This is a genomic window from Paraburkholderia sp. EG287B, assembly GCF_040965595.1.
In the GTDB taxonomy this organism is placed as follows: domain Bacteria; phylum Pseudomonadota; class Gammaproteobacteria; order Burkholderiales; family Burkholderiaceae; genus Paraburkholderia.
Genome location: NZ_JBFRCG010000009.1, coordinates 339,043 through 391,706 on the forward strand (window position 1 = coordinate 339,043; position 52,664 = coordinate 391,706).

At 64.2% G+C, this 52,664-nt stretch carries 51 protein-coding genes and 2 pseudogenes (1 of these 53 running past the window's edge); 32 read left to right on the forward strand and 21 right to left on the reverse strand.

What is annotated here, in order from left to right; all coding sequences use genetic code 11:
- On the forward strand, positions 1-229 hold the 3' portion of the coding sequence (locus AB4Y40_RS18745; protein ID WP_368689019.1) for a heme-binding protein. 188 nt of this gene lie to the left of the window's left edge; 229 of the gene's 417 nt are visible here — the last part of the coding sequence; its start codon lies beyond the left edge, outside the window; it ends in the stop codon at positions 227-229.
- Between the two features lie 27 nt (positions 230-256).
- Here AB4Y40_RS18745 and AB4Y40_RS18750 read toward each other — a convergent pair whose 3' ends face one another.
- A complete protein-coding gene (locus AB4Y40_RS18750) occupies positions 257-1,102 on the reverse strand; it encodes a FadR/GntR family transcriptional regulator (RefSeq protein ID WP_368689020.1) in 846 nt (281 codons plus the stop codon).
- 30 nt (positions 1,103-1,132) lie between these two features.
- On the opposite strand from AB4Y40_RS18750, the gene AB4Y40_RS18755 reads away from it, so the two are divergent.
- Genes AB4Y40_RS18755 through AB4Y40_RS18770 form a run of 4 tightly spaced genes read left to right on the forward strand, consistent with a single transcriptional unit; the run spans position 1,133 to position 6,255 of the window.
- On the forward strand, positions 1,133-2,917 hold the full coding sequence (locus AB4Y40_RS18755) for a gamma-glutamyltransferase family protein (protein ID WP_368689021.1): 1,785 nt from the start codon (positions 1,133-1,135) through the stop codon (positions 2,915-2,917).
- A gap of 33 nt (positions 2,918-2,950) precedes the next feature.
- On the forward strand, positions 2,951-4,363 hold the full coding sequence (locus tag AB4Y40_RS18760; protein WP_368689022.1) for an MFS transporter: 1,413 nt from the start codon (positions 2,951-2,953) through the stop codon (positions 4,361-4,363).
- Between the two features lie 30 nt (positions 4,364-4,393).
- Positions 4,394-4,945, forward strand: a complete 552-nt coding sequence (locus tag AB4Y40_RS18765) for a GAF domain-containing protein (RefSeq protein ID WP_368689023.1) — start codon at positions 4,394-4,396, stop codon at positions 4,943-4,945.
- 17 nt (positions 4,946-4,962) lie between these two features.
- Positions 4,963-6,255, forward strand: coding sequence for an MFS transporter (locus tag AB4Y40_RS18770; protein WP_368689024.1), 1,293 nt, complete (start codon positions 4,963-4,965; stop codon positions 6,253-6,255).
- A gap of 62 nt (positions 6,256-6,317) precedes the next feature.
- Here AB4Y40_RS18770 and AB4Y40_RS18775 read toward each other — a convergent pair whose 3' ends face one another.
- Genes AB4Y40_RS18775 through AB4Y40_RS18785 form a run of 3 tightly spaced genes read right to left on the reverse strand, consistent with a single transcriptional unit; the run spans position 6,318 to position 8,286 of the window.
- Positions 6,318-6,827 carry a DUF1697 domain-containing protein gene (locus tag AB4Y40_RS18775; RefSeq protein WP_368689025.1) on the reverse strand — a complete coding sequence of 170 codons (510 nt, stop codon included), beginning with the start codon at positions 6,825-6,827 and terminating at the stop codon, positions 6,318-6,320.
- A 23-nt stretch (positions 6,828-6,850) separates the two neighbouring features.
- On the reverse strand, positions 6,851-7,594 hold the full coding sequence (locus AB4Y40_RS18780) for a Pr6Pr family membrane protein (RefSeq protein WP_368689026.1): 744 nt from the start codon (positions 7,592-7,594) through the stop codon (positions 6,851-6,853).
- Between the two features lie 59 nt (positions 7,595-7,653).
- Positions 7,654-8,286 (reverse strand): TetR/AcrR family transcriptional regulator, encoded by a 633-nt coding sequence (locus AB4Y40_RS18785; RefSeq protein ID WP_368689027.1) that lies wholly within the window; start codon positions 8,284-8,286, stop codon positions 7,654-7,656.
- A gap of 239 nt (positions 8,287-8,525) precedes the next feature.
- Here AB4Y40_RS18785 and AB4Y40_RS18790 point away from each other — a divergent pair, with 239 nt between their 5' ends.
- A complete protein-coding gene (locus AB4Y40_RS18790) occupies positions 8,526-8,837 on the forward strand; it encodes a hypothetical protein (RefSeq protein WP_368689028.1) in 312 nt (103 codons plus the stop codon).
- 173 nt (positions 8,838-9,010) lie between these two features.
- Here the strand turns inward: AB4Y40_RS18790 and AB4Y40_RS18795 are convergent, their stop codons facing one another.
- From AB4Y40_RS18795 to AB4Y40_RS18805, 3 genes are all read right to left on the reverse strand, one after another.
- The gene (locus AB4Y40_RS18795) at positions 9,011-9,523 is read right to left on the reverse strand and encodes a hypothetical protein (protein ID WP_368689029.1); all 513 of its coding nucleotides are present in this window, start codon (positions 9,521-9,523) and stop codon (positions 9,011-9,013) included.
- Positions 9,524-9,734: 211 nt separating this feature from the next.
- Positions 9,735-10,136 carry an SRPBCC family protein gene (locus tag AB4Y40_RS18800; RefSeq protein WP_368689030.1) on the reverse strand — a complete coding sequence of 134 codons (402 nt, stop codon included), beginning with the start codon at positions 10,134-10,136 and terminating at the stop codon, positions 9,735-9,737.
- A gap of 114 nt (positions 10,137-10,250) precedes the next feature.
- Positions 10,251-11,339, reverse strand: coding sequence for a DMT family transporter (locus tag AB4Y40_RS18805; RefSeq protein ID WP_368689031.1), 1,089 nt, complete (start codon positions 11,337-11,339; stop codon positions 10,251-10,253).
- A 292-nt stretch (positions 11,340-11,631) separates the two neighbouring features.
- On the opposite strand from AB4Y40_RS18805, the gene AB4Y40_RS18810 reads away from it, so the two are divergent.
- The 11 genes from AB4Y40_RS18810 (at position 11,632) to AB4Y40_RS18860 (ending at position 24,818) form a co-directional block, all read left to right on the forward strand.
- The gene (locus AB4Y40_RS18810; protein ID WP_368689032.1) at positions 11,632-12,570 is read left to right on the forward strand and encodes a D-ribose ABC transporter substrate-binding protein; all 939 of its coding nucleotides are present in this window, start codon (positions 11,632-11,634) and stop codon (positions 12,568-12,570) included.
- Between the two features lie 82 nt (positions 12,571-12,652).
- Positions 12,653-13,321 carry a DUF2291 family protein gene (locus AB4Y40_RS18815; RefSeq protein ID WP_368689033.1) on the forward strand — a complete coding sequence of 223 codons (669 nt, stop codon included), beginning with the start codon at positions 12,653-12,655 and terminating at the stop codon, positions 13,319-13,321.
- Positions 13,318-14,862 carry a sugar ABC transporter ATP-binding protein gene (locus AB4Y40_RS18820; RefSeq protein WP_368689034.1) on the forward strand — a complete coding sequence of 515 codons (1,545 nt, stop codon included), beginning with the start codon at positions 13,318-13,320 and terminating at the stop codon, positions 14,860-14,862. The genes AB4Y40_RS18815 and AB4Y40_RS18820 overlap by 4 nt, the downstream gene beginning before the upstream one ends.
- Before the next feature lie 63 nt (positions 14,863-14,925).
- Positions 14,926-15,993, forward strand: a complete 1,068-nt coding sequence (locus tag AB4Y40_RS18825; protein ID WP_368689035.1) for an ABC transporter permease — start codon at positions 14,926-14,928, stop codon at positions 15,991-15,993.
- A gap of 3 nt (positions 15,994-15,996) precedes the next feature.
- Positions 15,997-17,043 carry a Gfo/Idh/MocA family protein gene (locus tag AB4Y40_RS18830; RefSeq protein WP_368689036.1) on the forward strand — a complete coding sequence of 349 codons (1,047 nt, stop codon included), beginning with the start codon at positions 15,997-15,999 and terminating at the stop codon, positions 17,041-17,043.
- Positions 17,040-19,016 carry a hypothetical protein gene (locus AB4Y40_RS18835; RefSeq protein WP_368689037.1) on the forward strand — a complete coding sequence of 659 codons (1,977 nt, stop codon included), beginning with the start codon at positions 17,040-17,042 and terminating at the stop codon, positions 19,014-19,016. Before AB4Y40_RS18830 ends, AB4Y40_RS18835 begins: the two co-directional genes overlap by 4 nt.
- A gap of 143 nt (positions 19,017-19,159) precedes the next feature.
- Positions 19,160-20,515, forward strand: a complete 1,356-nt coding sequence (locus tag AB4Y40_RS18840; RefSeq protein ID WP_368689038.1) for an MFS transporter — start codon at positions 19,160-19,162, stop codon at positions 20,513-20,515.
- 37 nt (positions 20,516-20,552) lie between these two features.
- Positions 20,553-21,383: a phosphogluconate dehydrogenase C-terminal domain-containing protein gene (locus tag AB4Y40_RS18845; protein WP_368689039.1), complete on the forward strand. Its 831-nt coding sequence runs from the start codon at positions 20,553-20,555 to the stop codon at positions 21,381-21,383.
- A 21-nt stretch (positions 21,384-21,404) separates the two neighbouring features.
- Positions 21,405-22,649: a ribulose-bisphosphate carboxylase large subunit family protein gene (locus tag AB4Y40_RS18850; RefSeq protein ID WP_368689040.1), complete on the forward strand. Its 1,245-nt coding sequence runs from the start codon at positions 21,405-21,407 to the stop codon at positions 22,647-22,649.
- A gap of 8 nt (positions 22,650-22,657) precedes the next feature.
- Positions 22,658-24,037, forward strand: a complete 1,380-nt coding sequence (gene oiaK / locus AB4Y40_RS18855) for a 3-oxo-isoapionate kinase OiaK (RefSeq protein ID WP_368689041.1) — start codon at positions 22,658-22,660, stop codon at positions 24,035-24,037.
- A gap of 73 nt (positions 24,038-24,110) precedes the next feature.
- Positions 24,111-24,818 carry a transcriptional regulator NanR gene (locus AB4Y40_RS18860; protein WP_069266474.1) on the forward strand — a complete coding sequence of 236 codons (708 nt, stop codon included), beginning with the start codon at positions 24,111-24,113 and terminating at the stop codon, positions 24,816-24,818.
- 22 nt (positions 24,819-24,840) lie between these two features.
- Here the strand turns inward: AB4Y40_RS18860 and AB4Y40_RS18865 are convergent.
- The 7 genes and pseudogenes from AB4Y40_RS18865 to AB4Y40_RS18895 form a co-directional block, all read right to left on the reverse strand.
- Positions 24,841-25,461, reverse strand: a pseudogene (locus AB4Y40_RS18865) (lyase family protein); the annotation flags it as partial.
- A gap of 275 nt (positions 25,462-25,736) precedes the next feature.
- Complete coding sequence (locus AB4Y40_RS18870) at positions 25,737-26,495, reverse strand: amino acid ABC transporter ATP-binding protein (RefSeq protein ID WP_368689042.1); 759 nt, start codon at positions 26,493-26,495, stop codon at positions 25,737-25,739.
- Positions 26,495-27,172: an amino acid ABC transporter permease gene (locus AB4Y40_RS18875; protein WP_342922916.1), complete on the reverse strand. Its 678-nt coding sequence runs from the start codon at positions 27,170-27,172 to the stop codon at positions 26,495-26,497. Before AB4Y40_RS18875 ends, AB4Y40_RS18870 begins: the two co-directional genes overlap by 1 nt.
- 13 nt (positions 27,173-27,185) lie before the next feature.
- On the reverse strand, positions 27,186-27,965 hold the full coding sequence (locus AB4Y40_RS18880) for an amino acid ABC transporter substrate-binding protein (RefSeq protein WP_368689043.1): 780 nt from the start codon (positions 27,963-27,965) through the stop codon (positions 27,186-27,188).
- Positions 27,966-28,161: 196 nt separating this feature from the next.
- Positions 28,162-28,509: a hypothetical protein gene (locus AB4Y40_RS18885; protein WP_368689044.1), complete on the reverse strand. Its 348-nt coding sequence runs from the start codon at positions 28,507-28,509 to the stop codon at positions 28,162-28,164.
- Between the two features lie 126 nt (positions 28,510-28,635).
- Positions 28,636-30,054: an LLM class flavin-dependent oxidoreductase gene (locus AB4Y40_RS18890; protein ID WP_368689045.1), complete on the reverse strand. Its 1,419-nt coding sequence runs from the start codon at positions 30,052-30,054 to the stop codon at positions 28,636-28,638.
- Between the two features lie 5 nt (positions 30,055-30,059).
- Positions 30,060-31,304 carry an acyl-CoA dehydrogenase family protein gene (locus tag AB4Y40_RS18895; RefSeq protein WP_368689046.1) on the reverse strand — a complete coding sequence of 415 codons (1,245 nt, stop codon included), beginning with the start codon at positions 31,302-31,304 and terminating at the stop codon, positions 30,060-30,062.
- A 323-nt stretch (positions 31,305-31,627) separates the two neighbouring features.
- On the opposite strand from AB4Y40_RS18895, the gene AB4Y40_RS18900 reads away from it, so the two are divergent.
- From AB4Y40_RS18900 to AB4Y40_RS18920, 5 genes and pseudogenes are all read left to right on the forward strand, one after another.
- Positions 31,628-33,115 carry a sugar ABC transporter ATP-binding protein gene (locus tag AB4Y40_RS18900; RefSeq protein ID WP_368689047.1) on the forward strand — a complete coding sequence of 496 codons (1,488 nt, stop codon included), beginning with the start codon at positions 31,628-31,630 and terminating at the stop codon, positions 33,113-33,115.
- The gene (locus AB4Y40_RS18905) at positions 33,112-34,173 is read left to right on the forward strand and encodes an ABC transporter permease (protein WP_368689048.1); all 1,062 of its coding nucleotides are present in this window, start codon (positions 33,112-33,114) and stop codon (positions 34,171-34,173) included. Before AB4Y40_RS18900 ends, AB4Y40_RS18905 begins: the two co-directional genes overlap by 4 nt.
- 66 nt (positions 34,174-34,239) lie before the next feature.
- Positions 34,240-35,478 carry an SfnB family sulfur acquisition oxidoreductase gene (locus tag AB4Y40_RS18910; protein WP_368689049.1) on the forward strand — a complete coding sequence of 413 codons (1,239 nt, stop codon included), beginning with the start codon at positions 34,240-34,242 and terminating at the stop codon, positions 35,476-35,478.
- Positions 35,479-35,502: 24 nt separating this feature from the next.
- The gene (locus AB4Y40_RS18915) at positions 35,503-36,561 is read left to right on the forward strand and encodes a substrate-binding domain-containing protein (protein ID WP_368689050.1); all 1,059 of its coding nucleotides are present in this window, start codon (positions 35,503-35,505) and stop codon (positions 36,559-36,561) included.
- Between the two features lie 88 nt (positions 36,562-36,649).
- Positions 36,650-36,988, forward strand: a pseudogene (locus AB4Y40_RS18920) (TauD/TfdA dioxygenase family protein); the annotation flags it as partial.
- Between the two features lie 331 nt (positions 36,989-37,319).
- On the opposite strand, the gene AB4Y40_RS18925 reads toward AB4Y40_RS18920, so the two are convergent.
- The 4 genes from AB4Y40_RS18925 to AB4Y40_RS18940 all read right to left on the reverse strand — a co-directional run bounded on the left by AB4Y40_RS18925 (position 37,320) and on the right by AB4Y40_RS18940 (position 43,110).
- Positions 37,320-38,126 (reverse strand): oxidoreductase, encoded by an 807-nt coding sequence (locus AB4Y40_RS18925; RefSeq protein WP_368689051.1) that lies wholly within the window; start codon positions 38,124-38,126, stop codon positions 37,320-37,322.
- 31 nt (positions 38,127-38,157) lie between these two features.
- The gene (locus AB4Y40_RS18930; protein WP_368689052.1) at positions 38,158-41,298 is read right to left on the reverse strand and encodes an efflux RND transporter permease subunit; all 3,141 of its coding nucleotides are present in this window, start codon (positions 41,296-41,298) and stop codon (positions 38,158-38,160) included.
- Positions 41,295-42,410 (reverse strand): efflux RND transporter periplasmic adaptor subunit, encoded by a 1,116-nt coding sequence (locus AB4Y40_RS18935; RefSeq protein ID WP_368689053.1) that lies wholly within the window; start codon positions 42,408-42,410, stop codon positions 41,295-41,297. Before AB4Y40_RS18935 ends, AB4Y40_RS18930 begins: the two co-directional genes overlap by 4 nt.
- Positions 42,411-42,492: 82 nt before the next feature.
- Positions 42,493-43,110 (reverse strand): TetR/AcrR family transcriptional regulator, encoded by a 618-nt coding sequence (locus AB4Y40_RS18940; protein ID WP_368689054.1) that lies wholly within the window; start codon positions 43,108-43,110, stop codon positions 42,493-42,495.
- A 76-nt stretch (positions 43,111-43,186) separates the two neighbouring features.
- On the opposite strand from AB4Y40_RS18940, the gene AB4Y40_RS18945 reads away from it, so the two are divergent.
- The 4 genes from AB4Y40_RS18945 (at position 43,187) to AB4Y40_RS18960 (ending at position 48,325) form a co-directional block, all read left to right on the forward strand.
- Positions 43,187-44,644: an efflux transporter outer membrane subunit gene (locus AB4Y40_RS18945; RefSeq protein WP_368689055.1), complete on the forward strand. Its 1,458-nt coding sequence runs from the start codon at positions 43,187-43,189 to the stop codon at positions 44,642-44,644.
- Between the two features lie 913 nt (positions 44,645-45,557).
- The gene (locus tag AB4Y40_RS18950; protein WP_368689056.1) at positions 45,558-45,995 is read left to right on the forward strand and encodes a hypothetical protein; all 438 of its coding nucleotides are present in this window, start codon (positions 45,558-45,560) and stop codon (positions 45,993-45,995) included.
- A 223-nt stretch (positions 45,996-46,218) separates the two neighbouring features.
- Complete coding sequence (locus tag AB4Y40_RS18955; RefSeq protein WP_368689082.1) at positions 46,219-46,473, forward strand: antitoxin Xre/MbcA/ParS toxin-binding domain-containing protein; 255 nt, start codon at positions 46,219-46,221, stop codon at positions 46,471-46,473.
- A 940-nt stretch (positions 46,474-47,413) separates the two neighbouring features.
- On the forward strand, positions 47,414-48,325 hold the full coding sequence (locus AB4Y40_RS18960; RefSeq protein WP_368689057.1) for an HAD domain-containing protein: 912 nt from the start codon (positions 47,414-47,416) through the stop codon (positions 48,323-48,325).
- A 92-nt stretch (positions 48,326-48,417) separates the two neighbouring features.
- Here AB4Y40_RS18960 and AB4Y40_RS18965 read toward each other — a convergent pair whose 3' ends face one another.
- The gene (locus tag AB4Y40_RS18965) at positions 48,418-48,624 is read right to left on the reverse strand and encodes a hypothetical protein (RefSeq protein ID WP_368689058.1); all 207 of its coding nucleotides are present in this window, start codon (positions 48,622-48,624) and stop codon (positions 48,418-48,420) included.
- Positions 48,625-48,683: 59 nt separating this feature from the next.
- Here AB4Y40_RS18965 and AB4Y40_RS18970 point away from each other — a divergent pair, with 59 nt between their 5' ends.
- From AB4Y40_RS18970 to AB4Y40_RS18995, 6 genes are all read left to right on the forward strand, one after another.
- Positions 48,684-49,040: a hypothetical protein gene (locus AB4Y40_RS18970; RefSeq protein ID WP_368689059.1), complete on the forward strand. Its 357-nt coding sequence runs from the start codon at positions 48,684-48,686 to the stop codon at positions 49,038-49,040.
- 80 nt (positions 49,041-49,120) lie between these two features.
- On the forward strand, positions 49,121-49,636 hold the full coding sequence (locus AB4Y40_RS18975) for an HAD domain-containing protein (RefSeq protein ID WP_368689060.1): 516 nt from the start codon (positions 49,121-49,123) through the stop codon (positions 49,634-49,636).
- A 45-nt stretch (positions 49,637-49,681) separates the two neighbouring features.
- Positions 49,682-50,089, forward strand: a complete 408-nt coding sequence (locus AB4Y40_RS18980; RefSeq protein ID WP_368689061.1) for a hypothetical protein — start codon at positions 49,682-49,684, stop codon at positions 50,087-50,089.
- Positions 50,090-50,164: 75 nt separating this feature from the next.
- Positions 50,165-50,404 (forward strand): type II toxin-antitoxin system CcdA family antitoxin, encoded by a 240-nt coding sequence (locus tag AB4Y40_RS18985; RefSeq protein WP_368689062.1) that lies wholly within the window; start codon positions 50,165-50,167, stop codon positions 50,402-50,404.
- 69 nt (positions 50,405-50,473) lie between these two features.
- Positions 50,474-50,950, forward strand: coding sequence for a hypothetical protein (locus AB4Y40_RS18990; RefSeq protein ID WP_368689063.1), 477 nt, complete (start codon positions 50,474-50,476; stop codon positions 50,948-50,950).
- A gap of 144 nt (positions 50,951-51,094) precedes the next feature.
- Complete coding sequence (locus tag AB4Y40_RS18995; RefSeq protein WP_368689064.1) at positions 51,095-51,235, forward strand: hypothetical protein; 141 nt, start codon at positions 51,095-51,097, stop codon at positions 51,233-51,235.
- Between the two features lie 347 nt (positions 51,236-51,582).
- Here AB4Y40_RS18995 and AB4Y40_RS19000 read toward each other — a convergent pair whose 3' ends face one another.
- The gene (locus AB4Y40_RS19000) at positions 51,583-52,008 is read right to left on the reverse strand and encodes an H-NS family nucleoid-associated regulatory protein (RefSeq protein ID WP_368689065.1); all 426 of its coding nucleotides are present in this window, start codon (positions 52,006-52,008) and stop codon (positions 51,583-51,585) included.
- A partial coding sequence (locus AB4Y40_RS19005) for a group II intron maturase-specific domain-containing protein (RefSeq protein WP_368689066.1) occupies positions 51,942-52,664 on the reverse strand: 723 nt, incomplete at its 5' end. The genes AB4Y40_RS19000 and AB4Y40_RS19005, both read right to left, overlap by 67 nt.

The following is a 52,664-nucleotide window of genomic DNA, read 5'->3' on the forward strand; positions in this document are numbered from 1 at the left end:
GAACAAGGCGCGCACGTCCGCGCGCTTTCGCCGCGAGACCCGCGTTTTCTATAACCAGTTCGAGAGCGGTCATGCCTATGTTGCCACGCTCGTGCCGGACCTCGTGGCTTCGCCCGGCGGCTTTCCGTTGGTCGAGGACGGCAAGGTGATCGGTGCGATCGGCTGCAGCGGCGGCACGGGCGATCAGGATGCCATCACGTGCAAGGCGGCGGCTTCCACCGTGAAGTGAACGCGTGAAACGCAGAAGCTTCTTCCGTCAATGCGGCGAGCCGTATCCCTGCACCTTCAGCAGATGCTCGCGCATGCAACGCGCGGCGGTTTCGCCGTCGCGGGCGAGAATCGCATCGACGATGGACTGGTGCTGCTGCGCGAAATGATGGCGCGTGGTCTGATCCGTGGTCTTTTCACGCTGGGTCGGCTTGATCCGCATGCCGTTGATCACTTCCATGAGGGCAATGATCGCGGGGTTGCGCGAGGCCTGGGCGATCAGCAGGTGAAAGCGCTGGTCCCATAGTTGCCACTCCTCATCGGTTTTCGACGTCGCGTTCCGTTTTGCGCACTTCTCCAGTTCGGCCAGATCCTCGGGCGTGGCCTTGGCGGCGGCAAGACCGGCTAACGCCGGTTCGAACATGAGGCGCATCTCCGCAATGTCGGCCGGGCTCGTACGCGAGCGCAGGCCGCGCAGCGTGGGCGCGAACTTCAGCGGCCGCGCGCCCAGATACGTGCCGCGCCCCACGCCGCGCCAGATTCGACCCGACGCTTCCAGCGAAGCAAGCGCCTCGCGCAGTTCACGGCGGCTCACGCCGAGGTCCTCGGCGAGCTTGCGTTCGGGAGGCAACGCGTCGCCGTCTTTCAGGCGGTGTTGTGCGATGTAGGCAAGCAGGTGGTCGAGCGCGGACCTTTCCATGATGTAGCGTGGACCAATTTGAATTGGTTCGATTCTAGCAGCTGTGTTGCGGCGCGCCACCGTGCGCTCGTCAAAATCGACAAAGTCCACAGGATTCCGTGGATATTGCAGGGTTAACACCGGGTGCGGCCGAGATTCTTCCTTCGTAAGCTGAGCGTGAAAGGTTTTGGAACCAATCATGAATGGTTCGCCCACCCGTCGAACCTTTCACACAGGGAGTGGAAGATGTCGTTTACAACGCGGCCGGAGCTGCTCGGGACCTTCGGGATGGTGGCGTCCACGCATTGGCTCGCGAGTGCGTCGGCGATGGCGGTGCTCGAGAAGGGCGGCAACGCGTTCGACGCGGCGGCGGCGGCCGGCTTCGTGCTGCAGATCGTCGAGCCGCATCTCAACGGTCCCGGCGGCGAGTTGCCCGTCGTGTTCTACAGCGCGCGGGAAGACCGCGTGCGCGTGCTGTGCGGCCAGGGGGTGACGCCGGCGGCCATGACGATCGAACGCATGCGCGCGCTTGGGCTCGAAGTCGTGCCGGGCACCGGCCTGCTGCCCGCCGTGGTGCCGGGCGCGTTCGGCGCATGGATGACGATGCTGCGCGACTACGGGCAACTGCCGCTCGAAGACGTGCTGAGCTACGCGATCGGCTACGCGGAGAACGGCTACCCCGTGCTGCCGCGCATGTGCGCGTCGATTCTCGCGATCAAGGACTTCTTCCTCAGCGAATGGACGACCTCCGCCGAGCAATGGCTGCGCGACGGCGACGCCCCCGCGCCGAACGCGCTGTTCGCCAATCCCGCCATTGCCGCCACGTACCGCCGCATCCTGCGGGAGGCGAGCGCGAAAAGCGACCGCGCGGAGCAGTGCGAACTCGCGCGCTCGGCGTTCTACCGCGGCTTCGTGGCCGACGCGATCGACCAGTATTTCCGCTCGACCGACGTGCTCGACACCTCCGGTCTTCGCAATCGCGGCCTGCTCGATGCGGACGATCTCGCACGCTGGGAGCCCACCTACGAGGAAGCGCTCTCGTACGACTACGCGGGCCTGCGCGTGCACAAAACAGGACCGTGGGGCCAGGGGCCGATGTTCCTGCAACAACTCGCGCTGCTCAAGGGCTTCGATCTGGGCGCGATGGATCCGCTCGGTGCGGATTTCGTGCACACGGTCATCGAAACGTCGAAGCTCGCGTTTGCCGATCGCGACGTGTTCTATGGCGATCCACGCTTTGCCGACGTGCCGATGGGAACGCTGCTGAGCGACGCGTACAACGACGCGCGCCGCCGTCTCGTCGATCCGCACAAGGCCTCGTTCGAATTCCGCCCCGGGCCGCTTCTCGACAGCGAGGCGCGGGCAGCGCGCATTCTCGCCAACGCGGGCCGGCAGCAGCCGGGCGGCTTCGGGCAGGGCGAGCCGACGTTCGCACCGCTGCCCGAATTGCGCGGCGATACCGTGCACCTCGACGTGGTCGATCGCTGGGGCAACATGGTCTCGGCCACGCCGTCGGGCGGCTGGCTGCAGGCGTCGCCCGCGGTGCCCGGCCTCGGCTTCAACGTCACCACGCGCGCGCAGATGTTCTGGATGGAAGAGGGCCTGCCTTCGTCGCTCGGGCCGGGCCGGCGTCCACGCACGACCCTCTCGCCCACGCTCGTCACGCGCGAGGGCAAGCCCTATGCGGCGTTCGGCACGCCGGGCGGCGACCAGCAGGATCAATGGTCGATGCAGCTGTTCCTGCGGCACGTGCATGCGGGCATGAACCTGCAGGCCGCCGTGGACGCGCCCTCGTTCCAGACCGCGCATTTCCCCGGCTCGTTTTATCCGCGCTCGATGCAGCTCGGCAAGATGTCGGCCGAGTCGCGCTTTCCCGAAGCCACGCTCGCCGAATTGCGCTCGCGCGGGCACGATCTCACGGTGGCCGAGCCATGGGGGCTCGGGCGCGTGTGCGCGGTGGGCATGCGCAACGGACTCATGCGCGGCGCGGCCACGCCGCGCCAGATGCAGGCCTATGCGATCGGCCGCTGACCACGCGCCACGCTCAACCGGAACCGACCCACCATGTCCAACGTCGCCGCCCGACTCGAACGACTGCCGCTCGCGGGCTTCCATCGCAAACTGCTGCTGATCGGCGGGCTCGGCTATATGTTCGACGGGCTGGACTCGTCGTCGCTCGCCTTTTTGCTGCCGGTGGTGAGCAAGCTGTGGCATTTGACGAGCGCCGAAACGGGACTCGTCGCCAGCAGCACGTATATCGGCTACTTTTTTGGCGCGTTTCTCTCGGGCGTGCTGGCCGACGTGATTGGCCGCCGCCGCATCATGATGAGCGCGCTGGCAATCTATTGCGCGGCGTCCATGGCGAGCGCCACCGCGCACGACTGGCACACGTTTTTCGCGCTGCGCATGCTCGCGGGCTTCGGTTCGGGCGCTGAGACGGTCGTCATCGCACCGTTCCTCGCGGAATTCGTGCCGCGGCGCTATCGCGGCATGTTCTGCGGCGCGCTCGTCGGCTTCATGTCGTTCGGATATCTAAGTTCGTCGATTCTTGGCTATACCGTCGTGCGCAATTTCTCAGACGGCTGGCGCTATCTCGCCGTGCTAACCTCGCTGCCGGTCGTGATGCTGCTCTGGTGGCGCCGGACGTTGCCCGAGTCGCCGCGCTGGCTCGAAAGCCGCGGACGCTCCGCCGAAGCCGACAGCATCGTGCGGGCGATCGAGTCTCGCTACGAGCAGGAGGGCATTGCGCTGGCGCCGCTGGGCTCGGTGGGCGCGATTCCCGCCGCGGCGCAAGGCAGCGGCAGTGCACTGCAAAACGTGCTGACGTTGTTCTCACGCCGGCTCGTGGGCACGACGGCGGTGAGCTGGCTGATGTGGTTCTCCGTGGCGTTCGCGTACTACTCGTTCTTTTCCTGGATTCCGAGCCTGCTCGTCAAGGAAGGCCTGACGCTCACCAAGAGCTTCGGTTATTCGATTGCCATTTATGGTGCGCAGATTCCCGGCTATTTCTCGGCGGCGTGGCTCAATGAGCGGATCGGCCGCAAGGGCGTCGTGGCCTCTTACATGACGCTCGGTGGGCTCGCCGCAATCGCACTGGCTTTCTCGCATACGGGCGTGCAGATCACGGTGGCGGGCGTGTGCCTCTCGTTCTTCATGAACGGCGCGTTTGCGGGCGTCTATGCCTATACGCCGGAGGTTTTCCCGACGGCGGTACGCACGACCGGTACGGGATCGTCGTCTTCGTTCGGTCGTATCGGCTCGGTGAGCGCGCCGATTCTGGTCGGTCTCGTGTATCCGGCGTTCGGCTTCTTCGGCGTGTTCGCCATGACGACCGCCGTATTGCTGGCGGGCGCTTGCGTCGTGTTCTTCCTCGGCATCGAAACCCGCAATCGCTCGCTTGAAGACATCGAGGCGAGCGGCGCGCAGGCGGACTTCGACGCGCACAAGCCGCTCGCCCGCGACGGGCTGCGCGGCTGAGCGCTCGCCACTCTCACTCTCGTACGTCCCATGCAAACGCCCCTCTCCCTCGCGAACGAACCCTACGCGCTGCAACGCGAACTTGCCGCGCTTGCGCGCCTTTCGCACGTCATGCGCCAGCCCGGGCAACCGGACGCGATTTTCCGCGAAGTGTGCGCCGTTGCCGCCGAAGCCATCGGCTTTCGCCTCTTCACGATCATGGCCTACGACGCCGGGAACCAGGAGGTGGCGCGCATGTTCACGAACATGCCCGACGTCTACCCGCCGGGCGGCCGCAAGCGGAAGAGCGGCACGCCCTGGGCGCAGCGCATTCTTTCGGATCTCGAACCGTTTCGCGCCACGACGCCAGCGGGGCTGCGCGAAGCCTTCGACGATCACGCGGTCATGACGGCGATGGGGCTAGGCTCGATACTGAACATACCGGTTGCCTATAACGGCCGTTGCGTCGGGACGATGAACCTGACGCACGTGGAGGGCTGGTACACCGCGCAACACGAGGAAACGGGCCTGCTGCTCGGCGCGTTCCTCGTGCCTGCGCTCGTCGCGCACGGCATGTCTTGCGCAGCCCATTCGAGCCCCTGATTGCAGGACCCTTGTCGATGAACCCAACGACATCCACCGTAACCGCCAATCGCTGGCTGCTCGTCTTCGCGCTCGGCTATCTCGCGCTGCTGGTCGACGGCGCGGACGTCATGATGTACGGCCTCACACTCTCGCGCATCAAGAGCGAATTCGGCTTGACCAATGTCGAGGCGGGCGCGCTCGGCAGCCTGACGCTGCTCGGCATGGCGATTGGCGGGATTCTCGGCGGCTGGGCGAGCGATTCGTTCGGGCGCGTGCGCGTGGTGGTCTGGGCGATGATGCTGTTCTCGGTGGGTGCCGGGCTGCTCGGTTTCACGCACAGCTTCCTGGAATTCGCGGTCGTGCGCTTCATCAGCTCGATGGGTATTGGCTGCATGGTGCTGGTGAGCACGCTCGTGGCCGAATACGTGCCCATGGCGCGGCGCTCGCTGATACTCGGCGTGCTGCAAACGGCGATTTCCGCGGGCTATATCACGGTAATCGCGCTCAGCACCTGGATCCTGCCGCACTACGGCTGGCGCACGCTGTTTTATGTGGCGGCGGCGCCCGTACTGCTCGCGGTGGCGATTCGCTTCTTCGTGCCCGAGCCGCCGAGCTGGCGCATGAGCGAGGCCGCGGCCCGCCCGAGCGGCCGCCGCTGGCACGACAACCGCTACGCATTGATTTTCGCGGACCGCGAGGCGCGCCGGATGTTCATCTTCTGGTCGCTCGCTTCGGTGTTTGCGCTTTCCGGATTCTACGGCTTGAACAACTGGTTGCCGACGTATCTGGAAAGCGAATTGCACATCAAATTCAGCTCGATGACGGGGTACATGACCGCGACGTGGGTCGTGGCGTTCATCGGCAAGATCGTGGCGGGCTGGCTGGGCGACCGCTGGAGCCGGCGCGACGTGTATGTGCTGGGCTGTATCGGTGCGGCCGTCTTTCTGCCCGTGATCGTGCTGTTCCACACCCGCGAGAACATTGCGTGGCTGATGCTCGTATTCGGCTTTCTCTACGGCGTGCCGCTCGGCACGATCGGCACGTTCATGTCGGAGAGCTTCGAAACGCGCATTCGCGGCACGGCGGTGGGCGGTTCGTATAACGTGGGACGCTTCTGTTCGGGCGCGGCGCCTGTCGTGATCGGCTATATCGCGACGCAGTTTTCGATCGGCATGGGCTTTCTTGTGGTCGGCGCGGTGTTTTTCCTGAGCGGCGTGACGGCGCTGTTCATTCCGGACCGCCTGCACGATACGAGCGAAGGCGATCCGGCGAACGCGCGTGGGGAGGCTCGGCAGGGGACTTTGACGGCGGCGACCGGCAGGGGGTGACGTACGCCGAGGCGATCTGTGGCAGGCAGGTGTTGCGATGCGCAGCGCAAGTCAAGGGCGGCTCACGCTTGCGCCAGCTCCAGCAGCTTCGCCACGGTATTCATGTTGCGCGCCGTTCCGGCCTTCGCCGCGGCGATCCTGAGCTTCGAGCGCCCGATACCGTCCTTGTAAAACACGTAGATCTCGCGCTCGCCCAGCTGGAATTCTTCCGCCTGCTGGCCGCTCACGTTGTCGAATGCGTTGTCGGGCGGCGGCGTGTCGAGAAAGATCGCGACGGTGCGATCCGGCGCGGCAGCGGGAAACGGGTTGCCCTGCAACACGGTGGCCAGTTCCGCGGCAGTACGCACCACCACGCCAACGGGTTTGCCCGCATAAGCCTCGAGGCTCTGCTCGAGCTTCGTTTTCACCGACGCTTCGGCCAGCCGGCTCTCGAACACCACGTTGCCGCTCGCGATATAGGTACGCACTTGCGTGAACCCGAGTGCTTCGCACATGCCGCGAAGTTCGGGCATGGGCAGCTTGCCGGTTCCGCCGACATTCACGGCGCGTAGCAGGGCGATATAGACGGGCATGGGATCGATCGGGAAGCCGGGAGTTAGTCAGGGCGCTGCAGGTCGGTTGCGCCGAGGCCTTCGTTTGCCACGATGGCAGGGCGCCTGCGCGCGTTGATCGTCACGAAGACCGCCATCAGCACCATGAAAGCGGCGAGCAGCAAGGCGCTGTTGACGAGCACGTGCGCATAGCCGAGCTGAGCGACGTCGATGAAGGGATAGGGGTAGAAGTCGGTCTCGCTGCCGCGCCAGAAGGTGACGACAAGGTAGCCCAGCGGATAGGCGAGCCAGGCGAGGCGGTCGCGAGCAGTGAGGGTGAAGCGCGGCACGAACAGCAGCCAATATGCCGCGCATAGCAGCGGGATCAGGCTATGCAGGCTCTCGTTGAGCAGCGCGCGATAACCGTGCGGCGTCCAGAGATGCCGCAGCAGCAGATTATAAGCAATGCCAACGAAGACGATATACACCGTGACCGCACTCACGGCGCCCGGAGCGCGGAGCAGGCGTGCCGGCCACGTGCGCACGCGCAGCGCGATGCACGTGAAGGTGAGCGCGACGAGTAACACCGTGAGATTGGTGAGGTAAGCCGAAAGCCTGCCGATGGCCTCGAACGTGTCGAAGCCGCGCAGCACCATGCGCTGGATCGTCATGTCGGTTTGCGCCGCGAGCGCGCCCCACGCGAGCAGCGCGATGACACCCGCCAATGCGGTGGCGTAGGGGCCTGGGGGCTGCGCCGTGTCGGTAAGCGGCACGGCAGCCGCGCGTGCGGGTAGCGATGGTTCGGACATGCAGCGATGGTAGCGCACAAAGATCATGCGCGTCGGAAGCCGCTTGTCCCGGCGGCAGGCTATTTGCCTTTGGCGCGCTCCGCAGCCGAAACGAGGTACAGGCGCACGAGGTCGCGCAGTTCGGCCATCAGCACGGCGCGCGCCGATGGGTCTTCGTTGGCAACACCGGCGACGCCCTTGAGCATGTGGATCAGCACGATCGCCATGACTTTTGCCCTGGCCGGCTTGAGATGCGCGATCGCGCGGCTCAGGATGTCGGCAACGCCGCCGCGCATCGCTTCGCGAAAGCGCTTGCGGTGGTCGTCGCTGCCGCTGCGGGCGTCGACGAGTGCAGCGGCAAAGCTGCGCTGCGACTGCAACAGCAGCACGAAATCGACGAGCGCATCGGCGACGGCCTCGAGCGTCATCTCCGGAACCTGTTGGCCCAGTTCGGCGAGTCCGTTCTTTGCCTGCTGGGCGTAGCGCAGCAAAAGCGCTTCGGCCAGCGCCTCCTTGGTCGGAAAGAAACGGTACAGCGAGCCGATCGCCGTCGACGAGCGCGCTGCAATTTCGGTCATGGTGGCGGCGTCGTAACCCTTCTCCGTGAACACGGCGACGGCGGCGTCCATGATCGCGGCCACGCGCTGGCGGCCCCGCTCGCGTTTGGGCTCGGTGGGGCGCGCGGTTTCCGCAACTGGCGTGGTGGACGTCATGGCGTGATCTTCAAATGCGAGGATATGAGAGGGATTCCTCGCATATTAGCATGCGGGACGCCTTTCGCTGCCAGGCGCAAGAAGGCACGGACGCGCGCCGACCGCTTGACGATCGATTGACTTACGCGAGGTTACTCTCTACCATGATTTGCGAGGACATCCTCGCATTTCGGCGTGGCGCGCGCCGCCGCTGCCGCCATCCCGCTTACCTTTCCCGTTTGAACGTTCGAGGTTACGACATGCCGTACGTGTGGCTCTTTTTCGCTGGCGCGTTCTTTTGCAACGCGATCCCGCATCTGGCTTCCGGCCTGCAGGGGCTGCCTTTTCCCAGCCCCTTCGCCCGTCCGCGCGGGCGGGGCGACTCTTCGCCCATCGTGAATGTGGTTTGGGGCTTCGTGAATATCGCGATCGCAATCGCGCTGGGCACCGGACGTCTTCAGCAGCCTGCAACGCGCGAGGACGTCGTCGCGCTGCTGGCGGGCGGGCTCGTCATGGGGCTTTTTCTCGCGTTCCATTTCGGCGCGGTCCAGCGGGAAAAGCGCGCAGATTGAGGCCGAGGCAGGCGGCGGCAAGATCGTGAAAAAAAACAGTTGCACAGTCTAAGGGGAAACCCTATACTTAACCCGTCTCCTCCATGTCTCCTGATATGGATTCAGCCCGCTCTCTCAGCGGGCTTTTTCTTTTCTGGCGCCGGTTTGCGCGGGCGGCCAGCCATCCTCGCCGGTCATTCCTTTACGAACACAAAGTCGCATTTGCGTGCGGTCGTGCGCGAGCCGCTGCCTGAAGTCGCGTCGAACTGCGCGCTGACTTCATACGAATAGGGCGCGCGATTGTTGACGTGGGGCGCTGTGGCAGTCAGACCCTGGGCGACGAGCGTGGCCGACCCGTCTGGTTCGAGCTTGCCGTCCAGCGTGAGCCAGCCACTGGTGTCCCGTTCGCCATGTTCGCCGTGCAGGACGTTTTGCTGGATTTCGGCGGGAAATTGATAGCGGTAGCCCGGCGTATCGCCGGCGCCCTTGGGGCACGTGAGCGTCACGTTCCAGTCGCCGTCGAAGGTGCCGGCGGCGTGCGCAGCCGGTGTTCCAGCAAGGCCCGCGCAGACAGCGATGCAGTGCACGGTCGACGTTAATTTACCTACCCGCATTGCGGCTCCCGGTGTCGAGTCATCTGGCACCATTGTGATCGCAATTGGCGTGCCGGTATGGGCGCCGTCGCACAGTGTGTCTCGCGGCAGCACGACGCCTGGGTCGTGCCTTTTGTCAGCCTGGCCGCGGCAGTGTTGTGCAACTAACTGTCAAGCCCGCCTTCGGCAATCGAATTTGGCCCGCGCAAACGCAAAAAGAATCCGGCCATTAACATGAACGACACCGGTCTCCAGGGCGCGCGGCGCAGAAGCCCGAGCGCGCGTGCCTGGTTTTCATCAGGCTGCTACTGCCCGGCGACCACCCTCAGCGCCAGGCGAGATTGCGCTTGAGGGCCGCGCAGCCCGCATCCGTGAGCGGCTCGACCATCTGGATCCGCTCGTCGGGCTTGAAGTCGCTGATCCAGACCACGCGGCAACGTTGGGGCGAAGCGGATGAGTCCGGCACCACCTGAAGCGTCGCATGATGATGCTCGAAACGTCCGCCGCACACGGTGTAGGCGAGGCGCATGCGGGCGTCGTCGACGCCGATCACGCGCTCCTCGATCACGGTGCCGTCGGCGAACGTCACCCATCGCACGTCGTTTTCCATGCGCGCATCGGTCAGCACGCCGGCGAACACGCGGTCGACGTTGGCGGGATCGCGCAGCGCGGCCCAGACGTCCTGCGCCGAGGCTTCAACGGGAATGTCCCGGTAGACGGTAGCCATCGCACTTGCCTCCTTCGTGTTGTGTGACGCGTGCATCGTGCGCGCGCCACGCGCGGCGGTCCTGGGAAATCCTGACCTCGTTTGCGCCGGCAGCGGCTGCGGCTCGTGCCGCCCTCAATGCGCGTGCCGATGATGCACGTCGGGGTAGTGCGCGTGGCTATGGGTGATCGGCGCGTGACGGTGCGCATGCGTGTGCGGCTCCGAGCCGTCCCACGCGAAATCGTGCTCGTGCTGATGGTGTTCGTCGTGCCGGTGCGCGTGGGTGTGCTCTAGCGGTTCGTGCGTGTGCGTGTGGTCGTGACGTTCGCGCACGTGCAGCCACACGCCGAACGCCATCAGCGCGAGCGCGAGCCAGAAGGCGAGCGCCGGGCGCTCCGGCCACAGCAGCAGTGACAGCGCCACGCCGAAGAGCGGCGCCACGGAGAAATAGGCTCCGGTGCGCGCCGTGCCGAGATGGCGCAGCGAGACGACGAACAGCACGAGGCTCACGCCATAGCCCGCAAAACCCACGGCCATGGCGCCGCTCACCGCCTGCCAGGCGGGCCAGTGCGCGCCCGCCGCGAGCGCAATGCCGATATTCACCGGCCCGGCCACGAGCCCCTTGGTGCAGGCCACGACCATCGCGTCGTTGGTCGAGACCTTGCGCGTGAGGTTGTTGTCGATGGCCCAGCACAGGCACGCGAGCGCGACGAGCAGCGCACCGGGCGCGATGCCGGACACGGCGCCGGCGTGCGCGCCGGGCCACGAGAGCAGCACGCCGCCCGCCACGATCGCCAGCATGCCTAGCGCGATCTGCGCGTCGAAGTTTTCCCGAAAGCAGACCCAGGCGATGAGCGCCGTCAGCACGCCCTCGAGGTTCAGCAGCAGCGCGCTGGTGGCGGCGGGCGTGGTGTTCAGGCCGAGCATGAGCAGGGCGGGCGCCGCCACGCCGCCCGCGGCGATCGCACCGGCAAGCCATGGTAGTTCGGCGAGGCGCAGCAGGTCGTGTGCGGGCTCCTGGGTGGCGGTTGCGTCGCCGCGGCGCGCCAGGAGACGCCGTATCAGCAGGACGACCGCGAGTCCCGAGCCGCTGCCGAGATAGAAGAGGCCCGCGAGCATGAACGGCGACACGCTGCCGAGCAGCGCCTTGGCGAGCGGTGTGGTGATGCCGAACAGGGCCGCCGCGAGCAGCGCCGTGAAGATGGGATGCCGATGGGACTTCATTTCAGGCCGGAAGCGGGAAGAGGAGTAAAAGGAGTAGAAGGCGCGCGATGGGCGCGCAAGCGGGCTGCGCGCCGAGCGGGCCCGGGACCCATCAATCTTTAACCTGGGCAGGAGATAAGTGCCGATTCTGCCACTTGTGCGAGATGAGAGAAAACCCTGGATCTAAAAACATAGCGGAGCTCCTGCCTGCTGGTATGATGACATCATGACGGCATAAGTGATGAGTAAGCAATCACGACCGTCAGCTGGTTGTAGTCAGACAAAGGCGTTTAACCAGACAGGAGACAGCATCATGAAGGCACCCAGGCGTTGGCTTGCGTCGACGTTGATGTCATTTGCGGTTCTCGGCACGGCGGGCGTCGCGCAAGCGGCCAATCTCATCGCCATCATCACCCCCTCTCACGACAATCCCTTCTTCAAGGCGGAAGCCGACACGGCGAACGCGCGCGCCAAGGCGCTCGGCTACGACACCATCGTGCTGGTCCACGACGACGACGCCAACAAGCAATCGCAACTCATCGACACCGCCATCGCCCGCGGGGCCAAGGCGATCATTCTCGACAACGCCGGTTCGGAGGCGTCCATCGCCGCAGTCAAGAAGGCGAAGGACGCGAAAATTCCGGCGTTCCTGATCGATCGTGAAATCAACGCGACCGGCATCGCGGTCTCGCAGATCGTTTCGAATAACTACCAGGGTGCGCAGCTCGGCGCGCGCGCCTTCGTCAAGGCGATGGGCGAGAAAGGCAATTACGTGGAGCTCGTCGGCCGCGAGGCGGATATCAATGCCGGCATCCGCTCGAAGGGCTATCACGACGTGATCGACCAGTTTTCGAACATGAAGATGGTCGAGCGTCAATCGGCGAACTGGAGTCAGACTGAAGCCTATACGGTGATGGAATCGATCCTGCAGAGTCACCCCGACATCAAGGGCGTGATAGCCGGCAACGACACCATGGCGATGGGCGCGACAGCCGCGCTGAAAGCCGCGAAGCGCAACGACATCATCGTCGTGGGCTTCGACGGCAGCAACGACGTGCGCGACGCGATCAAGCGCGGCGACATCCGCGCAACGGTACTGCAGCCGGCGGCCGAGGCGGCCACGGACGCCGTCGATCAGGCCGACAAGTATCTGAAGACCGGCGCGACGGGCAAGCCCGAAAAGCAGCTCATCAACTGCTCGCTCATCACGAAGACGAACGCCAGCAAGCTCGACATGTTCGCCTTGCGTTAAGGCGCGCATCGGCAGCACGAGCATCGTACGAGCGGAACGCGGCGCGCTCCGCAACGACATCCGTAACCACATGGGGTTATGCATGGGAGTGCTTCGGTACGCGGTCATTGTCGTGGTGGCCGCCGTGTTGGGCGGCGCGCTGCACGGCTGCAAGCTGGTGAAGAACAGCGACCTGCAGGGCTCGGGTGGATCGCACGACAACTACGCGTCGGCGGGCTACGACCCGAACGCCATGGTGGCGTCGATGTGGAGTACGAAGATCGTGCCCGACATCGAGAAACGCGCGGTGGACTATCGCACGCTGCGCGACGCGATCAAGGCGGACCCCGACGCCGCCGGCCACAAGTACGGCTACCGCGGCAAGGACGATGGCGCGCCATGGAATTTTCCGACCACGCTGCACGGCACCATCGTGGACGTGGACACGCAGTCGAGCCAGGGCACCGTGGGCGTGGACGTCGATGGCAGCGGGCAGGCCAGCGTGATCGTCGACATCGGCCCGACGGTGCTCGGCACCACGCTGCGCGATTCGCTCGATTTCATTTCGTTCAGCAATTTCCGCAACCAGATCGAGTATGCGCAGTTTGGCACGGCGCTCAATGCGTATGCGGCGAATCACGTCATGAAGCCGCTGCCGCGCAACGATCTGAAAGGCAAGCCGATTACGGTGACGGGTGCGTTCTCGTACGACTCGTCGAGCGACCAGCCGGAGATCGTGCCGCTCGCGGTCACGGTCGGAGGCAAGTCATGACCGATGCGAGCAATGCGGACGTGATCCTCCAGGTCGAGGACGTCACCAAGGTCTATCCCGGCACGGTTGCCCTGAAGGGCGTGAACTTCTCGGTGCGCCGTGGCGCAGTCAACGTGCTCGTGGGCGAGAACGGCGCGGGAAAATCCACGCTCATGAAGATCATCGCGGGCGCGGAGCAGCCGACCAGCGGGAGGCTCGTGCTGGACGGCAAGCCTGTCGCACCGGCTAGCAGCGCAGAGGCACTGCGCCACGGTATCGGCATCGTCTTTCAGGAACTCAACCTGTTTCCGAATCTCACGATCGCCGAGAACATCTTCATCGCGCACGAAATCACGCGCGTCGGCATCGATATCGACGCCGACGCGCAGCGCGAGAAAGTACGCGCGTTGCTCGCGCGGCTCGAACTCGACCTCAGCCCCGACACGCTGGTCGAGGATCTGCGCATCGGGCAGCAGCAGCTCGTGGAGATCGCGAAGGCGCTCGCCCACGACGCGCGCGTGCTGATCCTCGACGAACCCACCTCGGCGCTCAGCGCGGCAGAGGTGGCCGTGCTGTTTCGCGTGATTGCGGAGTTGAAGGCGCAGGGCGTGTCGATCGTCTACATCTCGCACCGGCTCGAAGAACTGGTCAGGATCGGCGACTACATCACGGTGCTGCGCGACGGCCTCATCACGGGCCATCAACCGATGGCGCAGATCGACGTGCCGTGGATCGTGCGGCAAATGGTGGGCCGCGAAACGAAGGACTTCTCACGCCCCGTCGGCCACACGCGCGGCGCCGAGGTGCTGACGCTGCGCGACGTCACGCTGCCGCGCAAGGGCAGTGGCTTGCTCGTGGATCACGTCTCGCTGTCGCTGCACGCGGGCGAGATCGTCGGCATCTACGGACTGATGGGGGCGGGGCGCTCCGAGCTCTTCGAATGCATTCTGGGCGTGCATCCTCACGCAACCGGCAGCGTCGTGCTGGACGGCAAGGCGCTCGACGGCAAGCCGATCGCGGGACGCGTCGCACAGGGCCTTGCGCTCATTCCGGAGGACCGCAAGGCCGACGCGCTGCTGCCCATCATGTCGATTGGCGAGAACATGACGCTCTCGAGTCTCGCGGCCCATGCGCGAGGTTTTCATATCGATCCGCGGCGCGAGCAGCGCTCGGTGCTCGACTACATTCGCGACCTCGCGATCAAGGTGGCCGACTGGCGGCTGGCGGTCAGCTCGCTCTCCGGCGGCAATCAGCAGAAGGTGGTGATCGCGCGTGCGCTGATGACCACGCCAAAAGTCCTGCTGATGGACGAGCCCAGCCGCGGCATCGACGTTGGCGCGAAGGCGGACATTTTCAGGGTCATGCGCGACCTGGCCGGCCGGGGACTGGGCGTGCTGTTCGTCACGTCCGATCTGGAAGAGGTGATGGCCTTGTCCGATCGCATTCTCGTGATGTCGAACGGCCGTGTCACCGCTGAATTCGATGCCGCCGACGCTACGCAGGACGCGCTCGTCGCCGCCTCTGCAGTCGGGCACAGGACGGCGCACGAACAGGCGGCCTGAGCACGCGCGTTCAATGGTTGTCACGGTTCCAACGTTTAGCCTGCATTCATCTGGAGAGCATTCATGTCGCTGGCCATCAAGAGCACGGCACCCGGAGCGAGCTTCAGCGAGGCGCCGCTGCTCCTGCTGCTGAAGCTGCGTACGTTCATCGCATTGTTCGCGGTCGTGGTCTTCTTTTCGTTCGCTGCCCACAACTTTCTGAGCATCGAGAACCTGCTCATCATGTCGCGGCACGTCGCGCTCAATGCCTTCCTCGCGATCGGCATGACGTTCGTGATCGTGGCGGGCGGCATCGACCTTTCGGTGGGCTCGGTCGTGGGCCTGACGGGCATGGTGGCAGGCGGGCTCATCCTCAAGGGCATTCCCGTCGGCAGCGAGTACACGCTCTTTCTGAGCGTGCCCGCCGTGATCGTCGTGGCGCTGCTCGTGGGCGTACTGGTAGGCGCGATCAACGGCCTGCTCATCACCCGGCTGAACGTCGCGCCGTTCATCGCGACGCTCGGCACGCTCTATATCGCGCGAGGAGCCGCGTTGCTGTCCTCGGGCGGCGAGACCTTCCCGAACCTGACGGGCAATCCCGCCTACGGCACCAGCGGCTTTCCTGTGCTCGGCAGCGCGACGATACTCGGCATCCCGCTTGCGGTATGGCTGCTGGTCGTGGTGGGCGTGGTCGCCGCGTACATCGCCGCGCGCACGCCGCTCGGCCGGCAGATCTATGCGGTCGGCGCCAACGAGCGCGCCGCCCAGCTCTCGGGTGTGCGCGTGAATCGCGTGAAGATGTTCGTGTATATGTTTTCCGGTTTCTGCGCGGCGATCGTCGGGTTGATCATTTCATCGGAACTGGTCGCTTCGCACCCCATGAGCGGCGAGACATTCGAACTCAACGCGATCGCGGCGGCCGTGCTGGGTGGCACGTCGATGTCGGGCGGACGCGGCAAGATCGGCGGCACCATCGTCGGTGCGTTCGTGATCGGCATGCTTTCGGACGGGCTCGTGATGATGGGCGTGAGTTCCTTCTGGCAAACGGTGATCAAGGGCGTCGTCATCGTGGCGGCGGTGGTCGTCGACCAGATCCAGCGGCGCGCGCAGCAGCGCTTTGCGCTGCAAAAGCAGGCTGCAACGGGGGCGTGACCGATGAGTGCAACAGCGGCGCAATTGAAGGGCGCGTTGATCGGCTGCGGGTTCTTCTCGCTCAATCATCTGCAGGCGTGGCAGGACATCGACGGCGCGCGGATCGTGGCGCTGTGCGACGCGAACCGTACGCGCCTCGACGAAGTCGGCTACAGCTTTGGCATCGAACGGCGTTACACGGACGCGGCCACGATGCTGCGCGAAGAGCGGCTCGACTTCGTCGATATCGCGACCACCGTGCCGAGCCATCGCGCGCTCGTGGAGCTGGCGGCGGCGGCCGGCGTGGCCACGATCTGCCAGAAGCCGTTCGCCTCCACGCTCACCGATGCGCGCGCGATGGTGCAAACGTGCCGCGAGGCCGGCGTGCCGCTGATGGTGCACGAAAACTTTCGCTGGCAGAGCGCGATCCAGGCCGTGGGAATGGCGCTGCGCGAGGGGGCGATCGGACAGCCGTTCTGGGGGCGCGTGTCGTTTCGTTCGGCATACGATGTGTTTAGCGGTCAGCCCTATCTGGCGCAGGGCGAGCGCTTCATCGTCGAAGATCTCGGCATCCACATTCTCGATGTCGCGCGCTTCCTGTTCGGCGACGTGGCGCGCGTGAGCGCCACGACCGCGCGCGTGAACCCATCGATTCGCGGCGAAGACGTCGCGACGATCCTGCTCGCGCATGAAAACGGCGTGAGCAGCGTGGTGGATTGCAGCTACGCGACGCAGTTGCCGCTCGAACTCTTTCCGCAGACGCTCATCGAAGTCGACGGCGCGGAGGGCACACTGCGGCTCTTCGCCGACTACCAGCTGCAGATCCATACGCGTACGGGTACGGAGCTGCGCAGCGTCGCACCGCGTGCGCTCTCATGGACGAGCGAGCCCTGGGTGGCGATCCAGGGCAGCGTGTTCAGCATCCAGTCGCACTGGGTGGATTGCCTGCGGCGCGGCGTCGAGCCGGCCACGAGCGGTCGCGACAATCTGCGTACGCTGGAACTTGTTGAAGCCACGTATCTTTCGGCGCGCGAGGGGCGCAGCGTCGTGCCGGGAGAGGCGGCGTCATGAGCGAGGGTATGAACAACGCGGTCTACTACGGCACGCAGCAGTCGGTGACCCCGGCGCGCCGCCTCGAAGCGGGACCGTGGTCGGCGTGGCTGATCGACGGCGCATTGCACGACATCCGCTATCAAGGCACCGAAGTCATCCGCGCCGTGTCGTTTCTCGTGCGGGACAAGGACTGGGGCACGTGCCGCCCCGACATCGAGCGCATCGACGTCGAAGAGACGGCGAGCGGCTTTCACGTCGCGTATGACGCGCGCTGCGCGAATCCGGAGGGACACGCGCTCAGCTACGCGCTTGCGATGGTGTGTTCAGCCAGCGGTGCCCTCACGTTTCGTTGTGATGTCACCGCGCATGCCGATTTTCTGGCGGCCCGCTGCGGGTTTTGCGTGCTCCATCCCATCGACGGCGTAGCCGGTGCGCCCGCGCGCGTGGAGCACGGCGATGGCCGTCGTGAAAACGCGGCCTTCCCGGCGCTGATCGATCCGTGGCAGCCCTTCAAGCACATCGCGGCAATCGAGCACGATCTGCCGAACGGCTTGACGGTGCGTTGCACCTTCACGGGCGACGTGTTCGAGATGGAAGACCAGCGCAACTGGTCCGATGCTTCGTTCAAGACCTACTCACGCCCGCTTGAACTGCCCTGGCCCTATACGCTGGAAAAGGGCGCGGCGTTCGCGCAGACGGTGACGCTGAGCGTGAGCGGTACGCATCAGGCGATGGGGAAAGCAGAAGCCACACGAGAGGCGCGGGCCGACAAGATCGAAATCGCTTCTGGAAATTCCGTGCAGCACGAAACCATGCCCGCGATCGGCGTGGCGATCGCCTCGAACGATACCGCAGCGGCGCTCGCGAATCTCGCGTTGCTCGCAGAGCTTGGACCGCAGCAAATGACGCTGAGCTTCGACCCGCTTGCGGGCGATGGCGTCCCCGAGCTTGAACGCTTTGCACAGTTGCAGCGCGAAAGCGGCGTGCCCGCCGTGCTGGAGTTTGCCTTGCCCGGTGTCGAGGCGCCGCCTGCGGAGCTCTCGTGTCTCGCCGCCCAGATCGATCAGGCGGGCCTCGCCTTGACGGGCATCGTCGTGAGCCCGGCCGTGCATCGGCAGTCGAACCCGCCGGGCAGCGTGAGCCCGCCGTGTCCCGCGCTCGACGAGGTCTATCGCGAGGCGCGCCGTGCGTTCCCCAGGCTACGCCTTGGCGGCGGCATGCTGAGCTACTTCACGGAGCTGAACCGCAAGCGGCCGCCGCTCGACATGGTCGACTGGGTTACCCACGCGACGTGTCCCATCGTGCACGCCGCCGACGACCGCAGCGTCATGCAGACGCTCGAAGCCATTCCCCACATTGCGCGCTCGTGCCGCGCGCTGATCGGCGGCCAGCCCTACGCGATCGGGCCGGTCTCGATCGGCATGCGACAGAACCCATACGGTTCGCGCGTGATGCCGAATCCCGCAGGCGAACGCGTGGCCATGGCCGCCAACGATCCGCGCCAGCGCGCGTTATTCGGCGCGGCCTGGCTCGCAGGGTACACGGCGGCGCTCGAAGGCGCGGGAATCGAAACGCTCACGCTGGGCGCCTTGACAGGGCCGCGCGGGCTTGCCGCTGTGGAAGATGTGGAAGGCGACACGCCCGCACGCTATCCGGTTCTCGATGTCGCGAAGGCATTGGCTCGCGTGGCGGGAGCGGCGCGCTTGCGGGTCACGCGAAGCGGCGATGCCGTCCGTATCGCGTGCCTTGCGGTACGCCACGCCGACAGCGCGATCGAACTCGTGCTGGCCAATCTGACGAGCGAGCCACGCGAGGTTCAGCTCGAATTCGACGAGGCAATCCACACGTCGCTGCACGCGACGAGCCTCGACGAATACACGTTGAACGGGCAAACCGACGCGCCCACGCCGTGCACGCTGTTGCCCGGTGTTCCGGTAATGCTGCGTCCGTTTGCCTGCGTGTTTGCCTCTTCGCGCGCGGTGTTGGCGTAGCGTCCGCGGCGCTTAAGCGCTGCGGCATGCACGCATGTCGGTGGAAATACCAGGTGTAGTCGTTCCGTCATGATGGTCTACTCATCATACCAGCACATATGATCTGTAGCCCTAACAGCGGATCATCTCGCGGGAGCAAACGCATGCAAGCCGTTTCAGGAAAAGCCGAATCCGCTTTCGAACGTCCGACGATCCGCAAGGTCTCGCTGCGCCTCGTGCCGTTCGTCGCCTTGATGTTCTTCATCAATTTCCTCGACCGCACCGCGATCTCGTTTGCCGGCCCGAACGGCATGGCGCACGACCTCCGTCTCGACGCGGCCCAGTTCGGTTTCGCTGCGGGCGTGTTCTTCATCGGCTACATCTTTCTCGAAGTGCCGAGCAACCTGGCGCTGCATCGCTACGGCGCGCGCCGCTGGCTCGCGCGCATCATGGTGACGTGGGGCGTGGTCGCGCTGCTGCTCGCGTGGGTCGACAGCGCGACCTCGCTCTATGTGCTGCGTTTCCTGCTGGGCGTGGCGGAAGCGGGCTTTTTCCCCGGCGCGATTCTCTTTCTCAGCAACTGGGTGCCGCAGCGCCATCGCAGCCATATCCTCGCGCTGTTCTATCTCGCCCAGCCGCTCACCATCGTGATCGGTGCGCCGTTCGCCGCGCTGCTCATCGGGGCCCATGGCCTGTTTGGCCTGGCGGGCTGGCGCGTGATGTTCATCGGCGTGGCCTTGCCGGCCATCGTGGTGGGCGTGATCGCGTGGTTCTATCTGAGCGATCGTCCCTCGCAGGCGAGCTGGCTCACACGCGACGAACAGGCGTGGCTCAACGCGGAACTCGAAGCGGAGGCGCGCACGAAAGAAGCGGGCGCCGTGCACCACGGCGCGCATGCGGGAGCGGCCCTGCTGAGCCCGCGCGTGTGGATGTTTTCGCTGATGTACTTCGGGCTCGTCTACGGCCTCTATGCGCTCGCGTTTTTCCTGCCGACCATCATCGGCGGATTCGAAGGGCAGTTCGGCACACACTTCAACGTGTTCCAGAAGGGGCTCATCACTGCCGTTCCATATCTGCCCGCCGCCATCGCGCTCTTCGTCTGGAGCCGCGACGCCACGCGCCGCGGCGTGCGCGGCTGGCACGTCGGGATTCCTGCGCTGCTCGGCGCGCTGAGCATTCCGGTCGCGCTCTACATGAAGTCGCCGGCCGCAAGCATTGCCGTCATCACGGTGACGGCCTGCGCCGTGTTCGCCGCGCTGCCGTGCTTCTGGACGCTGCCGGCCCGCTCGCTCTCGGGCGCGGGCGCCGCGGCTGGCATCGCGCTCATCAACACGGTCGGCAATGTGGCGGGCTTCGTCGCGCCTTACGTGACAGGCGCCATGCACGATGCAACCGGCTCCTACCACGCGCCGATGTTCGTGGTCGGCGCCTTGATGCTGCTGAGCGCCGTGCTCGCGCTGGCCTTTGCCCGCGAACCGCGCGCATCGCGTGAGCGCGAGCGCGCGCTCGCCGCGAATTGATCGAAGCTGGACTCACGGACTAGCAAGGAGGATGAGCATGAAAGAGAAAATTGCGCTCTTTGGCGCGGGCGGAAAGATGGGCTTCCGCCTTTCGGGCAACCTGCAGAAGTCGGACTACCGCGTGGCGCACGTGGAAGTCGGCGAAGCGGGCCGCAAGCGCCTCAAGGACGAACTGAACATCGACTGCGTGTCGGTCGAAGCGGCGCTCGATGGCGCGCAGGTCGTCATCCTCGCCGTGCCCGATACGCTGATCGGCAAGCTGAGCCACGAGATCTCGCCCATGCTGAAGGCCGGCACGATGGTGATGACGCTCGACGCCGCCGCGCCGTTCGCGGGCCATCTGCCGGAGCGGCCCGACCTCACGTACTTCGTTGCGCATCCGTGTCATCCAATCATCTTTAACTACGATGTCGATGAAAAGTCACTTCACGATCATTTCGGCGGTGCGTACGCGAAGCAGTCGATCACGAGCGCGCTGATGCAGGGCCCGGACTCGGCGTTCGATCTCGGCGAGGATGTGGCGAAAACGATCTACGCGCCGATTCTGCGCTCGTATCGCCTGAGCGTGGACCAGATGGCCATGCTCGAGCCGGGCCTCTCCGAAACGGTCTGCGCGACGCTGCTGTACGTGATGCGCGAAGCGATGGACGAGACCATCCAGCGCGGTGTGCCCAAGGAAGCCGCGCGCGACTTCCTGCTCGGCCACATGAACATCCTGAGCGCGGTGATCTTCAACGAGATCCCTGGCGCGTTCTCCGACGCGTGCAACAAGGCGATCGAATTCGGCAAGCCGCGCCTCATGCGCGACGACTGGAAAGGCGTATTCGATCGCGCCGAGATCGCCGAGAGCATTCGCCGCATCACCTGACCCGAAACAGGAATCGCACCCGTGACCGAACGTATTCACGCGACTTACTGGCTGGAAACCGGCGATGATCCGCGGCGTGCCGCCGACGTCATCGCCGGGGAACAGTCGAGCGGCACTTTCGTCGCACTGCCAAACGAAACCCCCGAGCTGAAGGCGCGCTCGGGCGCGCGGGTCGAGCGCCTCGACGTGCTGGAAGCCGTGGACGCGCCGAGCCTGCCCGGCGGCATGCGTTCGGACAGGTACACGCGTTGCACACTCGAACTCTCGTGGCCGATCGCGAATTTCGGCGCGTCGCTGCCGAACCTGATGTCGACCATTGCGGGCAATCTGTTCGAGTTGCGCCAGGTGTCGGGCCTGAGGCTCACCGGGCTGCGACTGCCTGAGTCGTTCGCGGCGGCCTATCCAGGGCCGGCGTTCGGCATCGAAGGCACGCGGCGGCTCACGGGCGTGGCGCACGGTCCGCTGATCGGCACGATCATCAAGCCGAGCGTGGGGCTCTCGCCCGCGGAAACCGCGCAGCAGGTGCGCGAGCTCGTGCAGGGCGGCATCGACTTTATCAAGGATGACGAACTACAGGCCGACGGCTCCCATTGTCCCTTCGACGAACGCGTGAAGGCGGTGATGCGCGTCGTCAACGAGCACGCCGAGCGCACCGGCAAGAAGGCGATGGTGGCGTTCAATCTCACGGGCGATCTCGACCAGATGCGCCGGCGCCACGATCTCGTGCTCGCGCATGGCGGAACGTGCGTAATGGCCGTGCTCAATTCGGTGGGTATCGTGGGCCTGCAAGAATTGCGGCGGCATTCGCAGTTGCCCATCCACGCGCATCGGGCGGGGTGGGGCTACCTCTCGCGCAGTCCGGCGCTCGGTTGGGACTACGCGCCGTGGCAGATGATCTGGCGTCTCGCCGGAGCGGACCACATGCACGTGAACGGCCTGCGCAACAAGTTCAGCGAACCCGACGACAGCGTAATCGCCGCGGCGCGCGCCGTGCTCGCGCCGGTGATGGCGAGCGCCCCCATGCCCGCCATGCCTGTTTTCAGCTCGGGGCAGACCGGCCTGCAGGCCGCCGATACCTACGCTGCACTCGGCTGCGCGGATCTCATCCACACGGCGGGCGGCGGCATCTTCGGACACCCGCAGGGCGTGGCGACGGGCGTCGATGCGTTGCGCGAAGCCTGGTGCGCCGCCATCGAAGGCGTACCGCTGGAGCAGCACGCGCAAAGGCATCCGTCGTTGCGCGCGGCGCTCGGCTTCTGGAAGTGAGCAGCGCGATGGCTGAAACAAACTACGCGCGCTTGCCCGAGGGCCTGCTGCTCGCGTATTACGGCGACGACTTCACGGGGTCGACCGATGCCATGGAGGCCATGACGGCCGCGGGCATTCCCACCATCCTGTTTCTCGATACGCCAACGCCCGAGGCGCTCGCGCGCTTTCCCGAGGCGCGCTGCGTAGGTATCGCGGGCTCGTCGCGCGGGCGCAGTGCCGCGTGGATGCGCGAAATGCTGCCGCAAGCGTTCGCGAGCCTCGCCGCGCTCGGCCCACCGGTGCTGCAGTACAAGGTGTGCTCCACGTTCGATTCGTCGCCCGAGGTGGGTTCGATCGGTGCCGCGATCGACATCGGCACGCAGTCCATGCCGGGAAACTGGTCGCCGATGGTGATCGGCGCGCCGCGCCTGAAACGCTATCAGGTGTTCGGCAATCTCTTCGCAGCCGTCGACGGCGTCGGCTATCGCCTCGACCGTCATCCGACGATGTCGCGCCACCCCGTGACGCCGATGGACGAAGCCGATCTGCACCGCCATCTCGCGCGGCAGACGGCGCGCCGCATCGAACTCGTCCACATGCTTCAGTTGCGCGCCGGGGAGGGCGCCGCACGCGTGGGCATGCTATGCGCGGACGATACCCCCGTCGTGCTGATCGATGTGCTCGACGACGAAACGTTGACAGAAGCGGGCCGCCTCGTTTGGGAAGCGCGCGGAGAAGGGGTGTTTACGGCCTCTTCGTCGGGCCTCCAGTATGCGCTGGCCGCGTACTGGCGCTCGCGAGGCTGGCTGCCTGCTGCGCCGTCGCTGCCCGCGGCGAGTCCGGTCGAGGCGATTGGCGTGGTGAGCGGCAGTTGTTCGCCTGTTACCGCGGCGCAGATTGGCTGGGCACGCCAGCACGGTTTTCACGTGGATCGCATCGACCTCGCGCGTGCCCTCGATCCGCAGGCGGGACCCGCTGAGATCGAGCGGGCCGCAGGTGCCGCTACGCAAGCCATCATCAATGGAAGCAGCGCCGTGGTCCACAGTGCGGAAGGCCCGGACGACCCGGTCGTGCGCGGCTTCGACGAGATTGCGCGGCGCTGCGGACGCACGCGCCAGGACGCCGCCCGCGAGGTCGGCCGCGCGCTCGCGGAGGTGATGCGGCGCACGCTCGACCGCACCGGCGTCTCACGCGTGGTGGTTGCGGGCGGTGACAGTTCGGGCGAGGTCGCGAGCGCGCTGGGCATTGACGCGCTCAGCGTGGCGGCGGGCGTGGCGCCCGGTGCGCCGCTGTGCCGGGCGTGGTCGAGCACCGCCGCGCGCGATGGCCTCGAAATCGTGCTCAAGGGCGGACAGATCGGCCAGGCCGACTTCTTCGGCACCGTGCGCGAAGGGCGGGCGAAGTGATCCGGCGGTGACGTGGTGGCCGGCGGCGCGGTATGGTATTGTCATTACACCAGACGTTTACAGTACCACCGCAATGGGCGAGATCATTCCACGTCGCAAGCTATACCAGGAAGTCGTCGACCGGCTCATGGAACGCATTCGTGCGGGCGAGATCGCGCCCGGCGCGCAGTTGCCGTCCGAACGCGAGCTGATGGAGATATACGGCGTCGGCCGGCCGGCGGTGCGCGAAGCGCTGCAGGCGCTGGAGCGTTCCGGCATCGTCGAGATCGTGCATGGTGAGCGCGCCCGCGTGGTCGTGCCGACCGCTGATCGCCTGATTGCCCAGATTGCCGGCGGCGCGCTGCATCTGCTGCGCACCCAGCCCGACATGCTCGAGCACCTCAAGCATGCCCGGCTCTTTCTCGAAACCGGCACCGCACGCATGGCAGCCGAGCGGGCCACGGAAGAAGACGTCGCACGGCTTCAGTTGAGCGTGGCGCAGCATCGCGCGTCCATGGTCAATCTCGCGGAATTCATCGAGAGGGACATGGCGTTCCACCGCGAAATTGCGAAGATCAGCGGCAACCCGATTTTTCCCTCGATCGTGGAGTCGCTGTTCCGTTGGGCGGGCGAATACTACCAGCCGCTCGTGCGTGCGCCAGGCGTCGAGGAACTCACGCTCACCGAACATCAACGCATCGTCGATGCGATCGCCGCCCGTGACGGCGACGCCGCCGAGGCGGCGATGCGCGCTCATCTGACGCGCGCCAACGAACTCTACCGTACGCAAGGCCGCAATTAGCAATACGGTGGCCGGCCGGTCACTACTCGAGCGGCAGGTGATGCCTTGGCTGCGTCAGCATCGTGGGCTTGAGAATGTCTTCGAGTTGCGCCCGCGTGAGCAACCCTCTCTCGATGACGTTCTCGGCGACGCTCCTTCCCGATACGAGCGCTTCCTGGGCTACCTGCGTCGCATTCGTATAGCCGATGTACGGGTTCAGCGCAGTCACGATGCCGATGGAATTTTCGACGAGCGAACGAAGCCGCTCGCGATTGGCCGTGATCCCGTCGATACACCTCGACGCCAGGATGAGGCATCCCGCACGCAGGTGCGCCACGCTCTTGAACAGGCTGTGCGCGATGACCGGCTCGAACGCATTCAACTGCAATTGACCGGCCTCCGCGGCAAAGCTGACCGTCACGTCATTGCCGATGACTTCGAAAGCGATCTGGTTCACCACCTCCGGAATGACCGGATTGACCTTGCCCGGCATGATGCTGGAGCCCGCCTGCACCGGCGGCAGATTGATTTCACCAAGGCCTGCGCGCGGGCCGCTCGAAAGCAGGCGAAGGTCATTGCAGGTCTTCGAGAGCTTGGCGGCCACGCGCTTGAGCACGCCCGACAGCTGCACGAACGAGCCGACGTCCTGGGTCGCCTCCACGAGAAGAGCACGTCATCATGGCAGCCAAAGACATCGTATTCGGCGATCTCGCCCGCACCAAACTCATCGAAGGCGTGAACCTGCTCGCCGACGCCGTCAAGGCCACGCTCCAGGAGCTGGGCCAGGCCAAGCGCATCGAGGTGGGCAAGGAAAACACCACGGTGATGGACGGCGCGGGCGAAGCGGGCGCCATCGAGGCTCGCCGAGCGGCACGGTTTTCCCAAGGTGCATTGAGGGAGTATGAACAGGCGGCGACGGGCGACGCCGCCTGCCTATGCTCAGAACGATGGCAGCGCCTGCGTGAGCGTGGAGACGAAGCGCGCCGTGCGCGCATCGCGCGGGCGTGCGAAGAGTTCATGCGACGGACCGGCCTCGACGATCGCGCCATCCTTGAGGAAAACGGCGTCGTGCGCGACGGAAGCCGCGAGCCGCAAATCATGCGTCGCCATCAGCATGGTCGTGCCTTCGAGGGCAAGCTGCCGCAGCACGTCGACCACTTCCGCGGAGAGTTCGGGGTCGAGCGCCGAAGTCGGCTCGTCGCAGAGCAGCACCTGGGGCGAGGGCGCGAGTGCGCGCGCTATCGCCACGCGTTGCTGCTGGCCACCCGAAAGCGTGGAGGGCCATGCGTGCGCCTTCTGGGCAATTCCCACTTTCGCAAGCAGCGCGGCGGCGCGCTCACGGGCTCGCTCCTTCTCCCATTTGAGGACCGTGACGAGGCCTTCCATCACGTTCTCGATCACGCTCAGGTGCGGGAACAACTGGAAGTTCTGGAACACCATGCCGGTATGCCGGCGCACCGAGGCGATTTCGGCGTGGGAGAGCAGCCGGCCGCGGCTGAATTCGAGGCGGGCATCGCCCACGCTCACCGTGCCGGAGTCAGGCACTTCGAGCAGATTGATGCAGCGTAGCAGCGTGCTCTTGCCGCTGCCGGACGGTCCGATCAGTGCCGTGACGCTGCCGGCCTTGAGCGTGAGGTCGATGGCCGCGAGCACCTCGTGGTCCCCGAACGACTTGTGGAGTTTCTCGATGTGGATCATCAGCGCCCCGCCTGGAACAGGGCATGGCGGCCATAGCGCGCTTCGAGACGCCCTTGAGCCTGCGAGAGCACCGAGCTGAACACGAGATAGATCAGTGCGGCCTCGGTATAGAGAATGAGGGGTTCGTAGGTCACGGCCGCGATGCGTTGTGCAGCCTGGAAGATTTCCGGCACGGTCAGCACGGCCGCGAGGGACGTGTCCTTCACGAGCGAGATGAACGAGTTCGAGAGCGCGGGCAACGCCACGCGAATCGCTTGCGGCAGGATGGCGCGGCGCAGCGCCTGCGCGCGCGTCATGTTCATCGAATAGGCTGCTTCCCACTGACCGCGCGGAATCGATTCGATCACGCCACGAATGACTTCCGCGTTATAGGCGCCCACATTGAGTGAAAAACCAATGATGGCTGCCGTCAACGGATCGAGCACGATGCCCACGTTGGGCAGCCCGTAGAAGATGACGAATAGCTGCACGAGCAGCGGCGAGCCGCGAAAGAGCCAGATATAGAAACGCACGGCCGCGACGGCCCAGCGTTGCCCGAAGAGGCGAATGAGCGCCGCGCAGAACGCGAGCGCCATGCCGATCGCAAACGAAGCCAGCGTGAGCGGGACGGAAAAGACCAGTCCCGCGTAGAGCAGTGGCCACAACGATTGCGCCATCAAATGCAGCCATGCCGGCATCGTTCAGTCCGCCTTACTGCGAAACGTCTTTGCCGAAATACTTCTGCGAGATCTTCGCGTAGGTGCCGTCGGCCTTGATATCGGCGAGCGCCTTGTCGACGGCCGCGACCAGGTCCGGGTTGCCCTTGCGCAGCAGCACGCCCGACTGGTCGTCAGCGGAAGACGCGTCGATGGCGGCAATCTTGAGCTTCGCGTCCGGCTTGTGCTTCTGGAAGTCGAGGAACGAAAGCGCGTCGTTGACGGTGGCGTCCACGCGGCCCGACGTCAGCAGATCGATCGATTCGTTGAAGCCTTGAACCGGCACGACGTCGGCACCGTGCGACGCGGCGAGCTTGCCGAAGTTGCTGGTCAGCGTGTTGGCCGACTTCTTGCCCTTCAGGTCGTCGAAGGAATGGATGGTCGTGTTGTCCGAGCGCACGATCAGCACGGCGTGCGTCGAGATATACGGCTTTGAAAAATCGTACTTGGCCTTGCGTGCGTCGGTGATCGAAACCTCGTTGATCACGGCGTCGTAGCGGTTGACGTCGAGGCCCGCGATCAGGCCGTCCCATTTGCCTTCGACGAACTGCGGCTTCACACCAAGCCGTTGTGCGATGGCCGTGGCGATATCGACGTCGAAGCCGGTCAGCTTGCCGGTTTCGTCATGGTAGGTGAACGGCGCGTAAGTGCCTTCGGTGCCGACACGGAACACACCGGACGACTTGACCTGCGCAAGTTCGTCGGCAGCGAGGGCCGGCGCCGCGGCGACGACCGACAGCAGAGCGGCGAAAAGAGCGGAGCGGATGGCTTTCATGATTGAAATATTCGTAATGAGAGTTTCGTTGGCGGCATCAGTGAGTCAACGGATTCTACGGTCGGCGTGTCTGCCTGCAAACCAGACACATTCGCTATGCATATGCTCTGGTGGAATATAACGACGGATATGTCGCAGCGACGGACGCGCCGCGCGGGAAAGCTGAGATCAGCGCGCCAGAGCGCGCCGATCGGGGTCATTCGGTGAACGCGAACGCGCCTTCCGCGGAAATCGCGGCCAACGGCAGGCGTCCGTTCGGCCGTTCGCGGGCGCGCAGCGTCTCATTCAACTGTGCGGGGTCGCCCGCGCGGCCGATCGCGAGGGCCGCTTCGATGGCATAGTCGTCCGGTATCGCGAGTTCAGAGCGAATCCGCTCGCGCTCGATTCCTGCCAGTCCGTGCGCCTTCCAGCCGGACAGGCTGTCGAGAAACGTGAGCAGCGTGGCTTGTGGCAGCGTGTCGTCCGTGAAGGCCCTCGGCGACCAGCGGTCGAGGAACTGTCGGTCGATCGCGTGGTCGGCGGTGCGTTGATTCGAGGTCGTCATGGGTATGTCCTGTGGATGGGCGCAAGGAAAGAGGAGGCCGTGCGGGTACGCGGCCCCTCGATGCGACGAGTATAGAAGTGCGCCTCTTTGCGGCTAACGCATTTGTTTTGGGTTGCTTATGTTTATTCACGCGGCCGGGGCTGGAACCGGTTCGCCCGTCTGCACGGCTGATTCGCGCTTCACACGCTCGATGTCGCGATAGCGCGCCGCCGGATGCTCGTCGGGCAAGCGCGCGCCGCCGCCGAAGAGCTTTTCGCGCAAGGTGCCCGGCGCGTAGTCGCGCGGATACACGCCGCGGCGCTGCAACTCGGGCACGAGGTACTCGACGACATGCTCGAAGGTCTCATGCGCGAGCGCGTACGCCAGATTGAATCCGTCCACGCCGGTCTCTTCGACCCACTCCTGGAGGATGTCGGCAATCGTCGTGGGGGAGCCGACGAATACCGGCCCCATTCCGCCGACGCCGCCCCACTTCGCCAGCGCTTCGATGGTCCAGGTCGTGTCGCCGCCCGAGAGATGTTCGACGGCCGAGTGGATCGCATTCGTTTGCACGCGCTTGACCGTGTCGGTGGGCAGGTATTGCCCGAAGTCGATGCCGGTCCAGCCCGACATGAACACGAGCGAGCCGTCGTAGGAGACGTGGCGCTGATACTCCTCGAAGCGCGCCTGTGCTTTGGCATCGGTCTCGTCGACGATCACGGTGACGAGGTTGTAGATCAGCAGCTTGTTCGCGTCGCGCCCGGCGAGCGCCGCCTGGCGGCGCACATCCGTCACGTAGTCGCGTAGCAGGTTTTTCGTGAGCGCCGCGACGAACACACACTCGGCATGCTGCGCCGCGAACGTTTTGCCGGGACCCGATGCGCCCGCCTGAAACAGCACCGGCGTGCGCTGCGGAGAGGGCTCGCAAAGATGATAGCCTGGCACTTCGAAGTATTTTCCCTTGTGGCCGATTTCGTGTACTTTCTCGGGGTGCGTGAACACGCCCCGGTCCCGGTCGCGCACCACGGCGCCGTCTTCCCAGCTTCCTTCGAACAGCTTGTAGAGCACTTCGACGTACTCCGTCGCGACTTCGTAGCGGTTGTTGTGGTCGCGCAGGCCGCCTTGCCCGATATTCTTCGCGCCGCTCTCGAGATACGACGTCACGATGTTCCACGCAAGGCGCCCCTGCGTGTGATGGTCGGCCGTGGAGAGACGGCGCGCGAACGTGTAAGGGTGCTCGAAGCTCGTGGACGCCGTGATGCCGATGCCCAGATGCGACGTCACCATGGCAATGGGCGCAGCCAGTTGCAGGGGGTCGTTTACGGGAATTTGCGCCGCCTGATGCAGCGCGTGATAGTTGTTGCCCTTGTAGACGTCGTAATAGCCGATCACGTCCGCGATGAAGATCGCATCGAAAACGCCACGCTCGAGTATCTTCGCGAGGTCGGTCCAGTAATCGAGATCCTTGTACTGCCACGAGCGATCGCGCGGGTGGGTCCAGAGGCCTGGCGACTGGTGGCCCACGCAGTTCATCTCAAAGGCGTTCAGGTGGATGGTTTTGCTCATGATGTTCACTTGCTCCCGCGTTCCGGTCCGTTGCCGATTTGCCAGAGAAAGGGCGGCTCGGTGCCATTGATGGTCCAGTCGCCCACGATCTTCGCCTTGTAGACGAGCGGATTGTGCGACGACACCGCGCGTGCATTGCGCCAATGGCGGTCGAGCGCGTGGCCGGCGCGGATGGCAGACGCGCCGAGCGCATCGAACAGATGCGTCGCCGCGCGCAGTGCGAATTCGGAGGCGACGATCTGGGCCTGTGCCGAAGCGATTTCGGCTTCCACGTTTGCCGCGCGCTCGGCCTCGTCGTCACCTTCGAAGCGCGCCTCGTAGGCGCGCTGTGCGGCTTCTCCAGTCTGCAGCGCTACCGCTTTTGCCCCATAGGCCCACGAGGCGATCTCGCCGATCACCTGCTGGATCTGCGCGTCGTCACTCACGCGCGGCGCATTGCCGTGACTGTAGATACGCTTGCGGCTGCGCACGAGGGTGGCGGCGTCGCGCCTCGCTGCCTCGGCAATTCCTGCGAGCGTGGCGACGTGAAAGAGCTGATAGAACGCGGTCTGATATTTGAAGCGGCGGCTGAAGTCGATGATGTTGCGGCCCTCGACCGCGGCGTCGCGGAACAGCGTGGTGCCGCTGCCCGTGGTCGTCTGGCCGAAGCCGTCCCAGTCGTCCTCGCGAAGCACGCCGGGCTGGTCGGTCGCGACGGCCACGATCACGTCGCTGCCGTCTTCTTCGCGCTGCGCGAACACGTCGATCCAGTCCGCGTAGAGGCTGCCGGTGCTGTAGTACTTCGAACCGTTGAGCACGAAGCCGCCGTCGCGGCGCGCGACCTTCGTGCCGATCTGGCCGAGCGCGACGTCGCCAGCCTCGGTCCACGCATTGCCGACGAACTGGCCGCTCACGAAGCGATCGAACCATGCACGCTGGTCCGCGCCGGCAGGCACGTTCAGCCAGTCCTCGACGAAGGCGAAGTGGCCGCGCAGCGCCTGCGGCAGGTTCGAGTCCGCTGCAGCGAGTTCGATGAGCAGTTGCGCCAGCTGTGCGATCGAAGCCCCCGCGCCACCGTCACGCACCGGAATGCGCACGGCGCCGAAGCCCGCTTGCTTGAGCGCCGCAATCGCGTCATGCGGCAGCGTGCGCGAGCGCTCGCGTTCGGCGGCTTCGCGGGCGATCTCCGTGAAGATCGGGCGGAAGCGGGCGGCAAGGGTTTCGTAGTCGGCGCCTTGCGAGAGCGCGTCATGGGATCGGGAGACATTCATGCGTTTTTTCTCGGTTGGGGGTGGAGAGAATGCGCACCACGCAGCGAAGGAGAAAAGTATAGAAACCCGCGCGCAGCGGCTCCAATAACGGATTGATGAATCGATATAGGCTTGCCCGATTTGCTCCGGCGCGTTCTTCGCAATGTCGTCGAATCGGCTGTTGCGGCAGCGGATACGCCCTGTTGCTGTCAGGGCGCTTTCTGTAGGGCGCCTTATCAAATGCGGACGCATGAATATGAGCATCGCTTCGTTGGGCTCTCTCCCCCGCCTCGCTACGATGGGCAGCAGTGTCCGCTAGCGATCTCCAACCGGCTAACCCATCGATGTCCGCTCCGATTCTGACTGCCCACTCGATCACGAAGCGTTTTGGCGCGACGCTCGCGTTGTCGCGGCTGAATTTTTCCATCCGCGCCGGCGAGGTCGTTGCGCTGATGGGCGCGAACGGCGCCGGGAAATCGACCTTCGTCAAGATCCTGAGCGGCGTGAATGCGCAGGACGAAGGCACGCTCACGCTCGGCGAGGACGCCTATGCGCCGGGTTCACCCCAGGCGGCGAAGCGTCTGGGCGTGGCGACCGTGCATCAGAGCATTGCCGACGCGGTGGTGCCTGCGCTGTCCATTGCCGACAATCTTCTGCTCGACGAACTTTGCGGCGGCGGAGCGCGCTGGTGGACGCCGCGCGCCTCCCGCTACACCCGTGCAGCCGCGCTGGCCGCGCGCGTGGGGCTCGAAGCCGATCTCACGGCACCGCTCGGTTCGCTTTCTCTCGCCGGCCAGCAGCGCGTGGTGGTCGCGCGTGCGCTGGCTTCGCGCCCGCGGCTGCTGATTCTCGACGAGCCCACGGCCAGCCTTTCCACGAGCGAGGCCGCACGGCTCCATGCGCTAGTGGATGACTTGCGCGCGGAGGGCGTGGCGGTGCTGCTCGTCTCGCATCGGCTCGGCGACCTGCGAAGACTGGCTTCGCGCGTGGCGGTGCTCCGTGATGGCCGCATTGTGGACGAACAGAACGCGCCCATCGATTTTGACGCGGCGCTGGAAGCGATGATCGGCCGCGCCCTGCCGCAGGCGCGAGTCCTGCCACGCACGGGCCAGGCAGGCGCGGAACCTGCATTGCGGCTGCGTGGACTGCGCCTCACGGCGCATGGCGCTGCGTTCGATCTCGACGTGCAGCAAGGCGAGATAGTCGCAATCGTCGGCCCGGTCGGTGCGGGGAAGTCGAGGCTTGCCCAGGTGATATTTGGCGCGTTGCGCGCGGCTGAGGGCGAGATGCGCCTTTACGGCAGCGCCTGGGCCCCGCGCGCGCCAACCGACGCGATCCGCGCGGGCGTATTCCTCGCCGGCGAAGACCGGTGGCGCACGTCACTCTTTCCCGACACCGTTGCGTTCGCATCGATCGCCGGCACGATCAGTTTTCCGTTTCTGTCCCGCTGGCAGCGCGGCGTGGGCCTGCCGCGCGATCGCGAAGCCGCGCAGGCGCAAGACGCCATCGAGACATTCGGCATTCGCTGCTCGGGTCCGGACGACCGCGTCGCGCGGCTTTCGGGCGGCAATCAGCAGAAGGTGCTGCTGGCGCGCTGGCACGCCGAGCCGGCCCGGCTGCTGCTGCTCGACGAGCCGTTCCAGGGCGTCGATGCGGGCGCTCGGGCCGATATCGCCGCCGCGTTGCGCGAGCGAGCCGCTTCGCGCGCGACGCTCGTTTTCGTCAGCGACCTCGAAGAGGCGCATGAAGTCGCCGACCGCATCGTCATGTTCGACCGCGGAACAGTCGAACGCGCAGCCGTAGCGGAACCCCTCTTATCAGCCCACTCATGAGATCCATCACACCCACGGCAGCATCGGACGACGAGTCTTCCACGCGCGACACGACCCGGCAGCGCCGGCACAGCCTCTTCGTCGCGCTCGAGCGCGGCGGGCTGCTGCTCGTGCTCGTCGCGCTCGGCGTCATCTTCACGGTTCGCGAACCCGCGTTTCTGAACGTCGCGAACCTGTTCAGCATCTTGCAGGCCGTCTCGATCGTGGCGCTGCTCGGCATCGGCGTGACGATCACGCTCGCCGCGGGCGGCTTCGATCTTTCCGTGGGCAGCGTCGCCGCCTCGGCGCAGATGGCCGCGAGCTATGTGCTCGTGGTCTGGCACGGCAGCGGCTGGGAAGCCGTGCTCGCGTGTCTCGCGCTGGGTGTGGCGGCGGGGCTCTTCAACGGGTTGCTGATCACGCGCCTGCATGTCCCGGACCAGCTCGCGACGCTCGGCACGCTCTTCCTGCTTGCGGGCCTGCAACTGATTCCCACCGGCGGCCGCTCGCTCGCGACCGGCACGATCCTGCCCGACGGCACCGAAGCGAGCGGCACGTTCCCCGATGCGTTCCTCGCGCTAGGCCGCGCACGCCTCCTCGATGTGGTGCCGGTGCCTGTCATCGTGCTGCTCGTGCTGACCGCGTTCGTCTCATTCGTCATGGGCTCCTCGCGCTGGGGCCGGGTAGTCTATGCGATCGGCGGCAACGAGACGGCGGCCCGGCTGGCCGGCGCGCCAACGGCCCGCTACCGGCTGGCGGCCTATGTCGCTTCCGCGACGATCGCCTCGCTCGGCGGGCTGCTGATCGCCGCGCGCGTGGGCCGAGGCGACGTGAGTGCGGGGCATTCGTTGCTGCTCGATGCGGTGGCGGCCGCGCTGGTTGGCTACGCCGTGTGGGGCGCGAAGCGGCCCAATGTGCCGGGCACGGTGATCGGCGCGGTGTTCGTCGGCGTGCTGCTCAATGGGCTCACGATGCTCAACGCGCCGTATTACCTGCAGGACTTCATCAAGGGCGCATTGCTGGTCGTGGCGCTGGCGTTCACGTTCAGCATCGGGCGCCGGGCGGAAGGGCGCAACTGAGGCCGGCAGACGTCCGGCAATGTTGCGGTTGGCAAAACTACACAATTTAGTCGAGCGGAGCAAATCATGGCAGAGACACTGGCAGGCAGCGAGACACTGGGCGCCGCTCCCTTAACGGAAGCCGCGCACGTGATTGCTACGGATAGCGAAGCGATTGCGGTCGCAACGGAGCTGGCCGCGCGGCTGGCCGTTGGCGCGGCGCAGCGCGACAGCGAGCGGCGCCTGCCGCACGAGGAGATCGAGTGGTTCTCGCGCTCGGGACTGTGGGGTATCACGGTGCCCAAAGCGTATGGCGGCGCTGGCGTGTCCAACGTCACGCTCACGGAGGTAGTCAAGATCATTTCGGCTGCGGACCCGTCGCTCGGGCAACTGCCGCAAAATCACTTCGGCCTCGTCGACGTGATCACGCTCACCGGCAGCGACGAGCAAAAGCGCGAGCTGTTCGGCGAAGTCCTCGCCGGCAAGCGCTTTGGCAACGGCTTCTCGGAAAAGGGCACGAAACATGTGCTCGACCTGAAGACGCGCGTGCGCCGCGACGGCAATCACTACGTCGTGGACGGCACCAAGTTCTATTCGACGGGCGCCCTCTTCGCGCATTACGTCCCCGTGCTCGGGCTCGACGAGGACCGCCGGGGCTGGCTCGCTTATATCCCGCGCGGCACGCAAGGGCTCAGCGTGGTGGACGACTGGTCCGGTTTCGGTCAGCGCACCACAGCTAGCGGCACCGTGACGCTTGCCAACGTGCGCGTGCCGGCAAGGCTCGTGTTGCCCGCGCATCGCGTGTCGGAGCAGCCCACGCTCAATGGTCCGCTCTCGCAGATTATCCAGGCGGCCATCGACGCAGGCATTGCCCGCGCGGCGATCGAAGACACGCTCGCGTTCGTGCGCTCGCGCTCGCGGCCGTGGGTCGATAGCGGCGTCGACCGTGCAAGCGACGACCCCCTGACGATCCGCGAGGTCGGCAATCTGCATATCCAGTTGCATGCCGCCGAGGCCTTGCTCGAGCGTGCGGCGCGTGTGCTCGACGAACTCGCCGCAAAGGGCGAGACGACGGAGGACGACGTGGCGCGCGCCTCGGTCGCCGTGGGGGAGGCGAAGGTGCTCACGACACAAGTCGCGCTGCTGGCCGGCGAGAAGCTGTTCGAACTGGCCGGCACGCAGTCGACGCTCGGCGTGCACAACCTCGACCGCCATTGGCGCAACGCACGAACGCACACGCTGCACGATCCGGTGCGCTGGAAGTATCACCTTGTTGGCAATTACTACCTCAACGGCGTCAAGCCGGCACGTCACGCGTGGAACTAACCCCATCGCACAAACGGGAACGTCATGAAGACATCGATTCAACGGCACATTCGCAACTGCGCACTGGCGCTCTGCACGGCGGGCCTGTTCGGCACGCTCACGGCGGAGGCCGCCGCACTGGCTGGCGCCCCGGCGCCGTTCGACAAAGGCGGCGTGAAGGTCGCGCTGGTCAATTATCTTTCGGAGGGCGACTTCTTCCAGGCCTACGAGGCGGGCGCGCAGAAGCAGGCGAAGGCGCTAGGCATCGATCTGCGCATCTACGAGGGGCGCCAGGACGCGGCAGAGCAGCGCGACCAGATCCAGCAGGCCATCAATCTGGGCGTGTCGGCGATCATCGTCAACCACGGCTTGCCCGAGTCGCTCAAGGATGTCGTGCAGCAGGCGCTCGACAAGGGCATCAAGGTCGTCGCTTTCGACGTCAATCTGGCCAATCCGAAGGTCCCGCAAATCGAGCAGAGCGATAGTGACCTCGCTTCGCTGCTGCTCGCCCAGGCCGTCAAGGACAATGGCAACGCGTTTTCCGCGGGCTATGTGTACGTAGCGGGCTTTGCGCCGCTCGATCGGCGCGACGCCGTCTGGCAGACGTTCAAGCACGACCATCCCGGCATCCAGGAAAAGGCGCGCTGGGGCACCGTGGACAATCCGATCGCGCAGTCGGTTGCCAATCAGGCGGCTGCCGCCTACCGTGCGCATCCGGATATTCGCGTGGTCATTGCCCCCTATGACGAATTTGCGCGCGGCGCCAATCTCGCGGCGAATGAATCGAACGTTGCGAGCAAGGTGCGGATCTACAGCGCGGACATCTCGACTGCCGACATCGAGGCGATTCGCGCGCCGAACAGCGCGTGGGTCGCCACCGCGGCGACCAACCCCGCCGTGGTGGGCGCCGTGTCGGTGCGCGCCGCGGCGCTCGACGTGGCCGGGCAGCCGCTCGACCACCACATCCTCGTGAAGCCCACGCTCGTCACGCGCGACGATCTGGTGAAGAACGATATCCACACCATCGCGGAGCTGGGGGCGAAATTCCCGGCATTCCGGGCCAGCGACGCGGCGACGGCGGCCTGGATTCCCGTCGAACAGTGACCTTGATGGGAGCGCTCGACGTTAGTCATTGCGCTTCTTTCGATCTGACTCATTGGCGCGCGTATTACGCTTTCAACCGGAAATCATCGTGAGCACAGCCGTGGTCCCAGAAGAAGCCCAGATCGTTGTCCGCCCGCTTTTAGCCCATATTGGCGCTGAAATCAGCGGTGTCGATCTTTCCCGGCCCCTGACGCCAGCGCGGATCAAGGCTATCCGCGGCGCGTTGCAAGAATGGCGCGTGATCTTTTTCCGCGAGCAGTTCCTCAGTCATGAACAGCACGTGGCCTTTTCGGCACAGTTCGGCGAGTTGCCCGTCGGGCATCCCGTCTTCGGCCACGTCGAAGGACACCCGCAGATCGATTCGATTTCCAGGTTTCGCAAGGCGACGCGCTTCGAGGGAGAGCCACTTTTGCGACCATGGACAGGCCACTGAACGGGGGTAAGATCACTTGCGCTGAGACAGTGTCATTGAGACGACCGCTTTGCTTCTAACATCAACCCCTGCAACTCCAACGGAGCGCCAGCAAAGGTCATAGCTACGAATACGGTCGGTGCATCGACGACGCGCAATTCTGACTTGGCATATCTTCAGTTTCAGGTGCGTACGGACTCAGTTGCCAAGATTTTCTTGCTGCTGCGAGGTTGTTGCGACGCGTCGAGGTCGTCATGACCATGGACGTCCGCAGCTGATTACTCGTCGGCGCAGGGCGCGCTCGTGAACGTGATGCACAGACCACGTTGCGGCGAGAAAGAAAACTTCACACTAGCCCGAAAGTTTTCCTCAAGCTGGAATCCACCGGACCGGAGGGCATGAAGCGCCGCAATTTGCGCAACAGGGATGCTTCGCCGGCCGGTGTGCGACGCATACGCCAGGTGCCAAGCGCCGCTTCGACGATCGTGTTTGCCACGCCGTCGGGCGCGGGGGCACCTTTGACACTGTTGACGACTGCGTTCGATGCCAGGGCCCGCTCGCGATCATAGTCGGCGATTTTCGAGCTTGCCAGTGGGGCGTTGACGTCCAGGTTGGTCCTGGTAAAAGATGGTTCGACCAATGTTACCCGGATGCCGAACTGGCGCACCTCATGATCAAGCGTTTCAGTCAGCCCTTCGACGGCATGCTTGGACGCCGAATAGAGGCCCATGTACGGGGCGGGCAAGAAGCCAAGCACCGAACTGACATTGACGATCCTTCCACCACGTTGTGCCCGCATCAGGGGAAGTACCGCCTGCGTCGTGCGCAGGATGCTCAAGACGTTGGTATCGAACAGCGACAGGGCCTCGGCAGTCGAAGTTTCCTCCACGGCACCGATCAGGCTCGTTCCTGCATTGTTGACCAGCACGTCGATTCGCCCGGCGCGTTCGATGACGGACTGGATTCCGGCCTTGACCGAAGCATCGTCGCGAACATCCATCTCGACAAGCTCGACTCCTGAGACAGGCACCGCCTTTGCAAGGCTGCGCACTGTGCCAAACACGCGGCAACCTCGCCTCGCAAATTTTTCGGCGGTGGCGCGGCCGATACCCGATGACACGCCGGTCACAACGACAACCGTGGAATTCGACATGAACAACTCCGTTTGGTGAATGGATGGGGTGTCAACTGCGCGCGTCGAGCGCGTCCTGTGTCATCGAATCTGAATGCAATGGCAGGTGATCGCGGTCCCTGTGTGAACCCGCTGGGTTGCCGGGGCGGATCTTGAACCAGATGGAATACATGGCCGGCAGGAACACCAGGGTCAGAATCGTCCCGGCGAACGTGCCGCCGATCAGCGTGTAGGCGAGCGTTCCCCAGAACACCGAATGCGTCAGCGGGATGAAGGCCAGGATCGCGGCCATGGCCGTCAGGATCACCGGGCGGGCACGCTGCACGGTAGCTTCGACAACCGCATGGAACGGATCCAGCCCGGCATGTTCGTTCTGGTGAATCTGCCCGATCAGGATCAGCGTGTTGCGCATCAGGATGCCCGAGAGCGCGATGAGGCCGACCAGCGCATTGATACCGAACGGCTGCCGGAACAGGATCAATGTCGGAACGACACCGATGAGGCCGAGTGGACTCGTCAGGAACACCATCACCATCGCGGAAATCGAGCGAACCTGCAGAATGATGATGACCAGCGTGATCGCCAGCATGATCGGGAACAGCGGCAACATGGCGGTCGTCGCTTTGGCCGACTCCTCGATGGAGCCCGCCTGCTCGATGCGATAGCCGCTGGGCAGCTTCGCGATGATCGGCTGAAGCTGCCCGGTGATCGCCGTTGATACGTCTGGTGGCTGCAGGTTGTCGGCAATGTCGCCGCGTACCGTGATCGTCGGGACGCGGTCGCGCCAACGCATGATCGGCTCCTCCATGCGTACGTCGACCCTGCCCACCTGCGATAGCGGAATGCGCTGCCCGTTCGCGCCAGCCAGCGTGAAGTCGCCGAGCCGGGCAGGGTCGAGACGCACATCGCCGGCCGAACGCGCGATGACCTGCACGGTCCGAATGTCCTCGCGCACGGCGGTGACAGGCACGCCAGTGAGCAGGAACTGCAGTTGTTGCGCGACGGCGCTTGAGGTGAGCCCCACCGCCTGCACACGGTCCTGCTGCAACGTGAAGTGCAGCGTGGGCGAGCGCGTGCCCCAGTCGGTGTTGACCGTGCGCATCATTGGGCTGGCATCCATCACCTGCTCGACTTGAGCCGCGATTGCGCGCAGCTTGTCCGGGTCCGGACCCGTGACGCGATAGGCGACCGGGAACGGCGAATACGGACCGAAGACGAGTTGCGTGACCCGCACGCGCGCTTCCGGGGCGAGACCGTCGGCGATGGCTTGGCGCAGACGCAGTTTCAATGCGTCGCGCTCATCCTGACTGTCCGTGCGCACTACGATCTTCGCAAACGAGGGATCGGGCAATTCCGGCCCCATGGCCAGGTAAAAGCGCGGCGCACCTTGCCCGACATAAGCTGTGACGATTTTGGCTTCCTTCTGTTTCGCCAGCCACGCCTCCACCTTTTCGGTAACGGCGCTCGTTTGGGAAATGGATGTTCCGTAGGGCATCTGCACCTCGACGAGCACTTCAGGACGATCCGAGATCGGGAAGAATTGCTTTTTGACCACGCCCATGCCGAGAATAGCCAGGACGAAGAGCCCCACCACCGAACCGGCGACCAGCCATTTGCGCGCGATGACGCGCGTGAGCAGCTGACGGAAGCGGTTATAGCGCGGCGTGTCATAGATCGCGTCGTGGCCGCCTTCGACCTTTTTGAAGTCGGGCAGCATCTTCACGCCGAGGTAGGGCGTGAAGAACACGGCGACGACCCAGGATGCGATCAGTGCAATGCCGACGATCCAGAACATGTTGCTGGTGTACTCGCCTGCGGTGGACCTCGCGAAGCCGTTGGGCATGAAGCCGACAGCCGTCACCAGCGTGCCCGAGAGCATGGGTGCGGCGGTATGGCTCCAGGCATACGCCGAGGCGGCCACACGGCTGTAGCCTTCCTCCATCTTCACCACCATCATTTCAATGGCGATGATCGCGTCGTCTACCAGAAGGCCCAGCGCCAGGATCAGGGATCCCAGGGTGATGCGGTCGAAGTTCTTGCCTGTCGCGGCCATGACCACGAACACGATGGCCAGCGTCAACGGCACGGCGGCGGCAACCACCAGGCCTGCGCGCCACCCCATGCTCACGAAACTCACGAGCATGACCACCAGCAGAGCGGCGAAAAACTTGAGCATGAACTCGTCGACCGCCGAATGAATGTTGACGGCCTGATCTGTGACCTTGGTCAGGCTCATTCCCAGCGGCAGCACGGCGTTAATTGCGCCGACCTCGCTGTCGAGTGCCTTGCCGAGATCGAGCCCGTTCCAGCCGTCGCGCATCACGATGCCCAGCAGCAAGGCTGGTTCGCGGTTGTTGCGGATCATGAACGTCGCCGGATCTTCATAACCACGCGTGACGGTGGCAATGTCCGATAGCTTCAGTGTGCGACCCTGCGCCACGACTGGCGTGTCGCGGATCTTCTGCAGGTTGTCGAAGGCACCGTCCAGGCGAATGAACACCTCCGGACCTTTGGTCTCCACCGAGCCCGCTGGCGTCAGGACGTTCTGGCCATTGAGCGCGGCGAACACGTCCTGCGGGCTGACACCGAGCGTTGCCAGCCGGTCATGTGAGAACTGGACGTAGATACGTTCGGCCTGCTCGCCGATGATGTTGACCTTCTTCACGCCCGGCACGTGCAGCAACCGCTGGCGCAGCGACTCGGCGTCGCGCACGAGCAGGCGTTGCGGTTCTCCCCTGGACTTCAGCGCAAAGAGTGCGAAGGTGACATCCGCGTATTCGTCGTTGACGATCGGCCCGATCACGCCAGCCGGAAGGTTGGCGGCTTCGTCGCTGATTTTTTTCCGGGCCTGGTAGAACTCCTCCTGCACTTCCGACGGTGGGGTGCTGTCGAGCAACGTCAGCGTTGTAAAAGCCAGGCCGGGCCGCGTGTATATCTCGGTCCGGTCGTACCAGCGCAGTTCCTGCATGCGCTTTTCGATTTTCTCGGCGACCTGATCGTGCATCTCCTGTGCGGTGGCGCCAGGCCATGCAGTGACGATGGTCATCACCTTGATCGTGAACGCCGGGTCTTCGGCGCGACCCAGCTTGAAGAACGACACGAGTCCGGCCAGCGAGATCAGGCAGATCAGGAACAGGGTGATGGAGCGCTCGCGAACGGCGAGCGCCGACAGGTTGAATCGACCTTCGCTCACGGACGTGCTCCCTCGTTCGCCACCGCGACGGCCTCGCCGGACATTCGGACCTGTTCGCCATCGCGCAGCAACTGGGCACCGAGCGCAACGACGCGGTCGCCCTGTTTCAACGCACCCGACACGCGAGCACTGTCGTCATCGAGGTGAAGGACCGTGACCGGCCGCCACGCAACCTTGGCCTGTTCGCCGTTGATGACCCACACGCCGGGCCCTTTGCCCGCGTCGAGTACCGCGCCGATCGGCACCTGCAAGCCGCCCTGGAGCGCCACGCGTGCGTCCGGTATCTCGATCGTGACGGTTGCGCCTAGAGGCGCGTCGGCCAGCGCACCCTGCAGCACATAACGCGCTTCGAAGGTGCGGGTACGCGGATCCGCCGTATCCGAGAGCTGGCGCAGGGTGGCCGGCACGCTGATGCCGCTGTTGCCGAAGAGAGTGGCCTCGGCGACCGAATCGATGGCGGGGCGCAGGGTTTCCGGTAGCTGGATGACAGCCTCGCGGCGTCCCGCGTGGGCCAGGCGCACTACGGGCTGTCCGGCGCTGACGACCTGGCCCGGTTCGGCCAGCGTCTCCATCACCACGCCATCCCCGTCCGCGACCAGCTCGGCATAGCTCGTCGCATTGCGCGCCACGTCGGCGTCAGCCTCAGCCGCGCTGAGCTGCGCCCTGGCTGCATCGGCGGCCGCCTTGGCCTGGTCGTAGGCCGAAGCCGAGATCGCACCCGTACCGCGCAGGTCGCGATAGCGCTCCTCATCCTGCGCGGTCTGCTGCGCTCGCGCCCGCGCGGCGGTGACCGCCTCCTGCCGGGCCTGCGCGGCAAGCTTGAGATCGACGGGGTCGAGGCGCATCAGCAGCTGCCCGCGTTTGACGGTTTGGCCGGCATCCACCAGCCGCTCCAGCACCTTGCCGGAAACGCGAAATCCCAGGTCGCTTTGCACGCGTGCGGAGACAGTTCCGGTAAACGAACGGGACGCGGGGATCGCCGCCTGAACGATGGCCGTGCGCACCAGCGGTACCTCGGTGCGCGGATCAGATGGGGCTTTTTCGCCGCAGGCCGCTAGCGCAAGCGGCAGCGCACAGGCGAGTGCGGAGGTGGCGAGGCGACGCGAGAACATGAAAGTCCCATCGATGAAGTGATGACGGCTTCCATTATGGTTCTCGTGACCACTTCAGTCAATAGTCACTATCCGAGATCGGTCAGGGCGACAGGCTTCGGAGTACCAGGCTGGAGAGCTGCGCTGGCGCGACGTCGGTGGTGTCGCGGTTGTATTGCAGTAGCAGCGGGTTGAGGTAGGGGCGCAGCACCAGATAGATCGCCATCGCGGTTTCGTCCAGCGGCGTCTTGCGCTCGAAGTCGCCACTTTGCCGGCCTTCCTGGAGAACCTCCTGGAGTAGCTTCTGGACACGTGCTTCATAAGCTTGCACCGCCTGCCAGTTTTCCGTGGCGGCCGATGCAGCGATGTCGTACAGCTTGCGGTCCCGGAAAAACAGCCTGAGGCTTGCTTCGGCAAAGACCTTGAACACTCGTCGCAGTTTCTCCGGCGGCAGATCCGTCTCCGCGACCGCTGTCCGAACCTCGCTTTCGATTTCGTGCAGGCAGTTGACACAGATCATTTCGCCAATGGCCTGCTTCGATTCAAAGAACTTATATATGTACGCCTTCGAAAACCCGATCGCCTTGGCAAGGTCAGAGACCGTCGTTTTCTCGTAGCCATATCGGCTGAAGTGCTCGGTGGCGGCGGCAACGATCTGGTCCCGCACCTCGTGATCAGCCGGGCCGCGCGCGGGAGCGGAGGGAGTGGTGGTGTTTTTCATGGACATAGCATACAGGAATGGACAACTAGTGACTATTTGGTATCATGGTCACAACCGGAACCTCGCGAAGACGCTCATGCTACCCAAACACCTCCTTGCCGCGGTCATTGTCGCCAGTCTCTCGGGCTGCGCTGTAGGCCCCGACTATGTCCGGCCAGTGGTAGCCATGCCAGAGCATTTCCAGGGTCAGGCCGCGGTAGACCACCGGCAGGCGGCGGCGAGTGCAAACCTGGTCACGTGGTGGTCGGGTTTTGGCGATGCACAACTTACACGATTCGTTACGCTCGCGCTGGACCAGAATCTGGACCTCGCGCAGGCCGCGGCGCGCGTCTCGCAGGCGCGCGCGGGACTCGGCGCAGCGAATGCCGCGCTGCTGCCTTCCGGCAATGTCAGCGGCCAGGCGGCCCGGGTCTACCAGTCGGTCGAAACTCCGCTGGGACGTGTCCTGAATTCAACGCCCGGTTTCGATCGCTACGGCAACGACTACGAGGCCAATTTCAGCGCGAGCTGGGAACTGGACATTTTTGGCGGGCTGCGTCGCGGGCGGGAGGCGGCTCTTGCCGACTATCAGGCTTCGGAAGCCGGCGAGGTGGCCACGCGCCTGGCTGTGGCAGCACAGACTGCCGACATCTACATCACCATTCGCGGATTGCAGGCCCGTCTGCAGGTGGCGCGCAAGCAGTTGCAGACGCAGCAGGATCTGCTCTCGACCATCAACCTCCTCTATGCCAAAGGGTTGGCGGCCGACCTTCAGGTGAGCCAGGCCGAAGGGGCGCTGGCCCCGGCGCAGGCATCCATCCCTGTTCTGGAGGTCGGTCTGGATACGGCCATGAACGCGCTGGACGTAATGCTGGGTGCACAGCCCGGCACGCATCGCACGGACCTCTTCGAGGGCGGCGAGATCCCTGCCGCCCCGGGAATCGCAGGCACCGGATCTCCTGGCGAGTTGCTCAGGCGTCGGCCCGATCTGATCGTGGCCGAGCGTCGTCTGGCGGCGTCGAACGCGCGTATCGGCATGGCCATTGCCGAGTATTACCCAAAGCTGTCGCTCAGTGGACTGATCGGGAGCGCAACATCAATGGCCAGCGGCAACCTGTTCAGTAGCGGCGCCAATCAGGCGGCCGGCGTGCTGGGGCTGCGCTGGCGTCTGTTTGATTTCGGCCGCATCAATGCGCAGATCAATGAGGCCAAAGGCCAGGAGGCCGAGATGCTCGCCGCGTACCGGCTTGCCGCATTGCACGCAACGGAGGACGTCGAGAATTCCTTCTCGGCACTCGTCAAGCGCGAGGAGCAGGCTGCCGTTCTCGCGCAGGGTGTGACTTCGCTGGGCCGGGCGCGAGCGGCCTCGTTTGTGGCCTACCAGAAAGGTGTCGTTAGCCTGATCGAGGTCCTGCAGGCCGATCAAGACTTGCTGCGCGCATCCGACGAGCGGGTGCAGGCACAAACGGAAGCGGCTCGCGCAGCGGTCGCCGCCTTCAAGGCGCTCGGCGGAGGGTGGCAACCCACCGATGCTGAGGCCGTTGCAAGCCGATAGGAGCACCGCTCCCAACCAGTTGCAGTCGGCCCTCTTCTTTGCAAAGGCAGCCTCCGCTAATCAAGCCCGGTGTTTTGTTTTCGGCGCTTGAAGATGCGCAGCACGCACGACACGCGAGTGACCGTTGGTAATTCGAGAACAGCCACAACTAGTGCAATGACCTGATTGAGGGAAACGGGTCGAAAGCGTGAGTTCGCAGATGCAGTTAGCTGACGTCAAGTTGCTCGATGCAGCCACTGTCAGCAACCATGGTCGGGGAACCATTAATCTTTAACTTGGGCAGGAGATAAGTGCTGATTCTTCCTCTTTTTCGTTAGGTTTTTGAGCTAACGCGCGAGTGTGGTCGCCAGCTAAGTCCGTATTCTTTCTGAAAGGTACATTACGCACGTTGGGTAGAGAATTACCCAGAGTTCCACGGCGGCGTGGAGACGCTCGGGCGATAAAAAAAAAGCACCGGCGATTCAGTCCCTTATAAGAAACGGCGAGCCCATGCGGCACTGTTTGTCGGCATTGTCTTTGCGTCACAAAATGTTGTTTATCGACATATAATGACTAAGATTTCGGCACTCCTCTGGAGGTCGAAAACAACCGCTGGTCGGTGTGATGCTCGGCGGCGCAGCATATTTCGAGTAGCGCGGCAGGGGCACCAGGCGCTGAACGATGCGCGGGCGAGTTCCTGCGCCTTTGCCAACTGAGCGCGGCGCCGTAAGTGCTGTTGCGGGCCGGTCTATCTGTCTATCCGGTCAAGGTGAACGTGCAGGAGGTCATAACGATCGCCTTGTGTTATTCGATTCTGGATATGGATTGAGTCGTCCGGAGACCGACGCGATATTGCTGCCGAAGTGCCGCAAGTTCCGTCAGGAAGCTCAAACGAGCATGTCATCGTGTCGGCTGTAGACGAGAGGAAAGGCGGATGCTTCGAGTGACTATTGAGCTGCTACCCGGCGGACGGGAATGCGAAAAGCGTGTCATCGCATCGGCAGACATTACGCGGCTAGGCGACGGCGCACTTGGGGACTATAGAGTGATCTTGCATGAGTCGTCGCTTGGTGTGGTCGGCGAGCCTGCATTTGTCCGAGATTATCCGCGATGGGCGAGCAGCGTATGGGATCTCACTGCGCGCTGCGTCGCCACAGCGCTCAACTATGGCCCCGAAGAACTTCCACCGCGACCTGCGCAACCCGAAGTGACGGTCCGGACGAACGATGCGGGCCACCATTACGTGCGGCTGGACGAGATCCCGGAGCCCACTCGGACATTCTTTGATCAGAAACTGGGTGGTTCTTCCATTCCCGATCACGACTGTGCCTATGCGCACGATTGGTTCGACTTTCTTGGCGGCCAACGCTGACGAGATGAGCCGCACGAGACGGGCGCATGACCAGCGTAGGGCACTCTTTATCGTCAACATAGTCTGTGGTCGTGACGATTGAAGGCGGAGCCATCTGGGCGATCGCTCGCGCCGCATGATAACGGCGGGAGGTGAGTTTCCGATACCGGACGAGATGAGGAATGCGATGGGAGATGCATGTGACGAATCGGGGCCTGGCGAGCCCGACCCCGAGCGCGTGTTGATGCGCATCCGGGTGCGGCTCGAAAGCGGTCAGCCAGCCGCACAGGTGGATCCAGTCGGTCTGGAGGCAAGGGTCACCCATGCATACGAGGATGCTACGGACGTGTTTGAAGATCCCGTGCTCGGGATTCAATGGCTGCTGACGCCTAACCAGGCACTGGGAATGGCCAGACCGGTCGACTTGCTGTCCGCCGAAAATGGGGCGGACCGTGTCCAAACGACTCTCGCGCGCATCCGTCATGGGATCTGCGTCTAACCCCGTTATTGAGCACGGACTTCATCACGGAGCGGGCGATGGAGAAAACGCAACGAGACGATAGGACAAAGGCGGAGGCCGGACCCTTGCGTGCCGGGATAGAAGGCGGCACAAGCGGTGCTCATCGGCACGAATTGGTTGACGGCACAGACGGTGGGTAAGCGGGAGAGCGCGGGAGTGATTCCGGAGGCAGCGGACCGGTGGCAGGACGAGGGTAGGGTGTTTGCCATTAAGTGGGCTGGTGAGTGCTGGAGGCTGCGAGGGATCACGTGGCAGGGGCGGTGCATGGTTAGTCCGCAGCACAAGTTGCTGATGACTGAGATCGGCGGCGGCAATGAGCGCTTGCGCACCTGCTCGATCCTTTCCAACTGGACCGGCACGCACTCGCTGCCAATTTCGGCATAGGAGGTTCCGCATGGCCCAACTGAATGAGCGTCTCCGCCGCCTGGAAATCATGCAGGCCGTGTTGGCGTCGAATGGCTGACCGCAGCGCAGATCAACGCGCGGCAAAAGAGGCCGCCTTGCAGAAGGTCGCAACCAGCAAGCAACTGGAAGCGGCGGGGCCGCATCTACAGCGTGACGGTCGGTGGTCGGGCGCACTTTTCGGCCTACCAGCTTGATACTACTTGCGAGCCGCCGCTCCTCATTCGCGACATTCTCGCGGAGCTCGGCGCGGTCACCGATAGCTGGAAGACTGCAGCATGCTTTTATTTTCCGAACGGTTGGATCAGTGACGAACAGATGCAGGCGGTTGTGCCAAAGGATGCGCTGGATCGGCCCCGGGAAGTCATCACAGCGGCCAGACGTAGTAACGGGAGCTATGTCGCATGAGCACCGTGATGCTCGAAGCAGAAATGTGTGTCCGTACGAGCATCCATTGGACTGCGGTAGGCGCAGGAATCGTGTTGCCATCGACCAGGTGTCGGAGACCATTTAGGGCATGCCGCGCATCATGTCGCCCAGCGCATTGAATCAGATCCGTAAGCCATACCCTCTTGCCCTCGACCTCGCGACACTGGGCCGCTTGATTCGTCTTAAGCGGCTGGAATGCGGTCTCGACCTTCAGGACGCAGCGGACATCATTAACATCGACGGCGCGGCCTTGAAGAGCCTTGAGGACGGGAAGCCGGTCGATACGTTTTGCCTGTTCAAGGTGCTGGAAGGCTTAGGCCTCACGATGCTTGTCATGCCTCCAGCCGATGCCGAAAACGCGCTTGATTTCCTCGGGCAAACAGTCAACTGGGGGCAGTTGACGAAAGCCAATTCCTCACCGAGGAATCGTCCGGCACGCGGTCCGGTGTCTATGCCGCTGGATCCGGAGAAGCTCACGCCCACGCTGTTCGTCGACTTCGATGGGACCTTGCACGTCGGCACCGCGTATATCGACGACCGCGGGGACATAACGCTCGACTCCGGGCGGCCGTTGCTCGAATTCGCTCCATTGCTCGAGGAGCTACTAGTTGGGTATCCGAAGATCGAGATCGTGCTTACGACTTCGTGGCTTACGAAAATGCCAGTGCAGAAGGTGATCGATGCGCTACCGGCAGCGTTGCGTCGTCGGATTGTCGGAACCACAGGAGACATCAAACCTCGATGGAGTTACCTGCTCGCCGGCACTGAGCGAACCGATGTCATCATCCGCTATGCAGCCGGCAAGCGCCTGAGAAACTGGCTGGCGATTGACGATGCGGTGTTCGGAATTGACCGAGCTGGTTTCGGAGCACCGGGTGAGCTCGTCGAGCACTTCGTCCTGCTTGACCCGGCCATCGGTATCAACGATCGCGACGTGCTATCGCGCATCGCCAAGTGGCTTGCCGATGTTCACGCGAAGATCCTGGAGGATATGCCGTGATATCCCAAAAACGGTGGGCAGTTTAGGTTCAAGAGGCTTCTGATAGCAGCGGCGACGGCGTGCTTCAGCTACCCGCCACCATCTGGACCGAACTAGTGACCGAGGGCTGGGAAGTTGGCGACGTACTCGAAATTGACGCGACCGGCCCCGGCCGAGTGGTAATCCGAAACAAGTATGCCGAATGCCGCCGGCTTGGAATGGAAAGCAGAGGCGAGGCTCGCGCGCGATGACATCAGGTTCTCCACTGACACGCCTAGTGCAGGATCATCGGCAATGCCTTGCTCGCGTTGCTTGAGCATGTGTGGGAAAAATTTGCAGTGCTCGGCTAGGCGTTGTCATCGTCCCCGCCCGATCCATTATGCCGGTCGCAAAACTGGGCGATGCCATTAACAAGCGAAGGCAAGTCATGGGTATCAAAAGTACGATCCGGTTCCAGCCGAAGGAAGGCGATCTGCCGGGCTGGCAGCTTTATACCGAGCTGTTCGAGCCTGAGGACGCCGTCTATCTGGAGCTTGAGGGCGTCCAGAGCGATCTGGCGATGATCGGGAGCCCGTGGGGTCAGTCGGCCGGGACTTTACTGATTCGCCTGCCCGCGGTGACCGCTCCGGCAACTGGGCCTCGTGGGGCCGGGGTGGACAAGAGATTCGTCGCGCGCGACGCAATAGCCAGGACTCTCGCTGTCCGGGTTACTGGTCCAGTCCAGACGGCGGCGTAACTATTGGGACGATCCTGTAGATGCAGCGATTTGCATATCCCGCAGCCGAGCGCCCCAGGGCGACTCCACCGCCCGCGCATATGGGCGGGCGCATCCTCTATCTCGACTTTGATGGCGTACTGCATCCGGAGGACGTTTGGAGACGGCCAGGAACTGGTCCGTATGTCGCCACTCCGCCTGGCCACGTAGTTCTCGAACACGCCCGCCTGCTTGCTGACTTGCTTGCCCCGTACCCGGACGTGCGGATCGTGCTCTCGACCAGCTGGGTCATCGTCTATGGCAGCGTCCGCAAGGTCGCGCACAGGCTGCCGGATGGCCTGCGCGCGCGTGTCATCGGCGCGACGTTCCATCGTGACATGGACGCGTCGCTCTTCCGGGCAATGCCCCGCGGCTTGCAGGTCTGTGCGGACGTCATTCGGCGTCGGCCAGAAGCGTGGCTTTCACTCGATGACGACGGTCATGGGTGGCCGGATTGGGCAAAGGGTCATCTCGTGCTCACGGATCCGGTGCTCGGCATTGCGGTGCCAGCGGCCATTGCCGGGCTGAAGGCGGGACTGGCCGGAATGGCTACCGAAGACGCACGACACCGTGTATGAGAGTCATGGGAATTCCGTTGCGAACTCAGCGATAGAGAGGAACAGATGCGTGACGAACTGCAGAAAACGTTGCGCGATCGCTATCCGCTTATTTTCCGCTCAGCTCTCCCGCCTCGTGACCCGTGCGGCCCGGCGCCGGATCCATTCCCGGTCTGGGGATTCGAGTGCGGCGATGGCTGGTTCGACCTGTTGGATGCGCTAGCCCTGAACCTTCAGCACGCGACCACGTCCGCAGGCGCGCCGCAGGTAGTCGCGGTGCAGGTCAAGCAAAAATTCGGGGTTCTGCGCTTCTATGCGGACGGGGCAGACGACCGCCAGCGTGCCATGATCGAGCTTGCCGAAACAATGACCGGCCGGATTTGTGAGGTATGCGGCAACAAGGGAAAGCTGGTGAGCAAGAATGGCTGGATGATGACGCGCTGCCCTGCCCATTCCGCGGGCAGAGACGAATAGGCACGTCGTGTCGAGATGCTCGCTTCGTGCAGGGGCGTTTTCGTGCATATTCGGAAATCTGTAAGGAGATGGTCCATGGCGGCGGATGACACCCATTTGAAGAAGTCGATGACTGTATCGCTGGCCGGGTCGCTCCTCGCTGAAGCGAAAGCCCTCGGCGTTGATGTGTCGCAGGCGGCAGAGGCCGGACTTGCACGGGCGATTGCTGACAGGCGTGCCGAGCTCTGGCTGAAGGAGAATGCGGATGCAATTGCGTACTCCAACGCCTATGTGGAGGAGCATGGGCTGCCGCTTGGCGAATACCGGATGGTTTGAGACGGTGCCCAAGTCACTCTCATTGGAATCACCTGGCAGCCCCTTCAAAGGAACAGGAGGCTAACGTCTATGACCGCTCCACGCAGCCTATGGAGGACACGCTATTTCCTTGATACCGAGTTCACGTCCTTTGAAGCTTGCCAACTGATCTCGTTGGCGATCGTGGGCGAAGACAGCCACGAGTTCTACGCGGAAGTATCCGACTTCGATCGTGCGTTGTGCAGCGACTTCGTGCGTGCAACTGTGCTGCCGCAGTTGGGCATACCACCCGGTCGTGCCATGCCGTTACGTCAGGTCTCCCGCGAAGTGCTTGCGTGGTTCGCCCAGGTGCCACCCAGGCCCGAGCCCGTTCTGTGCTTCGACTATGAAGGCGATCTCCGGCTGCTCGAGCACCTGATCGGCGGTCGCGTGCCGACAGGCTGGAAAACTGAAAACGTCTATCGCCGGATCTGTGACCTCGAGAAGGAGCGCTTTTTTATGAACACAGGCCTGAGCGATCACCACGCGCTGCACGACGCCCGCGCGAACGCATACGCGTTCAACTGAAAATTCAGAGACGGCAAGTCGCGCGCAGCGAACGGTTCCGCCGCCGCGGAAATGAAGAAACTGCGGGTGCAGTGTCAGAACCAAACGATCACCCACCGTCGGACCGACGGGTTCTATCTGTCAAATCCGGAGCGTTGGCTAATCATGGCATCAAAAATCAGTGAATTCGCGAACTGGATGTTCCCGCAAGCGCGGGGCAAAGAGGCTATCGTTTCGCTCGTCATCATCGCGCTCGGCTTATGCGGGGGTGTTGTCACGATTTGGCTGATCCTCTTCGCCCGATAGGGGCGAAGACCCAGCACCTGCGCCTTGTGACGCGGTTGCAGTCCGCACGCCTACTGGCTCGGTTCCTGGTATATCGGATAGTCCTTCCTCGTAGCCGTCGCGCGATGCTCGACAGCAGAAAGCAAAGCACAGGTCCTGTGTTAGATTAACCCGGCTGCCTTCGAAGCGCGTGAGGAATGTCGTGAAGGAGAGGCCATATGCGGATGCTTAACTCAGTCTGCAGATCCTGCACGAGAGCCGGTGATCCCTTGGATTTCATTCGTCATATCAGCACCAGGCGACATCTAACGAGCTAAAGGCCCGTGCGTTGGCTTTGGCGACCATTCGGCGCTTGAGCGGGGCGGCACTCAAGCGACGCCAACGCCCTCTGTCTTGATTGTTGCAAGTCTGGTCCCAGCAAACGGGTCATTGCGCCAGTCGGTGCCGGTGCGCTTGCCCGGGACCCGGGTCGGTGCCGGATCAATTGCAAAATGCTCGAGAGACTGTCCGGCGCTGATCGCCTGAACCACCCATTGTGGAGGAGCGCCTTTGCCATCCCATGTGTTTCCGGAAGCGTCGCGGAAACGCACTGCCCGCAACCGCTCCTGATCTGCAGCAATTGAAGTGGCGATGTCTTCTGGTTTGGTCGGGTAAGGACACGACGTTGCCGTCGCGTCCTCCCCTAAGAACGGTACGTGCGACTTTCGCCGCATACCGCTCAAGCCTTTCAAAGCCCCATTGCTGGAGCCGGTTTCGCTACTGGGAGTCGGAGAGCTCGCGCCATCTGGTGACATTCAGGATGCAACATCACGAGATTGCCCGGCGTGTCCTTCCCGCCTTCGACTTTCCGAACCATGTGGTAGAGACGCCAGCCACTGGATTTCGTAATCATCTGCTGACAGACCGGACACGCGCGAGCCTGATCGAGCCACAACCGGATTAACTGCTTGCGACCCTTTAACGAGTCCACCATCACGAGGCCCAATCGCTCCTCGAAATAGCTTTCCCACTTCGGGTCAAATGGATTGGCATCCATCTTTATTTTCCGGTGTCGCCTGATCGGCGTGCCTGCAATGTCATAGAGCAGCAGGAGTTCCTTCTCTCCCGAACCGGGCGTTTTGCCAGTCTCCGTGCCAAACACCCAGTGCCGGAAACCGACGGATCGGAAGTACTTCCGTCGAACCCAGCCTGCGCCTTTGTTCGGATGCCGACGCCGCGCCCAGCGCCACAGACATTGCCAAACCGCGTGACTAACTTCAGCAAAGATGCGCTTCGATACACCATGCCGGTGATAGTTCGCCCATCCTCGAAGCAATGGATTGAGCTTGCGTATCAACTCGTCGTGTCGCAGCGTCGCACTGGCCTTCACGGTTTCCCGCAGCTTACGCAGAAAGCGCTGAACGTTTGCTTTGGCTGGCTTGATCAACAGCTTGCCACCATACTTGCGCAC

Coding starts and splice junctions, on each gene's coding strand:
- AB4Y40_RS18755 (WP_368689021.1), top strand. CDS start 1,133: ATGTCGTTTACAACGCGGCCGGAGCTGCTCGGGACCTTCGGGATGGTG.
- AB4Y40_RS18760 (WP_368689022.1), top strand. CDS start 2,951: ATGTCCAACGTCGCCGCCCGACTCGAACGACTGCCGCTCGCGGGCTTC.
- AB4Y40_RS18765 (WP_368689023.1), top strand. CDS start 4,394: ATGCAAACGCCCCTCTCCCTCGCGAACGAACCCTACGCGCTGCAACGC.
- AB4Y40_RS18770 (WP_368689024.1), top strand. CDS start 4,963: ATGAACCCAACGACATCCACCGTAACCGCCAATCGCTGGCTGCTCGTC.
- AB4Y40_RS18775 (WP_368689025.1), bottom strand. CDS start 6,827: ATGCCCGTCTATATCGCCCTGCTACGCGCCGTGAATGTCGGCGGAACC.
- AB4Y40_RS18780 (WP_368689026.1), bottom strand. CDS start 7,594: ATGTCCGAACCATCGCTACCCGCACGCGCGGCTGCCGTGCCGCTTACC.
- AB4Y40_RS18785 (WP_368689027.1), bottom strand. CDS start 8,286: ATGACGTCCACCACGCCAGTTGCGGAAACCGCGCGCCCCACCGAGCCC.
- AB4Y40_RS18790 (WP_368689028.1), top strand. CDS start 8,526: ATGCCGTACGTGTGGCTCTTTTTCGCTGGCGCGTTCTTTTGCAACGCG.
- AB4Y40_RS18800 (WP_368689030.1), bottom strand. CDS start 10,136: ATGGCTACCGTCTACCGGGACATTCCCGTTGAAGCCTCGGCGCAGGAC.
- AB4Y40_RS18805 (WP_368689031.1), bottom strand. CDS start 11,339: ATGAAGTCCCATCGGCATCCCATCTTCACGGCGCTGCTCGCGGCGGCC.
- AB4Y40_RS18810 (WP_368689032.1), top strand. CDS start 11,632: ATGAAGGCACCCAGGCGTTGGCTTGCGTCGACGTTGATGTCATTTGCG.
- AB4Y40_RS18815 (WP_368689033.1), top strand. CDS start 12,653: ATGGGAGTGCTTCGGTACGCGGTCATTGTCGTGGTGGCCGCCGTGTTG.
- AB4Y40_RS18820 (WP_368689034.1), top strand. CDS start 13,318: ATGACCGATGCGAGCAATGCGGACGTGATCCTCCAGGTCGAGGACGTC.
- AB4Y40_RS18825 (WP_368689035.1), top strand. CDS start 14,926: ATGTCGCTGGCCATCAAGAGCACGGCACCCGGAGCGAGCTTCAGCGAG.
- AB4Y40_RS18830 (WP_368689036.1), top strand. CDS start 15,997: ATGAGTGCAACAGCGGCGCAATTGAAGGGCGCGTTGATCGGCTGCGGG.
- AB4Y40_RS18835 (WP_368689037.1), top strand. CDS start 17,040: ATGAGCGAGGGTATGAACAACGCGGTCTACTACGGCACGCAGCAGTCG.
- AB4Y40_RS18840 (WP_368689038.1), top strand. CDS start 19,160: ATGCAAGCCGTTTCAGGAAAAGCCGAATCCGCTTTCGAACGTCCGACG.
- AB4Y40_RS18845 (WP_368689039.1), top strand. CDS start 20,553: ATGAAAGAGAAAATTGCGCTCTTTGGCGCGGGCGGAAAGATGGGCTTC.
- oiaK (WP_368689041.1), top strand. CDS start 22,658: ATGGCTGAAACAAACTACGCGCGCTTGCCCGAGGGCCTGCTGCTCGCG.
- AB4Y40_RS18860 (WP_069266474.1), top strand. CDS start 24,111: ATGGGCGAGATCATTCCACGTCGCAAGCTATACCAGGAAGTCGTCGAC.
- AB4Y40_RS18870 (WP_368689042.1), bottom strand. CDS start 26,495: ATGATCCACATCGAGAAACTCCACAAGTCGTTCGGGGACCACGAGGTG.
- AB4Y40_RS18875 (WP_342922916.1), bottom strand. CDS start 27,172: ATGCCGGCATGGCTGCATTTGATGGCGCAATCGTTGTGGCCACTGCTC.
- AB4Y40_RS18880 (WP_368689043.1), bottom strand. CDS start 27,965: ATGAAAGCCATCCGCTCCGCTCTTTTCGCCGCTCTGCTGTCGGTCGTC.
- AB4Y40_RS18885 (WP_368689044.1), bottom strand. CDS start 28,509: ATGACGACCTCGAATCAACGCACCGCCGACCACGCGATCGACCGACAG.
- AB4Y40_RS18890 (WP_368689045.1), bottom strand. CDS start 30,054: ATGAGCAAAACCATCCACCTGAACGCCTTTGAGATGAACTGCGTGGGC.
- AB4Y40_RS18895 (WP_368689046.1), bottom strand. CDS start 31,304: ATGAATGTCTCCCGATCCCATGACGCGCTCTCGCAAGGCGCCGACTAC.
- AB4Y40_RS18900 (WP_368689047.1), top strand. CDS start 31,628: ATGTCCGCTCCGATTCTGACTGCCCACTCGATCACGAAGCGTTTTGGC.
- AB4Y40_RS18905 (WP_368689048.1), top strand. CDS start 33,112: ATGAGATCCATCACACCCACGGCAGCATCGGACGACGAGTCTTCCACG.
- AB4Y40_RS18910 (WP_368689049.1), top strand. CDS start 34,240: ATGGCAGAGACACTGGCAGGCAGCGAGACACTGGGCGCCGCTCCCTTA.
- AB4Y40_RS18915 (WP_368689050.1), top strand. CDS start 35,503: ATGAAGACATCGATTCAACGGCACATTCGCAACTGCGCACTGGCGCTC.
- AB4Y40_RS18925 (WP_368689051.1), bottom strand. CDS start 38,126: ATGTCGAATTCCACGGTTGTCGTTGTGACCGGCGTGTCATCGGGTATC.
- AB4Y40_RS18935 (WP_368689053.1), bottom strand. CDS start 42,410: ATGTTCTCGCGTCGCCTCGCCACCTCCGCACTCGCCTGTGCGCTGCCG.
- AB4Y40_RS18940 (WP_368689054.1), bottom strand. CDS start 43,110: ATGAAAAACACCACCACTCCCTCCGCTCCCGCGCGCGGCCCGGCTGAT.
- AB4Y40_RS18945 (WP_368689055.1), top strand. CDS start 43,187: ATGCTACCCAAACACCTCCTTGCCGCGGTCATTGTCGCCAGTCTCTCG.
- AB4Y40_RS18950 (WP_368689056.1), top strand. CDS start 45,558: ATGCTTCGAGTGACTATTGAGCTGCTACCCGGCGGACGGGAATGCGAA.
- AB4Y40_RS18955 (WP_368689082.1), top strand. CDS start 46,219: ATGCGCATCCGGGTGCGGCTCGAAAGCGGTCAGCCAGCCGCACAGGTG.
- AB4Y40_RS18960 (WP_368689057.1), top strand. CDS start 47,414: ATGCCGCGCATCATGTCGCCCAGCGCATTGAATCAGATCCGTAAGCCA.
- AB4Y40_RS18965 (WP_368689058.1), bottom strand. CDS start 48,624: ATGCTCAAGCAACGCGAGCAAGGCATTGCCGATGATCCTGCACTAGGC.
- AB4Y40_RS18970 (WP_368689059.1), top strand. CDS start 48,684: ATGCCGGTCGCAAAACTGGGCGATGCCATTAACAAGCGAAGGCAAGTC.
- AB4Y40_RS18975 (WP_368689060.1), top strand. CDS start 49,121: ATGGGCGGGCGCATCCTCTATCTCGACTTTGATGGCGTACTGCATCCG.
- AB4Y40_RS18980 (WP_368689061.1), top strand. CDS start 49,682: ATGCGTGACGAACTGCAGAAAACGTTGCGCGATCGCTATCCGCTTATT.
- AB4Y40_RS18985 (WP_368689062.1), top strand. CDS start 50,165: ATGGCGGCGGATGACACCCATTTGAAGAAGTCGATGACTGTATCGCTG.
- AB4Y40_RS18990 (WP_368689063.1), top strand. CDS start 50,474: ATGACCGCTCCACGCAGCCTATGGAGGACACGCTATTTCCTTGATACC.
- AB4Y40_RS18995 (WP_368689064.1), top strand. CDS start 51,095: ATGGCATCAAAAATCAGTGAATTCGCGAACTGGATGTTCCCGCAAGCG.
- AB4Y40_RS19000 (WP_368689065.1), bottom strand. CDS start 52,008: ATGTCACCAGATGGCGCGAGCTCTCCGACTCCCAGTAGCGAAACCGGC.